Source organism: Paenibacillus sp. DMB20 (assembly GCF_000987955.1).
Taxonomy (GTDB): domain Bacteria; phylum Bacillota; class Bacilli; order Paenibacillales; family Paenibacillaceae; genus Paenibacillus_AQ.
Map to the genome: position 1 here is coordinate 115344 of NZ_LAZU01000053.1, position 57671 is coordinate 173014.

A 57671-nucleotide genomic window follows, 5' to 3' on the forward strand; every position below is an offset into this window, starting at 1 on the left:
GAGTGGTCATCGAGCATGCGGGCAGTTCGACTTGGGCATTGGCGGCCTGGCTGCTTGGAGGGCTCATCACGATAGCGGGCGGACTGACGATTGCGGAAATCGGCGTGCAGATTCCGAAAACCGGCGGGCTGTACGTATATATTGAAGAGGTGTACGGGAAAGTTTGGGGCTATCTGAGCGGATGGATGCAGACGATGATATACGGGCCTGCGATTATCGGTGCGCTCGGCCTGTATTTCGGACTTCTGTTTGCCAATCTTTTCTCTTTGTCGAAGGTTTGGTACGTTCCCGTTGGGATAGGCTCCGTTATCTTTTTGGGCGTTGTGAACAGCCTGGGGACAAAACATGGGGGTTCGATCCAGACCATTACGACCCTTGCCAAAATGGTGCCGATCGTTCTGATTGCGGTTCTCGGCGTCTGGATGGGCGACGAGCAGGTGCTCAGCGGCGGCGGTCCCGCGATGGACCAACTGGGCATGGGGGCGGCAATCCTGGCGACTTTGTTTGCTTATGACGGATGGATGCTGGTCGCTTTTGTAGCTGGTGAGATGAAAAATCCCGCCAAACATCTGCCGCTGGCCATTGTAGGCGGTTTGACGGTGGTTACCGCAGCGTATGTTCTCATCAATTTGGCTATGATGAAGGTGCTGCCGGCAGCGGACATCGTATCGCTGGGCACTGCATCGGCTCACCGGGTGGCCGAGATACTCATGGGCGGAATAGGCGCCAAAATCGTCAGCGTCGGCATTCTGATCTCCATTTTCGGTTGCCTAAACGGAAAACTGTTGACGTTTCCGCGTGTCCCTCTGGCGATGGCGGAGCGGGGGCAGCTTCCCTTTTCCCGCCGGATCGGGAAGATCCACGCCAAACGGGGAACGCCGGTGGCTGCCATAACGATGCAGATGATATTGGCCATTATCATGATGCTGCTTACCAACCCCGACTATTTGACGGAAATGGCGGTATTTGCGATCTATTTGTTTTATATCATGGCCTTTGCTGCCGTGTTTTTGCTGCGCAAACGAAACAAAGGTTTACAACGGCAGTACAGCGTTCCGCTGTATCCGCTGGTTCCGATCATGGCCATTGCCGGTTCCTTGTTTGTCGTCATCAGCACGCTGATCAATCAGCCGGCGGACACCCTGGTTGCGATCGGGATTACGGTAATCGGGCTGCCGGTGTATTATATCCTTCAAAGAAGAACTGGGCAGCTGCATTAAAAAGAGGCTGAGCACACATGGATCCGTCGTTCATCTAAATAAAGCACCGTCAAAAAAATGGACCGACGCTTATGCGTTCGGTCTTTGTCATGAAATAACAACGTATAAATTTTCACTATACTCCGCTTCTATTTCTCGCAGAAACGCTATCGGACCATAAAAAGGGCGTCAAAGCCGTTTCAACTTGCATCTGCTCTTTTACGGAACTTACGTTCGATTAAATATCAAAAAAATATAGCATTTCTTGAGGAATGCCTGCCCGCAAATAGAATTCGCCCATGGTTTCATCCGGCATCATCGACAAGTCGGACGTCAGCAAGGCAACGGCAAAACGGTTCGCCTGCCGCTCCAGCTTCCCGGGCGCGAAATAGGAATGCTCCTCCAGAAACAACCGGCTGATCCCTTTATGGAGCCTGTCGTGTCCCAGTTCGTGTGCGCATACAAACCGCTGCCATTCCGCCGGGAGACGGGAATGGATCACGATAAAACGCCGTCTGAGCTTGCGGAAATAAAGCCCTTTGGTCGATTTTCCAAGGTCCGCATAACGGATATGAATGCCTAAGGCGGCCGATAACTGAAAAGGACAGTTGGTATGGTGCTTTTTCACCAGCTGGCGGATTAAAGGTTGTACAAGATCGTCCATTGCGTTCACCTGCAACATATAATTTGGTCTGCGCTTCCATGCTCGATCATCGCCGCTTCTTGTTGCGTTTGTTCATCTGCTTGGCTTCCCAAAACAGTCCGGTTAACACATCCTTGATCCGCTGTTTATCTTCCTGATCAAGCGGGATGCCGTCAAACATCAGCTCGCCGTCGTCCTCCAGCATTTTTTTGAAATCGCGCTTATCCCTATAGGTTGCCCAATCCGGAATCTGTTCCTCTTCCAGGTTGTTTTCGCTGTCAAGGTATCCCGCCCTGCTCATCAGCTCCTCGTAAGAACTTCCCAGCGCATCCGCGATTTTGCGGATCGTGGGCGGTTTGGGGACTCCCCGCAGGCCGTTCTCGATCCGGGATATTTGCGACCCGCTGATCTCGGCTGCCTGGGCCAACTGATTAATGCTTATGCCGCGATGCTCGCGCAGCTCTTTTAAATACGAACCAAATGATTGCTCCACGTCCGGCCACTCCTTACCGTTACTCCATAGATAACTTCTTAATTCATAGTATAAACACACTTCACGTTGTTGCCAACAGGTAAGATAAAAGGGAGTATTGTTGCCAAAAGGCAAGAAAATGAGAGGAATTGTCCCAATTCATGGCATAAGCTACTCCATATCATAGTTTACGCCGATCACCAAATAGTGGTATATTAATGAAAAATACGAACAAAAATACGAACAACGATAAGAAGCGCTATGCTGCCAAATGGCAAAGTTAACAGCGAAAAAACCTGCAAAGGGGAGTGTATCGGATGAATTATGTTTTACCCGAATTGGATCGCAGAAAAACCCAATGTGCTGTTGAAGCGATATTCGAAAAGTATCGCATCTATAAAACGATAACCTTCGAGGCAAGAGAAACCAGCATGACGGCATCATATACCGAACGATTCCATGGCCCGACCAATGTGACTTCGGACCAAACGGCGAAGGTTGCCGTATATAATGTAGACGTTCCTGCGGCAAGAAAGCGGTACTGCGAAACCGTCGAATCGATCGTGGAGCGGCTTAGCGAGCGGGAGCAGCTGTTGGTGCGGGAAAGATACATGAAGCAAGACGACGTATATGATTACAAGGTGTATAACCATATTCTCGAACCGCCGGTCAGCAAGGACACGTATACCAAGATCCGCGCCCGGGCCTTTTATAAAATGGCGCTGGCCTTTGCGGACAGGGAGCTGCTGAAGCTGGACGAGCTGGAGAAAGCTTCGAAATGCAAATCGGTATGAAAAATGATAGAACGTGATTCTATATAAACCGGAGGACCTGAAGGTCTTCCGGTTTTTTCGTGGGAAGAGGAGATCGTTATTCTCAGGCCTGAGGATAACGTGCCCATACGGTAAATGAAAATGGTAAAAATACGAACATATGATCGTACTTTTTTCATCCCTTCATTCGCTGAAAGCTCTTCTTTATCCGTCCATTCATCCGTCAGCGCATCCGTTTCAGGGATGTAAGATTATATCATCGGGAATGAAGCAAAAGAGGACATACCGAAAACACGCGCAGTGTACTGCGAACCGGCCGGCGAAGGCCGGCTTTTTGTTTCGGAGAAGCTTTTGGCTCCATTCCCGTCTTACTACTCAATACGGAAAGGAGGGGCCGTGTTGCGGGAAGCAAGCGATTTGTATGCTTGGATCTCAGGTTTGGGGCAGCACGAAAGGAGCAATTAACCATGATGATTCAAAAAATGAAGGATGCTCTGACAGGCAGACTGACAAGCATTTTTCCTAACATTCCTCTGGTTTTCAGAGAGGATGCGGGGACAGTGCCGGAGGCTCCGTTTTTTCGTTCCGAACTGGCGCTGGCCGAGCTTGATCCAATCTCTGCCGATCGTTATGCGGCACGATTCCGCTTTCACATCTCTTATGTACCGGCGTCCGGCAGGCCTGTTCCGCTCATCATGGATGAAATGTTGGAAGGTTTGACCGTGATTCGGGTGGAAGAACGGCCGTGTCGGGCCACCACGGTAGCTTGGGAGCGACCGAAAGAGGGAACTGCAACGGGCGATGGATATTTTCGTGCAGAGTATGCGATCCAGATGACATCTGATCAGGAAGAGCCCGACGTGAAGATGCAAACATTGAAACAAGGAGGCGGATTGAAATGAGCAAAAAGGAAGCAACTCCAGTATTTCACAAGCACCAGTTGGCACAATCCAATCAATTCAATAATCGCGAGAAAGATGTGCTGAGCGCCATTCTTGAAGAGGGCAAAACGTATTCCGTACAGCAAGCCAAGGAGCAGCTAAAAACATTTTTGAAAAAGGAGGTCATTTAAAATGGCCGGAGGCGTATGGACAACACCGAATAAAGTAAGACCAGGGGTATATACCCAAATTTCTTCACAGGAGCAGCCTGTAGGACGCGTGGGCGATCGGGGAACTACCGCGTTGGCTCTTTCCTTGCCATGGGGGGAGCCCCATAAGATTTTGACTATTACACCGGGAACGAATCTGTTGGAGGTTCTGGGTTACCCAGTAACGGCTCCGCAACTTCTTGCCGTAAAAGAAGTTCTCAAGCGTGCAGGCAAACTGTTGCTTTACCGCTTGAATAGCGGCGTTCAGGCTGCAGGTACAACGTCGGGGCTCAAAGTAACCGCAAAGTACGGAGGCGAACGGGGCAATGACATTCAGATCGTGATCGAGAATGCCGTGGATGATCCCGGCAAGTTCGTGGTCAGTACCCTGCTAAGCGGCAAATCCATGGACAAGCAGGTAGTTTCATCCGCAAAGGAACTGAAGCCAAACTTGTATGTAACATTCACGCCTGAAACAGGAGAGCTGGCCGCTACGGCTGGTTTTGTCTTGACCGGAGGGGCGAACGGCTCCGTGACCAATCAAGAGCACGTTGACTTCCTTGCCGCACTGGAGGTTCAGGAATTCCAGACTGTTGGACTTTTGTCCTCGGATTCAACCTTGAAGCCGTTGTATACGGCCTACATCAAGCGTCTTCGTGACCAAGAAGGCAAAAAAGTCCAAGCTGTGCTCTCCGACTATCCTATGGCCGGGTATGAAGGCATTATTAGCGTGAAGAACGGCGTCATTCTGAGCGACGGGACGATTATCGACAAAGTTCAGGCGATTGCTTGGGTAGCTGGCGCAACGGCTGCAGCGGCTGTGAACGAGTCGTTGACTTATGATGCTTATGACGATGCGGTCGATACGGATATCCGCTTGAGCCATACTGAGCTTGAAGCAGCCCTTGTGGGCGGCGAGTTTGTATTCAGTTACAGCGGTGGCAAGGCAATCATTGAGCAGGATATCAACACCTTTACGGAGTTTACGCCGAGCAAGGCGCGCCATTTTGCCAAAAACCGCGTTGTTCGAGTGTTGGACGGGATAGCTAATGATCTGAAGCGTATTTTTGAACAATCTTTCATCGGAAAAGTGGATAACAATGTGGATGGGCGTACGTTGTTTTGGGCGGAATGCGCATCCTATTTTGCTTCGTTGCAGAATATCGGCGCGATCCAGAATTTCCAAGCTAATGAGGACATTATCGTAACGCCGGGTACCGAGGGTGACATCCTGTTTGTGGATATCAAAGTACAGCCGGTGGATGCAATCGAAAAAGTATACATGAAAGTGAAGGTGGTCTAAAATGGCATTTTTGCGAGCAAACGATACGATTTCTGGACAAGAGGGCAAGGCCTCGTCAAAATTGGCGATCGCATGGAGGAAATGTTCTATATTAAGACATTGGAGGCCACGGTAGAAAAGGAAAAAGCCGAGCTGAAAACGATGGGACAGCGCGCCGTTCAACATAAAGCCATTGGCTGGAAAGGGACGGGCACGATGACGATTTATTATGTGACCACCCTGTTCCGTCAGCTCATGATGGAATATATCCAGTCCGGCCAGGATGCTTATTTCATGATCGAGGTTCGAAATGAAGATCCGGGTTCGTCAACAGGGCGCCAGGTGGTTATTCTCGAAGGCGTCAATCTGGACAGCGTCATTATGGCATCCCTGGATACGGAAGCGGAGGCTCTGGAAGAAGAAGTTGCCTTTACGTTTGAGAATGTTCGGATTGAAACACCGTTTACCCCGTTGGCATAATCATAAACTTTTACTGAGGAGGAAGAAAAATGAGCGATTTTAGTATGTTTTTTGCAGGTCAGTCCTCGGCAGAGATCACGGAGCAATTCGTGGTCTCTGTTCGTTTTAAAGATGCGGAAGGTAATCCTGTGCCATGGAAGCTGCGCAGTATTACGGAAGAAGAGAATCAAGAGTGCCGTAAAGCAGCAACCCGTAAAGTAAAAGGCAAGAACGGCATTTTTACGCCCGAAGTCGATCCCAATGAATATATGTCGAAACTGATCGTGGCAAGCGTGACTTTTCCCGATTTGAAAAATAGCGAGCTGCAAAAATCCTATGGCGTATTGGGAGCGGAATCACTCCTTCGTAAAATGCTGCTGCCCGGAGAATTTGCGGCGCTTGGCGAGCGCGTACAGGCATTAAACGGTTTCGACCGTGATATGAACGAACTGGTTGAAGAAGTAAAAAACTGATTAAAGAGGGCGACGGTGAGGCGAACTATGCTTACTACGCCCTCCACGAGCTGCATATTCTTCCTTCTCAGCTTATGGCGATGTCGGTCCGGGAACGGGCCGCCATCTATGCCATGATCTCCATGAGGGTGGAGAAGGAGAAGCGCGAGCGGATTCGGAAGCGGTAATAGATTTAAATGAGGGGGTGAATGTATGGGGACGGTTAAGGATGCATTGTTTCTAGCAGGTGTTTCTATGAAACAATTAGGAGCGTCTATAGATAATGCGATGATTACGCAGTTCTTTCAAATGGAAAAAGGTTTTAGTAAGGCTACATTAAAGATACAACAGGCTGCTGAAGCTCAAAATAACTTGAACGTTGAAGTTCAACAAGGGGAGAAGCGGGTCAGTAAGCTCAGTAGTGCATTTAATTTAGTAAAAGGAGCCTTTAACAACCTGAAATTCGCAGCTGAAGTAGCCATACTGCCTGCCGCTAAGGAACAAGCGGTTGAGGACCTGTTTAAGATCAAGGTAGGGAACCCGGAAGTAGGAACGGCCATGTTTGAGAAGATCAAACAGGATGCCCTAAAGGCCGGTATGGATGTCAATGCTTCATTAAATAACGCGCTTTCGTTTATGTCGATGACACAAAACTCGGATCAAATTGCGATGCTGAACGGATTTGCCGATCGTCTTAGCAAGCTGTCTCCAGGAGGCAAAAGTTCCGGAGATGCCACGGCTGCGATTATGAGTGCTATGAATGGGGATACAAGTTTACTGACTAAAAATTTCAATATCCCTAAACCTGATCTTGGACAGTTTTCAGCCGAAATCGCTGCTTCAAAAGGGAATTTTGATGCTTTTTTGGTATCAATGGATCAACTCTTGCAGAAATCCGGGATAACCCAGGAATCCTTAGGAACGATGATGGACTCCCCGATCAATAAGTGGCAGATGCTCTTGGGTAACGTAAATAATTCATTTACACAGATTGGCGGCGGTGCTCTTGATTCATTAGTTCCTATACTTGATATGCTCAATGCTGCTTTTCAGTCGGGAACTTTCGATCCATTTATTAATGCTCTATCTATAGGATTATCGTTGATCGCACAAGGATTCTTGTGGGTTGCGGAAGCCATTCCTCCAGCGTGGGAGTTTATTAAGGCGGCCATTGTAGGAGTTGGGAACACGATCTGGAATCTAATAACGATTTTCTTTGGTTTGATGCCGGTAATTGCTTTTGTAGGTGCGCTGTTAGCGGTTTTAAATGCCGGATTTATTTTCGGTCAAATAAAAGCTTATGCTTTTGCTGCTGCCCAATCAGCGTTAGCGACATGGACAAAACTGTTGGCTGGAGCCCAGAGAATTTTAAACATGGTTCTGAATGCTAGTCCAATGATGCGAATTATTTCTCTAATCATTGCCATAATCGGAGCAATTGGAGCCTGGCAAGTAGTTACAATGGGCATTAAAAAAGTCTTCAGCAACGCTTTCGGCTTTATCATGGACATTGCGGAAACCGCCGTGAATTTTGTCATTGGTGTCATTAACGGACTGATTAAAGGCGTGAATGCCGTATCCGGATTTTTTGCCAACCTTCTGGGTATCGAAGCCAATCAAATTGCCGAAATCGAGTTCAGGGCGGATTATTCCAAAATTAAAGAACAAGGTCAGGACTTTATCGAGAATTTCTCAATGGACGATTTGAAGAAGAAATTCATGCCGGATAAGAACGCGGCACAGGAAGATCTGCTTAAAGGTTGGAATGAGGGCAAGACAGGAAAGGATGTCGCTTATACAGAAATGGGATCTCCATCCCCGGCGGCGGTCAGTGCTATGACTCCAATGGCTCCAAAGACGCCAGCAATGCCAAGCGCCCCGATGCCGGTTGCTCCTATGGGGGGCAGCATTGACTCGATCGGAAAAGTCGACAACTCGGTTGATGTGGCGAGCGAAGATCTGAAAGTCATGCGTGATCTAGCTGAGGTGAATGCGATCAGCAACATGATCACATTAACGCCAACCGTGCAGATGACGACAGGAGACATCAATTCCGGCGCGGATCTGGATACGATCATGTCCAAGATTAACCGTACGCTGGAAGAGCAGTTTGTGTCCAGTGCGGAAGGGGTGTACTTATAGCATGAGCGAATATGGAATGTTTCTAAGCTTTAACAATCAGGAGGAAGTATTCCGGTTTCCCGTAAATCCCGAAAAGGTTGAGGTCAAGGACAATGGGGAAAGCAAGTCCTATACCGTTCCAGGTCTGGGTGAAATCAATGCGATCCTGCACCCTAAGCTGACGGAAATTTCATTCAACAGCTTTTTCCCGGGACGGGTTTATCCATTCGTGCATCGGGATGCCAAGGGCGACTTGAAACTCCCAATCGATTACGTGAACAAAATCAAAGAGTGGATGGAGAGCGGAAAGCCTGTCCGCTTCGTCCTGACTGGACTTGTTCCCGATCCGCTGAGCGGCACGGATAAAGGAAATGTCGTGCGGGGAATGAGAACATTCGGTATCAACATGGCCGCTTCCATCGAAAGCTTTGACTGGAATACGGCTTCGGGCTCGCCGGAGGATATCGAGTTTTCGATTACGTTAAAACGATACGTTTTTTTCGGGGCTCGCAAGGTCGTACCGGTGAAGGGGAAAAAAGCTGCTTCCGTTCAGAAGAAGATAAGACCGGATGATCGGAAAAAGCCTGCAACCTATACTGTGGCGAAAGGCGACTCCATGTGGAGTATTGCTCAAAAGCTTCTTGGCAGCGGCTCCCGACACGGAGAAATTCAGAAGCTGAACGGAATCAAGGATCACGAGGTTCGGAAACTGGCCGTTGGCCGGGTTCTGAAAATTCCGTAAGGGGGTGGTCATGTGATTGAGATCATGCTGGACCGGAAAAACGGAAGCGCGTGGGATCTCGGACAAGTTGTTACCGATATCACATGGAAAACAAGCCGTCAGGCGAAGCCGGCAAGCTGGATATCACTTACGTGGATCACGGGCTGGCGCAAAGCACAAAGTTTGATGTGGAGAACGGGGATATCATTCGTTTTCGTAAAGACGACAAGAATCTTTTTTACGGATATGTCTTTTCCAAAGAATGGGGCGCTGACGGAGAGGTCAAGCTGCTTGCCTATGACCAGATGCGGTATCTTTCAAGCAATGATACGTACCGTTTCAAAAACGTAAAAGTAGAAGACATTATCCGCAAAATCGCCAAGGATTATAATCTGAAAACGGGCAAGCTGGCGGATACCGGCTATGTAATTCCTTCCATGCTGGAGGATAATAAAAAATTGATCGATACCATTTCTAAAGGACTCGATGCGACCTTAATGGCTACTGGTCAATACTACATGTTTTATGACCTGTTCGGGGAATTAACGCTGACCAATATTAATGACATGCTGCTGATGCTTGCGGTTGGGGAAGAAAGTCTCATGACCGATTTTTCGTACAAAAAAAGCATCGACAACGAAACATACAACCGGATTAAGGTTGTGAGGGACAACAAAGAAACGGGTAAGCGGGACGTTTATATTTACCAGCACGGACAGAATATTGCCAAGTGGGGTCTCCTTTCCCTGTATGAAGTCGCAGATGAGAACATGAACCCCGCTCAGTTGAAGGAGCTTGCCAAGAACCTGCTGAAATTGAATAACAGGGAGGAGCAAACCCTGTCTGTTGAAGCGATTGGGGATAGCCGGGTTCGTGCGGGCCATACGATTTACGTCAATCTTCCGGGAGAAGGGCTAAAACCGTATTTGATCGACGAGTGCACGCATAAGTTTTCAGGCGGAGCGCATACGATGTCACTGAATATGAAGGTGGTGTAACGACTGATGCTGGATATTATCAAAAAAGCGAGCCTGAGCGCCGTCAGCAACACGAATCCCATGGCCGTGCTATACGGTACCGTAATTTCCGAAAATCCTCTTGAGGTGAACGTGGACCAGCGTTTTAACCTCACGGAGGATTTTTTGGTTGTGGGGGAGTCTATGACCGAGTACAAGCTCTATATTGCCGGCGAAGAGTATGTCATCCGTCAGGGATTAAAAACGGGAGATACCGTTCTGCTTGTACGTTACCAGGGCGGTCAGACATATCTGGTATTGGATAGGCTGGTGAAGCCGTCATGATTCCGCAGGGAGGAACGTTATTGCCGGAAATGGAGATCGTGGAGGCTGTGGAACAGCCAAGTCTGACCTACCGTTTGAATTTTGAAGACGGGACGATTGACGGACAGATCGACGGTTTAAAGGCGATAGAACAGGCTGTCGTGAAAATATTGCAAACCCGTCGATTCGAACACCTGATTTACAGCAGCGATTATGGTCATGAACTGGATTCGGTCATTGGCCGCGATCCGCTGTGGGCATATTCCGAGCTGGAGCGCCTCATTGAAGAAGCCATCCTGCAGGATGATCGCGTTGTGGCGGTGGAAAATATCCGAATTTCTTTTCATGGGGAACGGGCTATGGCTGAATTTACAGTGAAGAGTGCGTATGGATTGCTCCATATGACCAAGGAGGTGAGTAAGGATGTTTGAAGAAAAGACGTATGAATTCATTCTTGAACGAATGTTGGAGAGAGTGCCGGACAGCATCGACAAGCGAGAGGGCAGCATTATTTATGATGCACTAGCCCCTTCGGCGGCAGAATTGGCGCAAATGTATCTGGATCTGGATTATTTTGTGAATCTAAGGTTTGCAGAAACGGCGACAGGAGAGTATTTGGATCGGAGCATTGCATGGTCAGGCATAACAAGAAAACAAGCAACGAAGGCCCAGTTGTTGGGCGTATTTTCGGGTAAAGACGCCGTTCCTGTGGAAGTGCCCCTCGGAAGCCGTTTTTCGCTGGATCCGCTGAACTATAAGGTGCTCAAACGGATAGAGGCGGGGCGATATGTGCTGGAATGTGAGAGTTCCGGGAAGGAGGGTAACCGGCGTTTCGGAGCGCTTTTACCGCTCGAGTATTTGGAGGGTCTGGTTAAGGCGGAACTGATTGAATTGTTCGTCCCCGGCGAGGATACCGAATCGGACGAATCTTTATTCACCCGGTACCGGGAAAAAATCTCCCGGCCTCTTACCAGCGCGAACCGCCATCAATATGAGTTTTGGGCCAGAGAAAATACGGGGGTTGGCAAGGCAAAGGCTTTTCCTCTTTGGAATGGCCCGGGCACGGTGAAGGTGGTGCTGCTGGATAATGAAATGCGTGCCCCGGCAGCTCCTGTGGTAGAGGAGGTACAAAAGTATATCGATCCTACCCGGGACGGTATGGGGGAAGGAGCCGCTCCGGTCGGAGCGGTAGTCACGGTAATGGGAGCGCTCGAGGTTCCGATAGATGTGGATGTCAAGGTGACTCTGTTAAATGGGGCAGGTATAGACGGGGTAAAAGAAGCAATTGAGCAAGGGGTTTCCCGATATTTAAAAGAGCTGGCGATGGCAGATCCGCTCGTCCGGTACAATCGGATTGCCAACGTTATTTTGGATGTTCCCGCAGTCATAGACTACGAGATATTGACGCTTAATGGAGGGACGGAAAGCATTCCTGTTGATTCCGAATCCGTAGCCGTATTGGGGACGGTGACGGTGTCATGAGCAAAGCCGAAGTTTGGATGAGCTACCTGCCGTCATATTATCAACATGTAAGGGAAATCAAGACCATTGCCGAGGTAGAAGGGACGGAACTGGATCGACTGGCTTATGACATAGAGGATGTTATGAACCAAAGCTATCCCGAGACGGCAACCTGGGCTCTTTCCCGCTATGAGCAGGAATTAAACGTTCCGGTCAATCTGGCCAAACCGGTGGAACAAAGACGATCTGTTGTAATCTCGAAAATGCGAGGGAGCGGGAAAGTATCCGGCAGCATGCTGAAAAGCGTGGCCCAGGCTTATGAACGCGGCTCCATCGATGTTAGCGTCCAGCCGGAAGAGTATAAGATCAAGATCCGTTTTGTAGATACGTACGGCTTGCCCCCAAATCTTAATGACTTGAAAGCAGCCATTGAAGAGATAAAGCCTGCTCATCTGGCTGTGGAGTATTCGCTACGATATCTAACCATTGCAGAGGCGGAGAGTATGACCGTAGAAAAAATTGAATTAACGACACAAGATAGATTTCTAGGAGGTGGAGCGTAATGGCAAATCCCAAAACACCGAATATCGGATTGAATAAAATCGACCGGTCCTCACCGGCAACTACGTATTTCGATCTAGAAAAGTATATTGATCAAAACGCAGATACTATCGATCAGTTTGCCGGGAAAGTGAACGCAGCAATTGAAGATACCAGCCAGCGCCTTGATACTGAGAAGCACCAGGAAGTCGTGCTTCAACCAGGCATGCAAATCCTTAACGCTGAACGAAGCGCGCCTTTTTCGTTAAGCGGGATTAAGGGGCGGACGTTGGTGAATTTGGCAGGACGTTTAGGAAAAGCAGATGATCCCTCTAAATTAGTTCAATATCAGATAACTGCCGTAGCTGACTCTGGAGCGTCAAAGGTAACCCTAAAAGCTACAACCGGTGCACTAGCTGTAAGACCCATGAAATATCTTGCTGGAAAGAAATATATCTTGTTGGGTGAAGTAAAGAACGGAAACACGACTGAGGAAATTTTTGTTCAAGCTGCAGGTGTTACAAGCATAGACATGGTTTCACTGATAAAGTCATCCGATTCCTCAAATTTTGTAACAGTGGCTACAAAATTTTCTTCTACAACTGACGTTGTCGGCTCGATAGAAGTTGTATTTAGAGGAGCAGTTGACCAGTACGCTTGGGTTAAAAATTTGAGAGCTTACGAAATCTCCGCAGAAGAATACACCGCACTCGACTCAATGTCCCCTGAACAGATCGTCTCTAAGTATCCGTACGTTGACAGCGTTCAGCCAGTCCGTAACCCATATGCGATTCGTTACGGGGAAAATCTGCTGCCGCCGTTTTACGAGTGGGTTGCACAAGGTACAACAAGAGTCCTGTCAAAATATGAAGTGGAGATATCTTCGACGACAAACAATGTCTCAGCATTAGAATATGATGTTCCCGTAATACCAAACAGCAACTATACCTTAAGCATTGATCAGAATGGGTCTTCGATGTCAGTTACTGGTGGGGCTGATGGTATAGCAATTGTGAACAATACAGCCGTGGCTTCAATAACGTTTAATAGCGGCAACAGAAATACAGTTCGAGTTTATGTATCGAACTATGCGGAAGGGCAGAGCACTCCAAGAGTTGGGAACTTTATATTTAAAAATCCGATGCTCACAATTGGTTCCACTCCTAAACCATTCAAGCCGCGGGAAGATTCTATGCTTGCTCTTCAAACGGACTTATATGCTGATCCTATTACATCCGAGAATGCTGACGAAGTTATTGAACGCAACGGGCAGTATTTCAAGCTGGCTAAGTGGAAAAGAAAAGTTTTGGATGGTTCGCTAGATTGGGCGTTTAACAACAGCGTAACAGGGGTAAAACGCATTGGTGCTCCGATAACTTTAAACTGGTTCCCATTCACATCGGGAACAGGTTTTGCAACTAAATATGACGGGAAAATGTTAACTATCAGTACAACCGTGGATGTCTCTGCTCCGTCAGATTCGTTTACGTTATGGGATAACAACTATGTTTATCTCGATATATCAAGTGCCGACAGCGGTTGGGGGGACAGCTACCATCCGACGCCATACGAGATTAAGGCCTATTTTTGGGGTTGGAAGATGTTTGATTCGAAATCTAATCCAGATGGTACAGGAGTCTATAATAGGACTGATGGTCTGTACAAAGGGTGGGCTCGAAGGATATCGGAAGGTACCTTTGTCGAGGGTACGAGCCAACTTCCTACGATAATCGCTCCTCAGTTTACGCCGTATCAACTCGTATACCAACTCGCAACGCCAACGGTCGAGTCTATCGATTCCGAAGGTATGCTGACGTTTAATGAAGGCGATAATCAGATCGAGGTTGGAACGGGGATTGTGATTCGGGAGAGAGCGAAGCCTACGCACTATTCACCCAACGGAAATTACTATATCAACAATAAAGAATTAAGTGGAAGCTTACTAAAGAATAAGGTGTCCCTCATGCTGAGAGTTTACCGAAATGGACAGGTTGATAATACCGCAAAGATCGAAAATGATGCTAATGCATATGGCAAACAGCACGTTAGATTTTTACCGTCAGACTTTGATCAAACCGCCGCCTATTCCGTAACATACCTAATGCCGGACAAATTGCTAGTCGTTCCGTTTATCGGTTCTTACGCCACTAATGAAAAGGCCATGCTACAGGAACTCACTGACGCTGTACAACAAAATGCGACTGCAACTTCATCGATAGTCTCTGCTTTAGAATTAATTGCTGGGGCTGGAGCTGCTAAAGAGGCGGAGACAAATGTAAAGAAATATGTTGATTCAAAGCCGTGGCAGAAAGCAGCATTGACGAGGGACGATTGGAAAAACATCGATTTGCCGCCTGGGTTCGACCTTAACACGCTTGTAAAAAACGGATTTTATAATGGATTTAAATTAAAAAATGCTCCTACTTTAGAAGGAGAAGATAGATGGATTTATATTGAAGTGCAGTGTCACACGAACGGGGACGGTTATGTACTCCAAAGGGTCTCAAAGCTAAACTCTGGAGTTAATGCATTTTACCAACGAACTAAGGAAAACGGTGTTTGGTATCCATGGAGCCCAGACCTTTTTACCTCTGTCGCTAACGGGAAACAGGCGATCGCTTCCGCCATTAGCGACAAGGGAGTTCCGGCATCAGGAAGCGACGAATTTGCGGTTTTAGCGAGTAAGGTTGGACAGATTAGTACCGGGTCCACATCCCTTGTGTCAACGTCATTTTCAGATGTACCTCTCTCGTCTGTCTATACCCGTGAATTGCTGACGATTCCAGGGGGGCGTAATACTGCTAGTATTTTTAGCATTGAAGCAGATAACAAAACAAGTTTAAATAAACACACGATATATATAAGCTGCAATTCAATTGGTTACCAATATTTGGAGAATAATAATTATCAGGAAGTAAGTCTGTATCTCGTGGATAGCTCGGGGCAGCGGGCTGTACTAGGTGCAGATAGAATTGTGGGGAAAGGAACATTTAATAATCCCTCTACAACCCTAACTATATCAGCACTTCAACTTGACCGTACATCCCGACAAATTGTATTCACGGGATTCAATAATGGCGGTAATGTAAAAACGGTAACATTGCCATCAAACTTCAGAACTCAAGACCCATTAAAACTTATTGCCGAATTTTCTATTAACTACCCACCTACTGTTGATCACCGTTGTTCTGGGGCAGTCAATAAAGCTTATGTCGTCGTATTTTAAGGAGGGTTAATATGTATATTATTTATCAAAAAGTTGCAGAGACAACTGGACGAGTGCAAGAGGTTATTTTCTTCCCAACTGAAGCCGACAAAACAAGGCCAGGCCGCGACATTGGAGATAAGCCGATGGTTTACCCGGACAATATTCCTGGCTTGGCATCGAGGCTGATGATCAACTTGGAAACTGATGAGCTTTATTATGATTACTACGCGCCTAAAACGGTGGAATCGAAAATCACTGAACTCGGACAAGAAAATGGAGCTTTACGCCAAGCGGTGGCAGAGCTCACAATGATGATGATTGCCCCTCAGGCCCCAGAAGGAGGTGAGGGACTATGACGTTTACTAAGGACAGCGGTTTGGTTAAGGTTTGGGTAAGTCTGGTGATGGTCGGGACATATAAATTAGAGCAGGTTCCGCAGCTGTATAATCTTAAAACGGTTGTAGCCGAAGTCGTAAACAAAACAGCTTAACTCGTGACGCCGCAAGGCGTTTTTTTTTAGCCCCCGGCCTACCGGGGGCTTTTTTAAACTCAAAGGAGGGAAAAGGATGGACATCACTGCCGTTACCGCTTTATTGGCTGCTGTCAGTGAGATTGTGCTGGGCTGGATGGGCGGGGCGAGGGCCTTTTAACAGGAAGTTGCCCAAGAGGCCGGAGCGGATGCTTCGCTGCATACGGATGTGTCATACATCAAGCGGGGCATTGATAACATCCAGGTGGATCTCCGGCTGCAAGGCCAGCGGATGGATGGATTGTCTGAAAGAATTACGAGGCTGGAAGAGTCGTTTAAGCAGGCGCACAAGCGGCTCGACAGACTGGAAGAATAAAATAGGTATAGATCTCAGTGAGTAGGAATAACCTATTGAATGGAAACGCATACAGGAAGAGCTGCGAAACGAAGAAGGGATACATGCTGTTGGTTCGACAAATGATTGAGCCAGATTGGGCAACTGAAAAATAACAGAGGATTTAGACGCTTCCTTGCTTCGAGGCTTGTCGAAAGTAAGCCTTCAGGTTGGGTGGCTTTCCCTTGCCCACAATTTGCTGAAGTGGCAACAAAGAAGCAAAAAGGTCGAGTTTGGGGTAGAAATATAACCCTTAACTCGACCTTTTTTGAATCAAGCGAACCTCACAATAATAAAAAACTACTTTTGGGACAGCCCCTTCCGGTTTTTTCGTGGGAAGACGAAATCGCTATTCTAAGACCTGAGGATAACGTGCCCATGGAATTTAAAATGATAAGAAATACGAACATATATTCGTACATTTTTCATCCCTTCATTCGCTTAAAGCTCTTCTTTATCCGTCCATTCATCCGTCAGCGCATCCGTTTCAGGGATGTAAGATTATATCATCGGGAATGAAGCAAAAGAGGACATACCGAAAACACGCGCAGTGTACTGCGAACCGGCCGACGAAGGCCGGCTTTTTGTTTCGGAGAAGCTTTTGGCTCCATTCCCGTCTTACTACTCAATACGGAAAGGAGGGGCCGTGTTGCGCAAGCAAGCGATCATTGCTGAAAGCCGTGGAGCTGACGACAGGAAGGAAGCCTTCCGGCCATTCCCGGAGTGAGGGGGGCGGTGAGGCAGGCCGTCACGGCCAGCATCCCCGAACTCGCAGGCCGGGTATATGATGTAAGCCCGCCGGGTGGTGCAGCCGATGATCCGTTTGCCGTCATTTCGCTGGGCGAGGATGTATGGAAATCCTCATGGGCGGGGTACAGGCAGGTGGTTCGGCTGAAGCTGCATGCAGGAAGCTTGGGTTTGGGGCAGCTGGATGCATGGGCCAATCGACTAATCAAGGAATTGCACCGAAAAAGAGTGACCGGTACCGACAATGAAGCGTTTATCCTTCATTACTTGGGCGTGCCGGATGCGGACATTCTTGATTCGGCAACCGGAAAAAGCGGCAGAATGCTGCGTTTCGGCATCTACATGCCGGAAGCTTCAGGAACCGGACCGCCGATGCAGCCGGACGAATGGCTTCATGTTCTGACGGCTTGGACAAGTGAGCTGCTGGGAAATCCCTGGCGGATCTATCATTCGGCCTGGCCGGCGGACCGGGAAGAATACGCCGTTCTTTGGCGGATGGCTGGCTGCGAGACAAAGACGTCGGGGGCTTCCATGGTTGAAGTCCGCAAGAGCTTTATCGGACATATTGCTTCCCCGGCCTTGGAGAGCGGGCAGCTGACGGCTGTAGCGCTTGTGGAGGAGCTCGGAGCCAAGGTTCAGTTGCTGCTGGATCCTGAGGATCGCCGGTATCTATCGGTGGCGGAGGCATCCGCCAATCTGCAGGCCGATCCCATTCTTGACGGACAGGTTAAGCTGACCCTGATGCAGAGGCGGCTGCGGCCGGCGGAAGAGGCAGCGTTGATTCGCCGGGTTAACGTTCATCCTATTTTAAAGTGAGGTGGTCCTGATGGCTAAAAAAGCTGTCGACACGAAAGTCCGTGAAAGCCGTGCTCCCCGTTATGAGCTGGCCGAATTGAAGGCCCATGCCAAGGAACTGTTCGAGGTCCGGGCAGAAGTGCTTGAAGGCGCGATGTATGGGGCAGACGGAGAGCTGTTTACGGTACCCGAGGTTCAAGAAAAAATCAAACAATTTATGAAAGCGAATGTGGTCTAATCATGGCGGGTGGAACTTGGGAAAACATGAATAAACCGGTATTGCCGGGATTGTATATGAATTTTAAGGCGGCGGCCGATACCGCTATTCAGGGAGGCTCCCGCGGTACGGTCGTGGTTCCGGTCAAAGCCAACTGGGGACCGGTGCGCGAATTTGTGGAAATCGGAAGCGAACGCGCGATTGGCGAAGTGTATTCCACGGACAGTTTAGATGGAGCAACAGCTTACCAGACATTGTATATGGCTTTGCTGGGCGGACCTAAAAAACTGCTTGCTTACCGTTTGGCGGATAACACTGCGGCAACCGCATCCGTGACGCTTAAAAATTCGGCGGATACTCCGTCCGATGTTCTGCAGCTGCAGGCCAAATACCCGGGCAGCCGGGGCAACGGATTCTCTGTCACGATCCAGCCTTCTCTTGGCGATCCTTCGGCACGCGAGCTTCGCCTGTATGAGGGAGCCAAGCTGCTTGGCACCTATAAAGGAGCGGACGGCTCCGCAGCCGCGATTGCGGCGCAGATGAACCAGGACAGCGATAATGTTTGGGTAACCGCCAAGGTGCTCGGCGACGGCGGCATTCCGGCCGATGTGAGCGGCGCGGCGCTGTCGGGAGGAAAGAGCGGCAATGGCGGAATTACGAATGCCGATTACATCGCGATGCAGGATGCGGTGGAAGGTCAGCAGTTTGACGTACTGGCCTTGGATTATGCAGCCGATATGGCGTTGCTGCAAAGTTTTGCCGCTTGGGTGAAGCGTCTCCGGGGCGAAGGCCGCGGCGTGATGGCTGTTTTTGGAGGAAGCTCAGCGGATGATGTATCCAAGGATGCGGTAAAACTGGCAACGGCCCGTTCGCTGGCACTAAATCATGAAGGAATCATCAACGTCGGCACGGGCGTGCGTCTTACGGGCGTGGATTACAGCTCCGCACAGACGGCAGCTTATGTGGCAGGTCTCGTCGCAGGTCAGCGGCTGAATCAATCCGCTACATACGCAGTCACTCCATTTGAAGACGTAACCCGCCGCTGGACGCGCTCCGAGCAGGAGCAGGCGGTGCGAAGCGGCGTGTTCCTGTTCTTTTTCGACGGACGTCAGGTTAAGGCGCTTCGCGGCATCAATACGTTGGTTAACCCGGCCGAGGGCCAAAACAACGCCTGGAAAAAAATTCGTTCCATCCGCGTTATGGATGCCATCAATGCCGATCTGCAGCAGGCTGCGGAACAAACGTATATCGGCAAGGTGAACAACACCGAGGAAGGACGGCTCGCGCTGATCGGTGCCGTGAAAGAATACCTTGCCCAGTTGTCCCTTAGTAATGTGATTGAGCAGAACGGTTACGACGTTATTCTGGATCCTGCCTATTACGGCGATTCCGCGGTGAATAAGCCGGAGCCGGATCAAGTGTTCCTGCAATGGAACGTGAAGTTGACCGATGTGATGGAGCAACTGTTCGGCACCTTTTACGTGCAGTAAGTAAACGTCTTTCGACTTAAGTCAAAGGCGGCAATTTGATTAAAGGGTTGTTTTTGCATTTAAAACCAAATTATAGGAGGAACAAAACATGATGGATGCTTCAAGAGTCATTCTGGGAACGTACGGCCAGGCGTATATCGACGGGGTGTGGCAGACGCATATTAACAAGCTGGAAGCCAGCGTGGAAATGGAAAAGCGCGAGCTCAAGCTCGTTGGACATGACTGGACGGTGCACAAAAGCGGAAGCAAAAAAGGAACGGGTACCATGAGCGGCTATAAGGTGACTTCCGATATGATTTCCCGCGGCTTCACGAAATTCGATATCATCTCCAAGCTGGATGATCCTGAATCTTACGGCCATGAGCGTGTTCGCCTTATCCGCTGCATGCCCGACAAAATCCAGCTGGCCAACTGGACGGCCGGAGAAGAAGTACAGGAAGAAACGGCTTTTACCTTTGAGGGCTATGAGCTTCTGGATCCGATTACTGCGGATTAAGCACGGCTTTATCCATCATAAAGGAGCTAGCATGATAAATCCCCACGGCTGTGGGGATTTTGCGCTGCTCCGATGTACGCTTACATTTTAGCGATTCATTTTGTAAATAAAGGAGAGATCGATATATGAGCTTACAGGAAAATTTAAGCGAAGAGCAAATTTTGGACAGTCTGTTTGAGGCGGCCGAGAAACTGCCGGAGGAAACCGTGCGAATTAAGCGTTTGGACATGCAGATCGTTCTTCACGGCCTGACCTCAAGCAAAGTCGACAGCATCCGCGAGCGCTGCACGGTTCGCCGGACGGTAAAAGGCTCCGTGGATGAAAAGGTGGACACCGAAACGTTTAACGCGCTCCTCATTTCGGAAGCGACGGGCAGCCTTTCCGTTAAGGGACTGACCTTGAACGGTTGGGGCGATCCGCGGATCACGAGCCGTTTGAAACTGTCGGGCGGGGAGCAGGCCGTGCGCCGCATGCTGCTGGCGGGAGAGCTGGATGCCGTCGGCGATAAAGTGCTGGAGCTGTCCGGCTTCGGAGTTGAAATTGCCGACCTAAAAAACTGATCGGCTCCGGGGGAATGACGACGATGCTGTATCATCTGTGGGTCCGGCATCACCTTCGTCCCGGAGAGTTTTGGCGTCTGCCGCGTGGAGAACGCCTGCTGCTGCTGGCTTTTTCCGAAATGGAAATGGACAGCATGGCGGGCCAGATCGAAATGAACGGGGGGTGAATCTATAGTGGCAGAAATGATAAATTACCGCATGAATCTCGTCATTGACCCGAAAAACGCGATCAAGGCGAACCGGGAGCTGCGGGCGATGGAGCGTTATTTTGAACGAATTCAGGGACGCGTCTACAAGATCGGGAGAACCCGCATGGCGCCTGAAATCGTGCTGAAGGACAGCGCTTCGAAGGGACTCGATGCCCTGCTTGATAAAATCAACCGGGTAAAATCCCAGGTGATTCAAGCGTCTGCAAACGTGAATTTGAATGTTAAGCAGACAGCGACTACGGGCGGAAATTCCGGCGCTCCATCATTTCCTGACTTTTCCTCGTTGACTGGGGAGCTTCAGGCGAATACGGCAGCTTTGACGAGTATGACAGATAAGCTCGGATCATTGAAGCTTGGGGGACAGCCCAAGGAAGATAAGCCGAAATCTATCTGGGATAAAATCAAAGACGGATTCGGGGCCGCAAAATCAATCGGCGGCGGCGTAAAAAATGTAATGGAAATCCCCGATAAATTTCAAGAAATGAAAGATACTTTCCTAGGAAAGTCTGAGGAAAAATGCTGCTGCTGTAAAAATTTCTCCTCAGGCTTGGGTTTAGATGTGCCGGGTAATGAATCATCGAAAGATAAGGGGAAACCAGGCAAAAAGAAAGGGAGATTCAGGAAAACCCTTGGTAAGCTTGGTGGTTTAGTGGAGACCGTTGGCTCGGCAGGCAGCGATCTTATAGGGGGATTTCAAGATTTCGGAAAATTGTTTGGTGGTAAGAACAAAGATGATGCGCTCTCAAACCACTCTAAAGATACTGGCAAAAGCAATTCGGCTACAACTGACAGCGCAGCTAAAAAGCTTGACAAAAGCAGCAGCGGGATAGCCGCCAGTACGCCAAAAGCACCCGAAACAAACACAGCAATAACCAGCACGCCAAAAGTGCCAGAAAAAAACGCAGCCATAGCCAGTGCGCCAAAAGAGCTTGAAAAAAGCGTAGCTGAAAGCGCGCCTAAAGGAATTGGCAAAATAGGAAAGCCTCCGGCTTTATGAAAGGGCTTGGCAAGAAGCTCTTAGGCCCATTAAGCTTTCTATCCGATGCGGCCTCGATTGCTACGGCAGCGCCCGGAAAAGAGCGCGCCAAAGCCATTGGCTCGACCGTCGGAGGGGGTATAGGTACGGCGATTGGCGGCTTTTTTGGATCGGTCATTCCAGGGGCGGGAACCTATGTAGGTTCAGCACTCGGAGGTGCCGCCGGTAGTTGGCTTGGGGAGAAGGCAGGGGCGATCGCCTCGGATGCCGGGAAATTCTTAGGAGAAGTGTCTTCCAAAGTGGGCGACTTCATTGGAGATAAGTGGTCGAAAGTCACGGATTTCTTCTCCTTCGGCAAAAAGAAGGAACCGGAAAAGGATATCGCGGACAAACCGGCCATCATGGCGGAACCTTCGGCACCGCCCAAGGCGCCTGCTGTTGCAAGTCCGACTTCTCCTGCATTGTCGGCTCCTCTCATGCCGGGTGCTTTTCCATACGGCTTTGCCCCGATGCCTTTTGCAGGACCGCTAACCCCGACCATGCCATATGGCCAGATTCCGGCGTTAAATGCAGGGCCTCGGATCCAAGATGCGGCGAGTGGAGCAGCGTCAGGAGGGAAAACGACGCCGCAGATGGTTCAGATCAGTCCGGAGCAGATGACATCTTTGTCGGCCGGATTAAAGGACTTCAAGACGGAGACGACGATGAACTACAATCTTCCGCCGGGCGCGGTACAGGTTACCGTTCGCGAGGAACATCCGGTGAATGTGGAAGGGCTGATTCTGCAAATCGGACAGCGGCTGAGGACCGAATTCAACAAAGCGACGCAGAACCGGAAGCCGCCAGCGAAGGCTCCTATGTAATTTTTTTGCAAAAGGTCTGGCAGAATCAAGGCCATCCGAAAAGAAAGGAGGGGCGGAAGTGAAATTTATGTTGATCAACGGCAAGGGCAAACGATTTACCTTTCCGGTTAATCCGGAAGAGATCACCATCTCGCGGCAAAAGGGGTATGACACCTCCACGATCCTGTCGTACGGAGAATTCGATTTTCCGCAGGGAGACAAGATTAAGGAGATATCTTTTTCGTCTTTTTTTCCCAAAGAGTATGATGAATCCTACTGCAAAGTAAGGAAAGACAGGCTGCCCAACCCGCAAACCGCCATGAACGCGCTCAATGATTTTTTGGTGTCCAAAACCCCATTGCGGTTTATTATTACGCAGTCGGCGGTTAATGTACCCGTATTCGTATCCTCGCATCAAACGACCTTCCGCGGCGGTGAACTTGGGGATGTGTATTTTGACATCACTCTCCGTTCCTGGAGGGAAATGAAGGTTGCGAAAACGGCAGGGGGCAAAAAAGGATCCGCCGGAGCATTCACCAATAAAAAAATTCGCATGGATATGAAGGAAAAGAACAAGACTTATGTCGTCAAACCAGGGGATTCGCTCTCCAAAATCGCTAAGCTGGAACTGGGGGACAGCTCCAAATGGAACCAGATTTACAAGCTGAACCAGAAGGCGATCGGCAAAAATCCTAACGCGATCAAGCCCGGACAGAAGCTGGTGCTGTCATGAGTTATAAAGTGATTTTGCAGGATCGGTATGATTTGTCCCCTTTGGTGGAAGCCATCAACCTGCGGGATTCGCTGGAGCAGATCGCCTATCAGGGAACGGTCAACCTGGTGGTGACACCGGATATGCCGCCGATCCAGCCGGGGATGGCGATCCGGATCAGCGGTATTCCTTACGGTAAAAAAGATTACGTTCCTCTCCTTCACCCGGCGGTCGTATGGGAAGCGGAAACCTCGAATAACGGGATCAAACGGATGACGCTCACGCTGTACGATCGCACGGTGTATCTGGATAAGTCGGAGGATGAGTATTTATTTCCGGCCAAACAGACCGCTTCGCAGCGGATTCGAAAATATGCGGCGGACTGGAATTTGAAAATAGCCGTTTTGCCGGATACGAAGAAAGAACTTGGGCGAGCCGTATACCGGACGCAGTCGATTTATGCCAGCATGTTTGCCGATCTGAGGGAGACGGCCAAGGCCGGCGGAAAGCTGTACCATCCGCGGATGATCGCCTCAGGACTTGAGCTGTACGAGCTTGGTTCCAATAAAGAGGTGTACGTGCTCGAATCGTTTACGGATACGACGCAATCGCGCACGCTCGAGGGAGCGGCCACCAAGGTTAAGGTGTTAACGACAACGGCAAGCGAGACGGGAAAAGAGGTCCCTTCCAAAGTGCTGGCCATTGAGGAAAAGGACATCGAGAAATATGGTCAGCTGCAGAAAATCATCCAAGACGATGAAGCAAAATCCAAGGCGGCAGCGAAGGAGCTTGCCAAAAGCGCTCTGAGGGGCATCCAAGAGACGATTTCCCTGAATGCTCCGGATATCAACACGATCCGTGCCGGGGACGCCGTCATGCTGGGCACGATGAAGCTGCTTGTCATCTCGGTCAGCCGGGAGCTCGGCCATCCGGGAAGCATGTCGCTGGAGCTGGGGACATATGACGATGTTAAAAGGAGGTTTTACCTTGAATAAGGACCCCTATGGACAATTGGCGTCTTCTCTGTATGCCTCGTTCAACAAGCAAACGCGTCAAGCTTTGGGCGGGGTAGGAGCGGTACTGGGTACCGTAACGTCGACCGGTCTGAAGCTGGATGATTTCAAACATGAGTTTCAGGATTATATGGTCGCGGAGCTCCCCGGTTTGCTCACTCTTCCCCTTCACGATGTTAAGGGAAGCATGGAATGGGAGGGCAGACAGGTGAACACATCGTTTCATTTTGATGAATCCGAGGTTGAAGATGCCCGACTGGAGCCGGGAAAAGGCTTGAAACCGGGAGACCGCGTACTGGCGGTCCGCGTCAACGGCGGTAATGACGTGGTGGTGGTATGCAAGGTGGTGAACGGTCATGGCTAATCTGTTCCCTGAAAATGATGACATGAACTGGACCGAGGTCACGGAGCCGGAGGCCATCGAGGAGAGCGGAGCCATCTTTGGCAGGAGCTGGCGATATGATTTTGAAGCCGGCGAGTTTGTGATGTCCCCGACCCACAAAATCATGTCAGCGGATGAAAGGGAGGCTTGGGTGATCTGGTGCGAAAAAGCCATCCGTACGCCGCGTTACCGCCATCTTATTTATTCACGGGATTACGGCAGCGAGTTGGAGGATCTGATCGGCATGGACTACGATCATGATTTGCAGGAAAGCGAGATTCGGCGGATGGTTACCGAAACGCTTTTGACGGATACGCGCACGGAGAGCGTGGATCAATTCGTTTTCTCCTGGGAGGGAGAAACTTGCCGCTTCAGCTGCCGCATTGCGAACACACGGGATGAAACGGAAATCATAGAAAGTGAGGTGGTGGTGTGATGGCAGATTTGCCGTTCTATTTGCAGGATCAAACGGAAGAAAATATCATGAGCCGCATGCTGGATAAAGTGCCTTCGGACATCGACAAATCCGAGGGTTCTTTTATTTGGGATGCCCAGGCGCCGGTGGCGTTTATGCTGTCCGAAGCGGCCCTTTGGGCGCAGGAACTGCTGCGGCGCGGGTTCGCCGGCACGGCTGCCAGCGACAATGAAGCGTATCGTTCTCCTGAGCTGGATTTGAGAGCAGCGGAACACGGCATTGCCAGACGTGAGGCGGTTGCCTCGTCCGGCAGTGTCTTGTTTACGGGGAAACCGGGTACGGTCGTCCCAGCGGGAACGTATGTGGCTACGCCGGCAGATGAAATTTCCGGGGAATCTTCCGTGGAATATGTAACAACTGCCGAAATTACGATGTCTGATACGGGTACCGGTGCTGCGCCAATCCGGGCGGTGACTCCAGGTAAAAGAGGAAACGTGCCTGCAGGCGTCATTCAGGTGATGATGACCTCCATTAGCGGCATAACTTCGGTTACGAATCCGGAACCGACAAAGAGCGGTGCGGATATCGAAACGGACCCGTCGCTGCTGGAACGATTTTATGCCAAAGTCCGCAGTCAAGGCACCAGCGGCAACAAAGCACAGTATATGCAGTGGGCGAATGAAATCGCCGGCGTCGGCGGAGTCGAGGTGGTCCCTTTATGGAAGGGGCCGGGCACGGTAGGGCTGTATGTGATCGATACGGACAAGCGTGCCGCCAGCAAGGATATCGTCGATGCCGTTCAAAAGTATATCGACCCTACCCAAGATGGTCAAGGAGAGGGAATGGCTCCGGCCGGACCGGTCATTACCGTGATGCCCGCCGAGGAAGTGAAAATCAATATCTCGGTGAAGGTCCAGCGTACGCAGGAGAAACCTTCAACGCTGGATGAGATCCGCCAGCTAATCGAGGATGGCGTTCGTACCTATCTGAAGCAGATCGCTTTTAACCGGAAGGATCCTCTGGTGCGATACACGAGGATCGCCGCTGTTCTGCTGGATATCCCGATTATTGTGGATTACACCGATTTGGCGATTAACGGCAATACGGAGCAGGCAAACATCGAAATCGGCTCTGGCCAGGTAGCGGTGCTGGGGACGGTGAGCGTCAGTGAATAACGTGAGAATAAACAGCTTGCGGGGCCGCGAGCTGTTTTCTTATCTTCCCGCCTATTATGAAACTTCGCGCGTGATGCAAGCGGATATGGACGCCAAGGGCAGCGAGCTGGATGCCCTTTATCAGGCGCTGAATGCGGCCGCAGACCAGTCTTTGTCCGTACGGCCACCTGGGGGTTGGACCAATGGGAAGCCGAGCTCGACATTCCCACGGACCGGACCAAGCCGATTGAGCAGCGGCGGGCCGTGCTGGAGTCGAAGCTGCGTGGTGCGGGGACCTTTACGGGACGTCTCGTCAAGAATGTCGCCGAGGCCTACGACGGCGGAACCGTTGACGTCTCTTTTCAACCGGAGGAATGGAGCTTTACCGTCAAGTTTATCGATACTTTGGGGATTCCGCCCAATCTGGAGGATTTAAAGGCGGCGATTGAGGAGATTAAACCGGCGCATCTGGCGGTAAAGTATGCGTTTAACTATTTGCTCATTCGAGATATTCATGATGTGATGACCATCCATGAGATGGGACAGACTCCACTAGACAAATTTGCAGGAGGTGCTTAAATTGTCCAGTAATACACCAAATTTGGGATTGCTGAAAAAAGATCCGATGGTCGACGGTAATGAGACCTTTAATATTGAAACGATGCTGAACGACAACTGGGACAAGATTGACGAGGCTGTAGGGCAAGTTAGAGAGGACTTGGGGAATGTAAACATCCCGGATGCATCCCTTACCACCAAGGGGAAAGTACAATTGTCTAATGCAACGGACAGCACTGCAGAAAATGTGGCTGCAACGCCGAAAGCGGTAAAAGAGGCATATGACCGAGGCAGCGCGGGCGTAACGGCAGCGGCAGCGGCACAGTCGAAGGCAGATGCGGCAGAGACTCCAGCGGGTGCGCAGGCGAAGGCGAATGCTGCGGAGACGAATGCGAAAACTTATGCAGAGAATTATACCAAGCAAAATTCGGCTCTGGTTGGGTGGAATAGCGTTAATGGCGGTGTCCGCACTGCCTTCAACATCTCTAGTCAGAACTTGAATTCTATCGTCAACACGGGGTTTTACGATGGATTACAGATGTCCAATGCCCCAAAAGGCGAGACTGGGTGGTTCTTCGTTCAGGTGATCTCCCATAGCAATAATCCGGGGCAGTGGACGACCCAAATCGCCTATGACTTTAATGCCGCGCATAGGACGTTTAGACGGACACAAACCAATGGCGCTTGGAGTGCATGGACGCAAATCGGCAATGCCTCGGTGAGTGATGACCCCAATCATATAACTTACCACGTACCCAGCCAATACCCAACAGTCGCGGCGGCAGTGGAGGCTATACCGAAATTTAATGCGGGTCCCCGGACCATATCCATCGCCCCGGACCATTACGACACTAGTGAACCAGAGCTTACTGGTTTTGCTGGTGGGGTGATCAGCATTAAGGGTCAGACCAATGCGCAGTACCCGGACGGACCAACCTTCTCCCGCCCCATCAGGATCGTAAATAATAACTGTAGATTTACCCTTGCCGTCTTTAGGCTCGAAGGGAGTGCTAGGTTGGAAGTTCAGGATAACGGTAATTACACCTACATGTTCGACATCGTGAAGGTCGGGGGTGGTCAGGGGATAATAGTGGCTGGTGGTTTTGCCTCCATTGTATTCGGCGTCTTTGTGGGTTGCAGTACGGCAGTCACAGCGACCAACGGTGCATCAGTTGTTTGTAGGGGGAACGCCGGGAACAACAATACCGTTGGTTATAGTACGAGCGAGGCTACTATGTACGTCTCCTACAACTCAATGTCGGCCACCACGTTGAAATATACAGATAGTGGTGGTAGGATCTTCGAGGGTGCGCAACCAGCAGGAACATAAAAGGAGGTTGATGATGTGGCTACAACATACGTGGTAGATAGGAAATCCCAGGTCGCAGGGGTGGTCCGGGATGTAATAGAAATAGGAGAGGATTACGCCTACGGTAGGGATTCATCGGTAATGGGCGTAGATATAAACGAAGCAAAAATAGTCGTTGTGAACACTGATTTGGAACTGGAGCAGGGTGACACCTTCCCGGACGAATATGGAGATGATATAAGTGATCAATTTAGAAAGGTAAATAAAGATATTCAGATTGATGAAATGAACACAACGATCGGAACCCTTTTACTGGAGAGTGCGAACGATAAGGCGACAATAGCATCCCTGGAGGAAACCGTGGGGACACTGTTACTCGAACTGGCTGCCCTGAAAGGAGGTGCAGAGTAATGTGGTATACGATCATCAAGCGCTACTACGACAACCAACATCCTCTATATAACAATGACAGCTTGAAGACCTTTGTCACCGCAAAAATGATTACATTAGAAGAATACAAGAAAATCACAAACGTTGAATATTCAGCATAGTTCGCCGGAAGGCGTTTTTTTTTATGCCCTGGGGATCCCTGGGGCTTTATTTTTCAATTTTAGACAGGAGGGAAAAAGGATGGACATCACTGCCGTCATCGCTTTATTGGCTGCTGTCAGTGGGATTGTGCTGGGCTGGATGGGCGGGGCGAGGGCGTTTAAACAGGAAGTTGCCCAAGAGGCCGGAGCGGATGCTTCGCTGCATACGGATGTGTCATACATCAAGCGGGGCATTGATAACATCCAGGTGGATCTCCGGCTGCAAGGCCAGCGGATGGATGGGTTGTCTGAAAGAATTACGAGGCTGGAAGAGTCGTCTAAGCAAGCGCACAAGCGGCTCGATAGACTGGAAGAATAAGATAAGGTATAGGATCGCAAGAGGAGGAATGACCTATGGAATGGAAGATGATTTTTGAACTGATCGATCCGCGGCTGCTGGCGGTTGTCGCTGCATGTTGGGTCGTCGGTTACATTTTGAAAAATACCCCTAAAATACCGGATTGGAGCATCGTGTACGTCGTCGTTGTTTTGGCGGTAGTCTTGACGTCGGGATTGCTGGGTTGGAGCATAGAATCCTTAATACAAGGCATATTGGCCGGCGCATTTGCCGTATTCGGTCATCAGGCGGTCAAACAAGCGATAAAGGGAGCTGATGAAAAATGAAAAAGGTATGGATTGACGCAGGGCATGGCGGCAAGGACTCCGGTGCGGCAGCCAACGGGCTGCTGGAGAAGAACATCGCGCTGGCCTTGTCGCTGGGCGTCAAAACGCGTCTGGAAGCCGGCTATGAAGATGTGCAGGTGCAACTGTCCCGATCCACGGATGTGTTCGTGGAACTGGCGGACCGGACGAATGCGGCCAACCGTGCCGGGGCCGACGTTTTGGTGTCCATCCACTGCAACGCGGGAGGAGGTTCCGGAGGCTTCGAATCCTATCGCTATAGTACTGCACAACCCGCGTCCTCGGCTTTGCAGAACGTCCTCCATGCCGAAATCATGGCGGCCCTAAAACCGTTCGGGGTCACGGACAGAGGAAAAAAAGCCAAAAATCTGCACATGGTCCGAGAGAGCCGAATGCCTGCCGTCCTGACCGAAAATCTGTTTATCGATGTCGCAGCCGATGCGAACTTGTTAAAGCAATCCAAAGTGATCGACGCCTTGGCGGACGGCCATGCTTCCGGCATTGCCAAGCATTTGGGCCTCAAGCGAAAAGACTCCGGAGAGCCAGGAAACGACCCGGTTCGCGATATTGACAAGGTGAGTCCCTGGGCGGCCGCAGCTTGGGAAAATGCGGTGAAAAACGGTTTTTTTGACGGAAAACGCCCTGGCGCGTCGATCACCCGAGAGGAGGCGGCTGTATTGGTCAGCCGGCTGCAGGACCATTTTTCCAAGCTCATGGCAACGAAATTGGAAAAGACAACGGGAGCAACGGATAAAGCAGAATGATCCGCTCCGGAACATGGCTGATGCCGCTCTTGCCTGCGAAACCCATCCGATTCGAAAGATCCCCGAAACAAAGGTGGCTCCCGCCGTTCATTAGCAACGGAAGGAGCCAACTTTGTTTTGTTAAGGGACGGTCACCGTGCTAACCGTTTCGGATAGATTGCCGGCGTGGTCCGTGATGACATAGGTAACGGTGTAGATCCGTCCTTTTCCTCGCTTCGATTTTTCCGCGCGCAAGCGGAAATGGTCGTCGGGGGTTCCAAACTCCGCGTCCTGGATATCCGGTCCGGCCTTGCCTTTGCCTTGATCCATTTCGTTATCATCCCCTTGGTGTTCTTCAGGGGAGTTACTGCGATGACCAGGCTTGTTTTTTTCCTGTATGGCAATGGAGATGAGCCGAATGGAAGCCACCCCGGACCCTTCATCCGCGGCGTCAAAAACAGCGCGGATATCGACCAGCTTGCGATTCGGCGCCTTAAGAACGGACGGTGTCAGTTTCACCTTCAGGACCGGAGCCGTTTTGTCGATCGTATTCACGACAGCGGTCATGGAGCCTTTATGGCCCGCCTCATCCACATATTCGAAGGTGAAGTTGCCGTTCTCCGTAAACCTGCGGGTCGGGGACCCGCCGTTGTTGGTCACGGTAAACTTGCTGTCCGAGACAAGGGTGGCGTATACATCCTGGTTGGTGGGTCCGGTTAAGCTGTACTGGATGCTTGTGATGATCCCCGAATAGGTAACGTCAGGGGAAGCCTTGAAATTAACCCCTTGGTTATCCAACACATTCCCATCCAGCTTGATCTCTTTGCCGGACTCAAGGTGAATTCCGTTGCTGTTTCCCGTGATGATATTGTTCAAAATATGGACGTCGCGGGGTTCGCCCGCTCCGATGCCGCCGGCCTTTTCATCGCCTTGATCATACTCCAGAAGAATTCCCCAGTACCGCTCGGCAAGGTTGTTTTGGATGGTATTGTTCCGGATCACCGTACCCGGGCCGTTTAAAATGTTGATCCCTGCGGCATCCGGGATGTCCGACGTATTCTCGATAAGATTATGTTCGATGATCGTATCCGGCGTTCCCATCGACACGGTAATACCTTCCCGTGTATTGCGGATCGTGTTGTCGTGAATGTAATTTTTCGGTCCGGATTTGCTGTGGTTGCTTGGCGCGGTCCCGCCGGTATTGCCGAGCCCGATGCCAGCACCGTAAGGCATGTCTTCGATCCGGTTGCCGTGGATTTCGTTAAGGTATTCCAGTTCCCCGTGAAGATCGATGGCGTCCAGCCTCACGTTCCGGAATTGATTGTTCCGGATCACGTTATTATGGGCAACGAATTGAATAAGCGTGCCATGCCGCAGATAAGGCCCCTCAAAGCTGGAATTCTCGACCAGGTTCCACCGGGTATCGTTGGCAAAGCCGTTGCGGTCCACTTTGGGGATGCCTTGAATGGACACGCCGTAGCCGGCGCCTCCGGGTCCCACGTCGGTCGCATTGCGAAAGGTCGTATTCCGCACGACGATATCATGGCTGTTCTCGATCCGGATGCCCATCCGGCTGAATTTTTCGATGATAACCCCGTCAATGGTGATATTGTACGACGGAGCCTCGCCATAGTTGGCTGTCGTAATCATCATGTCGGGACCGCCGCCGTCCGGATTGTTGACCTTGTGATCGGTGGAATATTTGCCTTCCCAGGCCGAGGTCAGCGTCAGGTTCGAAATGACAAGGTCATGCTGTTTGGCGGATTTGATCATGGAACTGTTTCTAACCTTGTTCAGCGAGGTCTTCAATATGGAGCCGCCTCGACTCTCTCCCCGGAGATTGACCTCCGATTTTAACGTCAGGTTCGTCAATCCGTCCGGCGCGCTGTTCAAGTTATAAACGCCGTTTGGAAAATACACTTCGTCCCCGGGCTCCGCCTCGTCGATCGCCCTTTGGATGGCTTTACGGTCGTCGGTATCGTTATCCGCCGGATCCGCTCCATAGTCCACCACATTCAAGGTTCTTCCGTTGACGCCATGGGGCTGATGAACGAGATGGTCGCTGCCGTCGGCATTTTTCAAGCCGGGCTCGGTAAAAGGCTCCGTGCCATCCGGCGGTTTGGGCACAAAATCCGGGATCACGGCCACCGGAGTCTCTCCGCCTTCGAAAGGAGGATAGACGTGAACCTCGGTCAGGCTTGTATATAGGCTGCCGTCCGAATTGCCGCGGCCGATGATTCTCAAATAGCGGGCCTTCACGTCGGGTATATCAAAGGCCTGCATGGCCGTGGTTTTGCCGCTGCTGGTTCCGTTGAACCGGGGAGTCCAGGCGAGCCCGTCGTCCGACGTCTCGATATCGATGGTAGCGGACCTTGCATTGCCTTTGTAAAAAGCGATGCCCGCGTAGCCGATGTCCACCGGTTCCCCCAAATCGTATTGAATCCAGGGTCCCTCGCCGGCGGAAGACCAGCGTGTGTACAGATTGTTATCCAGGGTGTAATCTTCGATGTTGCCGTCGCTTCCGCTTGCGCTTACCGATTTCACAGGCAGCGGCGTAAGCGGACCGGACAGGGTGGATACCGTCAAAGCCAGCGGAGCTGCGCTGATGTTGCCGGCTGCGTCAACCGCCTCCACTTTGTAGCGATACTGCGTCTTCGGAGCAAGACTTTTCGCTTCATAACCGGTGGACCCGTCGCTGATGTCGGCGACAAGAGCATCGTTTTGGTACAGCCGGTACTTGGCAACCTTTTGATTATCTTCCGCTTTCGGCCAAGCCAAGCGGACGTGATCCTCGTCGATGCCTGTCAGCGACAGCCGGCTTCCTTCAGGCCAGGAGGGAGGGGTCCGATCCTCGTTTGAATCGACGATTTGTTTGACGATAAGCTTCGGTCTCGGATTGCTTGTTCCGTTTGCTTCTTTGGAATACACATTGACGCTGATCCCCGCGCTGCCTGCATCCCCCAGAATAAAAGTGGATTTTTCCCGGGACAAGTTTCTTCTCACGTAATCCGTTACATCGACGCTGTAGAGGTCAGGCCGGCCTCCGTTGTTGGCTTCAACCGTAAAGGAGCCGAGGAACTCGGCCTCCGCCAAACTTTTAACGGGCGCGTTGTTCCAGGTTAATGAAGACTCTGTCCAGGCGTAATCCTGAATACCGTACACGGAGAGGGTGACGGGTGTATTGCTGGAGCCTTTTTTGGCTGAGACTTGAAATTCATACTGATAGGAAGGGTCGCTCAGCGAAGACGCGTCAAACTTGAAATAAACGTACTTTTTGCTTGAGGTTCCCGACGAAACGTTAAACAGCCCGGTGCTGGAGCCGCTGGCGGAATTCATGTTCGTGTCAGGCTTTGTGCTGTCGATCAACGCGTCGTCGCTCGACTCCAGGCTGCCGATCTCGACCGGGATTCCAGTTGGGTCCGTCGGCTTGTATTTGTCTTTGTACAGGATCGGCGTCTTGACCTCCAGGTTCTTCACATGCTGTTCCATAAAAGCCCAAGCCTGCGTTTCGGCGATGGATTTGGCCTCTCCCGTAAAACCGTGTCCTTGACCGGGCACGATCTGAAAGTCCACGACCGGCACTCCTGCGGCCGTCAGCTGGTCGGCAAAAGTAACGCTGTCGGTATAGGGGATGACGGCGTCCGCGTCTCCGTGGCGAATCCAGAACGGCGGATCATCCGTCGAAGCATACGTTCCCGGCATCGCGAGCCTGGCCTGAACGGGAACGGACTTGGCGTTATGTCCGCCCAGCAGCTTGGTCACGGAACTGTAGCGGTCGGCAAAATCCGTCGTAAAATCGGCGGGGCCGTACCAATCGACGACCGCTTGCACTTTGGTGGAATATTCCGGCCAACCTCCGATTCCCTCGATATCCGGTAAATTCACGGTATCCCCGGTATCCAGGGTGACGGTGTCCTCCATCGTCAGATCCCCTGTCGTTCCGAGCAGGGAAGCGAGATGCCCGCCCGCCGAGGTTCCCCACACGCCGATGCGGCTCGGATCGATATGATACCGGGCGGCATGGGCGCGAAGGTAGCGGATCGCCAGCTTCACGTCCTGGATCTGGGCCGGATAAGGCGCTTCGGGCGTCAAGCGGTAGCTTAAGGAGACGCCGATATAACCCCGCTTCAGCACGTAATTGCATATGCTGCCCAAGGCGTTCTTGCGGCCCCCTTTATTCCATCCTCCGCCATGGATGTAAATCATGACGGGCATGGGCTTTGACGGCGGGGTGCTCGGGACGGCGATGGACGTATACAGATCACGGTCGCCCGCTTTGCCGATCAGCACATCTTCGTAAAGGGTAACGCCTTCAGGGACAGCAAAAGGCTCAGGTTCCGTTGGCGTCGGTACCGGCACGGGGTTTTCGGCAGGCGGGATGCCCGGTATGGCCTGGCCGGCTAACGAAAAGCTGTCGATATACATGTTGCCGTTCATGGGATCGCCGACCCGAAAGCGGATCCTCACGTTCGGATTGCTGTTCGCATCGGAGGGCAGCGTCCAGGTTTTAAGGGTGTTCGGTTCGCTTCGCGGTGCTTCGGCCGTTCCCGGAGGGAGCTTGAATTCCTCAAGCACGTTCCAGGTGGCGCCGCCGTCGGGAGACCAATCGACCACGATGCTGCCGCTCACATAGGATGAGGCTCTGATATAGTAGCTTACTTTGATGTTTCCGTAACCGGTCGTATTCACCGGCAAATAAACCGAGTCCGTCACATCGATTTTCATGAGATTGGGCGCGGAGGGCGCGCTGCTTGAAACGGAGGTCTTGGCTTTGCTGCCTCCTTCGCCGGTCTGGATCCAGGGCAGCGGCACGACGATTCCCCCGGTGGCACCGTAAGCCTCGGAATCAAAGTTATCGGAGAAGAACCCGATCTCTGGACCTTCCGGTTCCGGGAGGGGGGGTGCCAGGGACTTTTCATTTTCTCGAGAGGCGATGGCTGGGATTTCGTCCTTCGAAGAAGCGGCGGCTGGAATTTCGGACATCCCCGGTAAGCTGCTCATAAGTCCGCCCTCGTGAAGCGGCGCGGCAGATTCAGCCTGCTGAAATTGCACGTCTGGTTCTGCCTGTATAGGCCCTAATGGACCGACAGCGCCGAATGGCATCAGCAGGCAAAGTGTTAAGCTGATCGTCTTTATCCACAGCTTTTTCAATATTCATCCCCGCTTTCGTCAGATTTGTGGAAAGCTCCGGGAAGGTTGCAGTTCCCGGCATACGGTATGGTTTTCATGAGGATGGTAGGGGCGCTCGTTTTTTGCCCGCGTTCCTTGCAAAATGCCTAATGCGCGCTTCTTCCGGTGAGCGCCTGCTGCACTGAATGGCGGGAGGTCAGGCTCAAACAGATATGCAAACTTAGGGGTGAAGATGCGTCAAGGAGAAGAAGGTCGCTTGGACATGATTCTATTGAATTTTTTACATCATACACTCCTTTTCAAAACTTATATCCCTCCTGAAAATGAGATAATTGCGATCGAAGCATGCCCCCTTTTCTTGAAATTGCGCATGAAATGATAGCGCTTACTCAAAACGTAGCAGAGTTAAGCATCATCGGTCTTGTGTATATCGCAGAGAAATTTGGTTGTTTTTTGGGGTTGTGCCTATATCTTTTTTTCATTCCGGCGGAGTATGTCATATAATCTAAACAAGATTGAAACTTACCGCACATGTATATCGTAATTTATCTTCCTCGCGCAGGAAGGTTAATTCACATATATAGACTGAGATAAACAGGAGTTGGAGCATATGGAAATGAAACTAAAGGAGCTTAGAGAACACCGCCAATATCCGGAAAAAACGAAACAGGACGCTACGAGGGCGGTCTACGAGCGGGATTATTCCCGCCTGATCCATTCCCCGACGTTTCGGCGCCTGCAGGGAAAATCGCAGGTATTCGGAGCAGGCACCGGGGACTATTACCGCACGCGGCTCACGCATTCGCTCGAGGTTGCCCAAATTGCCCGAGAAGCGGCGCGGAGTCTGGGCCGAGCCTATCCGGAGGTGCTGCCGGAGTCGGCGGACAATGCCGGGCTTATTATCGATTCGGAGGTCGTGGAATGCGCAGCGATCGCGCATGATTTCGGCCATCCTCCCTTCGGCCACAAAGGGGAAGAGGTGCTTCAGGGGATTCTGGAACGGTTGATCGACCAAAAGACAAAGGAGGAACTGCTGAAGCGTCCCCATGTGCCGACGCCGGAGCAGGCGCTCCAGGTCAAGCAGGCGATGCGGCGCAAATATGAGCATTTTGAAGGGAACGCCCACAACTTCCGGTTGATGATGTTTCTGGAGAAGAGGGAGGATGTCAACGGGCTGAACCTGTCGGATGCGGTCCTGCTGGGCATCAACAAATACCCGTACTCCGGATTGGATAACCCGAAAGGCATGTACCGGCATGAATGGTCGTATATTTCGCATATTCGCAGCGAATGGGGAATTCCCGACGGCAAGAGAACGCTGGAGGCCCAACTGATGGACTTGTGCGACGATATCGCCTACTCCGCCCACGACCTGGAGGATGGCATCAAGGCCGGCAAAATCGAGGTCCACGAGCACTTTCTCCGCGATGGCCATCTGAACCGGCTGATCGTGGACAAAATCATGACGCTCGAAGATGAGTTCTGGAAAGGGTGGACACGGGATAGGATCGGGCCTAAAGTGGAGCAGGTACTGGATTCCTTTCTGCGCATCTGGAACGAAAAAATGCCGGTATGCGAAAACGATTATTCCCGCACCCGGCGGGAGGTCAAGGCTTACTGGGTCAGTCTGTTCGTGGGCAGCCTCGGCGTCATCAAGGAGGGAGGCTGGAAAAAGGTTACCTTCGTCAAAGAGGGCCAAGAGGACGAGGACATGCTGCGGACGGTAAGCGTGCTGAAAAGCTTCGCCTGGGTAACCATGATCCGCGACCTGCGCGTCCAGCGCTTGCAAAAACGGAGCGAGTGGATCATCAAACGGCTGTGGGACGCGTTTTTGGATCCGGTTGCCTCGAAAGCGATCATCCCGTCCGACTGGCTGAACCGTTACGAGGCCGATCAGAAGCGGCCGGACCCGATTTGGACCTGGGAGCACATGGTCATCGATTATATCGCCGGGATGACCGATGCCTTCGCCGAGAAGATTTATAACGAATTGTACGGGTTGAAGGTTGGCTCGATTTATGATTTGGATTAGGCGGTTATGGCCTGAATGAAGTTACCATGACTTAGCAGCTATGATTTCGTTCTAGCCGTGAAAAGGGGATGTTCTATGTGGAAAGGAAAGAAATGATGACATGCCAGAAGATGTAATCAACGCAGCGCACCCGCTGGATGCAGTTGCCTGCAAGTTTATCTACACGTTTGCCAGCCACGAATCCGAGCGGGAGCTGTGCCGGCTGGAATTGACGGAACTCCTGAAGCAGGTTCCGCAGGCAGGCAGCGATTGGGTCTGCAGCGACCGCTTAGTGGATCCCGATCGCAGCCCGTTTGTCTCTGCCAGGATGGACGTGTTATGGACAGGAAGGACGGCAGAGGAAATCGCCTGTTACGCGGCCGGAATTTCGCTTGGAGAATCCACGTTCAAAGTCGTCTGCTTAAAGGCCGGGGAACCGTTAAGCTATGAGGAGCAGCGGAGCCTGGAACGGCTTGTGGGCGGCAGCATCCGCGGAAAAGCCGAAATGAAATCCCCCGATGTCAAGTTCGGGCTGATGCTGGCGGATGGCGCGTGGACGTTTGGCAGGCTTGAAGAGCCGGAGCGCGCGTGGCTTGCCCATAAGCGGAAGCCGCAAAACTATTCGACGGGACTTAGCTCAAGGGTAGCGCGGGCGCTGGTCAATATATCGGCCCCGGAAACGGCCGGGACGCAGATAGATCCGTGCTGCGGCATGGGAAATGTTCTGATCGAGGCGCTGTCCATGGGGATGGACATACGAGGATGCGATATCAATCCGCTGGCCGTCAGGGGCGCAAGAGCGAACCTGAGGCATTACGGGCATTCCGACAAGATTGTCAGTCTGGGGGACATGAATGACCTGTCCGGGCATTTCGACGCGGCGGTGCTGGACCTCCCTTATAACGTTTGCTCCGTGTTTCCGCCGGAAGAGAAGCGGCGGATGTTGTCCAGCCTGAGAAGGATGGCTGACCGGGCGGTGATCGTCAGCACGGAGCCGCTTTGGGAGTTTCTGCCGGCAGCGGGTTGGAACGTGATTGACATGGTGACCACCCGCAAGGGCAGCTTCGTCCGCGACATATGGCTGTGTCAATAGCATATGGCATGAAAAAAAGCCTGCGGTGCTTAAAGCTCCGCAGGCTTTTAACGTGCTGCCGCTCAGAGTATTGCGATCCCATCAATAGGAACGCTCATAATCAATCACGTTGCGGGGGAGGGATTTCCCTTCGCGGTAAGCCTTCAGGTTATCCAAGAAAATGTCCAGCACGCGTTCGGTATAATGAACCGTGTCGCCGGCCGTATGCGGCGTTAGGATGACGTTATCCAAGCCCCACAGCGGATGGTCTTCCGGCAGCGGCTCTTTCTCAAACACATCCAGTCCGGCTCCGGCAAGCTTGCCGGATTTCAATGCGGCAACCAATGCGTTCGTATCCACGGTGGGTCCGCGCCCCACATTGACGAAAAAGGCATTGTCCTTCATGGCCGCAAAGCGTCCGGCATTAAACAATCCTTTCGTCTCCGCGGTGAGCGGCAGGATGTTGATCACGAAATCGCCCTCGGCCAAAGCTTGATCAAGCTCGTCCGTGGCGTACATTCGATCGATATGAGGGTCGGGCCTTCCCGATCTTCGGACCCCTACGGTGGTCATCCCGAAGACCTTCGCCACCTTGGCCGCCGCGCTGCCGATTTGGCCCACGCCCGCAATGACCGCCGTTTTGCCGGACAATTCGGAAAAGGTGCCGGATTTATCCCAACTGCCTTTCGATTGGTTACGGACCGCATGGTGGAGATTTCGCGTATATGCCAGCATCATGGCAAAAATATGCTCCGATATCGGGATGCTGTGCACCCCGCTCGCGTTGGTCAGCCGTATGCCGCGTTCGCGGAGCTTCCCGAGCGGCATACGGTCGACTCCGGCGGACCATACCTGAATCCAGCGGACCCGGCTGTCCTCTTGAAGGGCTTCGTCGGCCGCTGCACCGGTCCATCCGAGGAGAATGTCGGCTTGGGCGACCGTGCCTGGAGGGAGCTCCTTGTATTTTCCCATGATGAAATCATAATCCGGGGCGGCATCCTTGATTCTATGGATCTGTTCCTCGGAAAGTTCGTGCAGGGCAACGATATTTGGCATGGCAGGAATCCTCCTCCGATAGTTTTGAAAAAAGTACCAAACATTATGGCTATCATATCAAATCTTGGTCGAATCCGCATTCGGCAGAGCTTCTCAAAAGCAAGCGAAAGCCGCGGCAGATCAGGTTTATTCGATTTTTCAGGCGGCAGGAAACAACCGTTTGACCCGAACGAAAAATAGAGGCCTCCACTGATCGATTTCAGACAGCAAAAAGAGAATTGGAAATTTATTGCATTCACTTTTTCTGATTTTATGGTATCATGTTAAACTTAGTGCGAGTTTTGTGCAAACTGAAGGTATGAAATCCAATCGAAAAAGGAAGAAGGTTATGCTGGTGAATGCAACCGAAACGGAACCGGTTATGCGTTTATTTACTGCCGTACCTCTGTCCGAAGAGGCAAGGGGCGCGATCTCCAGCTGGACAGACGGGCTGAAGAAGCAGATGTCCTTCCGAAAATGGGTACACCCTCAGGATTATCATATTACGCTTCAGTTTCTCGGGGATACGGAGGCCGGGCGAGTGGAATCCGTCATTGCTGCGCTTCGTCGTGCCGCAGCCGGCCAATCGGCCTTGGAGTTAACGCTGCACGGAGCCGGCGTGTTCGGACAGCCGTCCGCACCGCGAATCTTATGGACGGGCATTGACGGCGAGCTGGAAAAACTTCACGGTTTGTATAAGCGCATAACGGCTGCTATGTCGCCTTTGGGCTTCCCCCCGGAGGACAGGCCCTACAGGCCGCACATAACAGCCGCAAGAAAATTTACCGAAGGTCACATTTCAGACGGCTTGCTCCGCAAAGGACCGGAATCCGTCAGCTGGAAAGCGGACTCGATCGTGCTTTACCGGACGAATATGCATGCAAGCCCTATGTACGAAATTCAGGAACAAATCAAGCTTGGAAATTGAGAATTATCGCTCTTAAAGATGGACCATGTTTTCATCTCCTGAATTTCTGGTTACATAAAATAGGAATGTGCCGACGTATAGGAGGAAGAATATGGGTATCGCAATTTTACGGCAAAATCGCTGGGTGGCTCTGCTTGTCGGGGCCCTCTTTGTGAGCTTGTCTTTAATAAACCTGCTCGGAATGCAGACAAATGCCAATGAAGGGAAAAAACCTCTTCCTGCGGCAGAGACGGCGGCGGAGTCCGCTCCCGGAGCGGGTACGAATGTAACGGGAAAAGTAACGTTTGATAACAAGGATAGGGGATTTCCGGTTTTATTTTCTTCAAATCAATTCCATAAATGGAAACCCATAGAGCAAGAGGCGAGTTTGTCCTTTCCGGTGCCCGGCATAAAAGGGAGCGACTTTACGGCCGGCGCAAAATCGGAACTTCCGAGGGCAAGCCCAAATCTGCGGCGAAATCCGGTGCTGCAGACAAGGCAAGGCCCAAGAAGCCTAAAAAACCTAAGGGGACAACTGTATTAAAGCCACGGGCCAAGAGCCTACAACCCCCCACAACATTATTCTTCACGAGAACAAAGCTGCTGACTCAGGATCAAAAAGCGCAGGCGACCTGGGAATACGCTTTGTCGGCTGAAGAGCTGCTTCTGCTCCAGAAAATCGTCATGGCAGAAGCGGAAGGCGAACCGTACGAAGGCAAGGTGGCAGTTGCCAATGTTGTCTTAAACCGGCTGCGGTCAGCCAATTTTCCCGATACGATCAAAGATGTCATTTATCAAAAACACCAGTTTAGTCCGGTAGCCAACGGGCGTATTCGTCGCGTTCAACCAAGCAAAGAAACGATCAGGGCTGTAAATGCGGCGCTTCATGGACATAAAGCCGTCAAAGACGACACGTACTTTTTTCTGTCGTTAACGCTGGCTCAGGATCTTACCGTGCACCATTCCAGGACGTTTGCCAAAAAGATCGGCAACCATTCTTTTTACAAGTAACCCCTGTTTTGGGTAAACTATAAACAGGAGGTGTGTATCGATCTATGAAAATAACGTATTACGGCCATTCATGTTTGCTGGTGGAGGATAACGGGGCATCCGTCATCATTGATCCTTTTTTGTCCGGAAATGCGAGCTCCGGAATTGCTCCCGAGGATATCCAAGTCGATGCGGTCATCCTGACCCATGCCCATGACGATCATTTTGGGGACACCATTTCGATTGCGAAGCGGAACGACTGTCCGGTCATCGCCGTTTTTGAGCTGGCCAACTACTGCGCAAGCCAGGGCGTGAAGTCCGAAGCCGTAAACATTGGCGGCAGCCGCGAATTTAACGGATTTAAGGTGAAGTATACGCAGGCTTTTCATTCATCTTCCATCTCTGCGGGGGATACCTGGATCTATGCCGGACAGCCGGCCGGGGTACTGCTTACGATGGGCGGGAAAACCCTCTATCATGCAGGCGATACCAGTCTCTTCGGGGACATGCGGCTGATTGGGGAAATGAATTCGATTGATTGCGCGGCGCTGCCGATCGGCGATTCTTTCACGATGGGGCCTGACGACGCTTTGCTTGCCGCCCAGTGGATCCGGACAAAGAAGATCATTCCGGTCCACTACGATACCTTTCCGGTGATTAAACAAGATCCAAGAGCCTTTTGCGAACGTCTGAGCCAGACCGGGGTAGAGGGATATCCGCTCAAGCCGGGGGAAAGCGTCGAATTGTGAAACGAAAACGGTAAACTATATTAATAGAAGCAATTGTTTCCAAAAGAGAAAAGGGGCAGCCTGCAGATCCTTAGGCTGGCCCCTTTTTTGCAACATTACATACGGCGTTTAACTTAAGTTTATTCCGAATGACCGTCCGGAAGATTGAACCCGTCCTGTTCGATATAATACTCCGTGGCCTGCAGCCAGGCTTCCTCTTCAGGACTGTAAGCGAGAGGGGCTTCTCCTGCAAGGCCTTCAGCTCTTCCTCGGGCAAATCGGCCGGATCCTTGAAACTGGAGATGTCGCTTGTTGCGGTGATCATAAAGCCTGACGCAACTGTAGGTTCAAGAGCCTTTTTCAAAGAAAGAAAAAGCATTAACAAAGCGAGCCGCTTCAGAATGTTTTCTGAAACGGCTCGTGTTTCCCCTGTTATCTGTGAGATGCTCCACGATGTTTTTATGAAATGGATAAGTTCTAGTCGGCCAACAGCTGAACGGCCTCCGGATACGCGCCATCCTCGTGGTGGGACAGCATGCCCAGCACCTGAATCGCGCAGTTGTCCGGCTCCAGGTACGGAGACCTTTTAAGCAAGATCTCCCGCTTATATGAGGCAACGGTTTCGTAATTATCCGACAAAAGGTCAAGCCATTTATCAAGTATCGCCGGAGAGTCCAAGATTTCGCCAAAACCTTCGCTTACGAAAAAGTGGCAATTCTCCTCTTCCTGCCCGGGGATCGGCTCGTAGAACAGCATCGGAATGCCTTTGGCGGCCCCTTCCGTGCATGTCATGCCGCCCGGCTTGGTGATGAGCAGGTCGGAGGCGCCCATCAACTTATGAATGTCCTGGCGATAACCCAAAACATGAATGTTGGAATGGCGGAACATGGGATTTTCCTTCATGCTCGATACGAGTTTGTCATTTTGCCCCATGCAGAATACCAACTGAATGTTATTGGCTCTCGCGGCAAGCTTGCCGAGCAGGTCCTTGTCGAATACCAGTCCCCATCCCCCGCCCATAATAAGCACGGTCGGCATATCGCTTAGGTTTAATTCGGCGCGGAGCTGTTCCTTGCTCTCCTGATCCCAAAACTTCGGATGCACCGGAATACCGGTTACGTGTATATATTCCGGAGAGATGTCCCGACGGATCAAGAGTTTTTTGACCTGAGGGGTAGAAACGAGATATTCGTCAACCTCGGGGTTGACCCACGTGCCATGCGCGTCATAATCGGTAATCAGCGTATACAGGGGCACATTCAGACCCTGCCGTTTCAGACGGGACACGACCGCGTTGGGAAAAGGGTGGGTGCATATGATCACGTCGGGCTTCAACTGGTTGATAACCTGCGAGGCCTGCGCGTAGAAGATCCGATGCAGCGCCAGACGCGTAAGCTTATTTAATGATTTTTTATATTGTGAACGGTACAACATGCCTACAAGACGTGGGCGGACGCTGACCGTTTTGCGGTACGCCGACAGGATTAGCGGACCCACGGTGGGATTCAAAAAATTACCGAGCTCAATGACGCGGCACTGGATATGGGGGTTCTTCTTTTTGAGCCCCTCGGCCAAAGCGTACGCCGCTTGGGTATGACCGGTGCCGAATCCCTCCGAAAACAGGAGCACTCTAGTTTTTCGCATGATTTCACCTACTTCTTTCTCCCTCTATCTTACAGAACAGGAACGATTATTTGAAGAGCGGCGCGAAAAAAAGCATGTACAGATATAATATACGCGCGAACACGGGAAGCATTTCAAATATATTTGGCGTTGTTTTCATCAAAGAGCACGAAGGCCGATCCCTTATCTCTATTTTATTAGACGTTCCGGCAGAAAAGTAACCCTGCAAAAAAAATAGTTATATTTTTAATGAAAACATATTGCAAATTACATGAAACTCTGATAAAGTAGGTTTTGACCAAATGACCGAAAATGTTTTTTAGTCAGTATAACGGAATGACATGAGCTTGAAATGACGAAGGAGGGGGTAGGCATGCCAGCGATTGACCGTCGGAAGCAGGTGCTGGAAGCTGCCGCAAAATCGTTTGCGTTGTTCGGCTATAAAGCAACGACGATGGATCAGGTGGCGAAGATTGCAAATGTGGGGAAGGGTACCATTTACACGTTCTTCACCAATAAAGAAGAGTTGTTTGACGAAATTTTGCATGCGGTCATTTTGGAAATGAAAAGGATCGTCGAGAATACGCTTCGGGACGATAGAAGTTTTTTCGATAATCTGTACAGCGTACTGGATGCACTTCTGGAATTCCGCGATGAACATTCATTGTTTATCAAGCTTTCCCAGGAGTATCGGGAATTTGGAACGCCGAAGGCAAATTATGGCCTGACCAAGGTGGAGAACGTGATCGTCGGATACATACAGGGCGTGGTGGAAAACGCAATCCGCAACGGAGAGATCAAGCCTTGTGATCCGCAGGTGGTTTCATTTGTCATGTTAAAGCTTTACACCGTACTGACGGCGGACTTCAACAACCTGCGCGAGCCGCTTCAAAAAGAACAGATCAAAGAATACATGCTGCTGTTCTTGGAGGAAGGCCTCAAGTCGCCGGCTGCACGGATGCAATCGGAGTAAGGCGCAATTCGGGCATGGAAACAAGGGAATGAAGGAGACGAAGCTGAGTTCGGGAACGGATCCCCAAACGCAGAATTAGGCTGGCTTGTCTTCTTGGGTAATAACAGCCGGCCAAGCGATGGTTTTTTCAGGTCTGCGGATGGCCGGCTGAGGCAATGTCGTTTTTTTTTGAAGTTGAGTGACCAAATGAGCAAAACGGTCAATGGGTTTTTGGACAGTGGAAAACGTAAAAGCAGTAAAAGAGCATACACAAAGAGCCCTGTCGGGTCGCTATGGAATGTTGGCATTAATGCTGCTGTATTCTAGATAAAAAGGAGAGAGAGTGGATGAAGTCATTATCTGTATTTTTTAAAGACTTTGCGTCGGCCGTACGGAATCCGAAGCTTCTGATCCCGCTGATTGCGGTGCTGTTCATCCCGGTTATGTACAGCGGCATGTTCCTGGGGGCCTTTTGGGACCCGTACGGAAAGATGAATGAGCTTCCCGTTGCCGTGGTCAACAACGACCAGGGGGCGAAGTTTGAAGGAAAAACGCTGGAAGCGGGTAAGGATCTTGTTACGGAACTGAAAAAGGGCAGCGATTTTAATTGGCAGTTCGTAGACCGCGAGGAAGCGGAAGAGGGAATGCGCAACAACAAGTATTATATGACGATCACGATTCCCGATAACTTCTCCAAGCAGGCAACCACGGTGTTGGATGACCAGCCGAAGCCTGCACAGCTCGTATTCGAACCGAATGAGGGCTACAACTTCCTGGCCGCCCAAATCGGCGGAACGGCGGTAAAGGAAATACAATCCAAGGTATCGGCCAAAGTGACCGAGGCTTACACCGAAACGTTGTTTGACCAGGTTGAGAAAATTTCCGGCGGTCTTCAAGATGCCGGATCCGGAGCAACCCAAATTTCCGAAGGCGCTCAAAAGCTGGATGAAGGCGCCTTGAAACTGAAGCAGAACCTTTCCAAGCTGGTTAGCGGTACGGAAGAGCTCCGTTCGGGCATTGCGCCTTTGACAAAAGGCGTGAATGACTTGAACAACGGCGCCGGTGCGCTGAACCAAGGCGCAGGCAAGCTGTCGTCGGGACTTGCGCAGCTGCAGGCAGGACATAAGCAGCTCCAGAACGGGGCGGAACAGGCCCGTCAAGGGGGAGCGAAGCTGCAGGCGGGGCTCGAATCCGCAGCTTCCGGAAGCCAGGAATTGTCGAAGGGGCTTGAGGCGAACCGTAACGGCGTTGCGGCACTTCATGCCGGAGCAGAGCAAGCGGCGGAAGGAGCCGGCCGATTGGAAGCCGGACTGAAGCAGTCGCTTGAAGGAACGGCGTCGCTTGAACAGGGATCCAAAGCGGTGGCTGAAGGTCTTAAACATCTGACCGAGGCCAACCCTCAGCTGGCAGCCGTGCCGGAAGTTCAAAAGCTGCTGGCGGCAAGCCAAGCGGTGGCTGCAGGTACCAGCGAGCTGAATGCGGGTCAGAAGCAGCTCGCGGCGGGTGCTTCCCAACTGAAGCAGGGCACTGCCGAGCTCAGCGCGGGCGCAGGCAAACTTAGCGCGGGTTCCGAGCAGCTCGCCCAAGGCGGCAAACAGCTGACCTCAGGCAGCCAGCAGTTGCTTGCCGGAGCGAAGCAGCTGAACGCAGGCCAAGGCAAGCTTGCTGATGGCATGAAGCTGTTCGGCACGAAGCTCGGCGAAGCCGCTTCAGGCAGCCAAGAGCTTGCGAGCGGGGCCAAGGCCTTAAACAAAGGTACGCAGCAGCTTGCAAGCGGTGCGGGCAAACTCGGCAGCGGCGTAAGCACGCTGGCTGACGGGTCGAAGAAACTGGACGAAGGTGCCGGAGAACTGGTCAACGGCATGGATACGTTGAAGGAAGGCTCCGGCGAGCTGGCAGGCAAGCTGAATGAAGCTGCCGACAAGACCAGCGGCGTCAAAGCTACCGATGATAATTACAGCATGTTTGCGGAACCGATCAAAGTAGATGAGCATAAAGTGAATGAAGTGCCGAACTACGGTACGGGATTTTCTCCTTACTTCCTGTCCCTCGGATTGTTTGTCGGCGCGCTGATCACCTCGATCGTCATGCCGGTCTACGACACATCCGTACCGGATGCAAGCCGATTCAGCCGCTTTTTCAGCCGCACGCTGTCGTTTGCCGGAGTGGGCATCCTGCAGGCTCTGCTGGCTGTAGTGCTTATGCTTTACGGATTGAAGCTTGACGTTCAAAACGTTCCGATGTTCTATCTGTTTGCGATCATCACAAGTTTGTCTTACATGTTCCTGATCCAAGCCTTGGTAACCTGGCTGGATCTGCCTGGACGCTTTATCGCGATCGTCATCCTGATTCTTCAGCTGACGACAAGCGCCGGCACCTTCCCGCTGGAACTTATTCCGGACTGGATGAAGGTATTGAATCCGCTGCTGCCGATGACGTACAGCGTGTCCGGATTCAAAGCGGTCGTATCGACGGGGGACATGACCCAGATGTGGAGCAATGCTTGGGTGCTGATATCCTTCGGTGTCGCATTCATGGTCATCACCTGCATCTATTTCATGGCCAACCTGTACAAGAAAAAAATCAAAACCGAAGAGGCGGCTCCTGCCGTATAAGAAACCAAAGACATTCCGATTCGTTCGGAATGTCTTTTTTGTTCTTTTTTTTGCATTAAAATACATAAGAAACACAATGGATCAAGTGATTGATCTCACAAAAACAATTCTTATCGTATTTATAAAAACTTTGAATTGCACCGATATTATCGGGATGCTAAAATGATTACACCAATCTAACTCGACGTGTAACGGCTTGAAGCCGCTCTTATTATTCTTGCACAAAATTGCATTAATTTGGATTCCGGACAGACAGGATAAGGCAGACGGCCTGCTCTTAATCGGTTCTTATTTCGCCGAATTTACTCTGTGACAAAGAAAGGTTGCATATTATGAAACATACCGATTTCCCCCGGAAACAGGGACTCTACGATCCGCAGTTTGAGAAAGACGCCTGCGGTATGGGGTTTGTCGCTCATATTAAAGGAAAACCTTCGCATGATATCGTCAGCCAGTCCCTGACCATGCTGGGCAATATGGAACACCGCGGAGGGCAGGGCAGCGAGCCCAACTCCGGGGACGGAGCCGGGATCATGATCCAGATTCCCCATGCTTTCTTTGCGGCTGAGGCCGAGCGTCTCGGTTTTATGCTGCCTGAGCCGGGACGTTACGGAGCCGGCATGCTGTTCCTTTCCCATGATCCCGAGATCCGTGCCGTCCACGAGCGGACGCTCGCTTCCATCATTGCCGAGGAAGGACAGATTCTGCTCGGCTTCCGCGACGTGCCGACGAATGACGAAATGTTGGGCAAAACTGCCAAAGCCGCCAAGCCTTTTGTCCGTCAAGTGTTTATTGGACGCGGTGATGATATTCAGGACGACCTTGGTTTTGAACGGAAATTATATGTGATCCGCAGACGGGCCGAGCTCGCGATCCGCTACAGCGGGGAGCCGGAAGGCGAAACTTTCTATGTATCGAGCCTCTCCTTCCGCAAAATCGTGTACAAGGGCATGCTGACCACCGTGCAGGTCGGACAGTTTTACCCGGATCTGCAGAATCCGTGCCTGATGTCCGCCATCGCGCTTGTGCATTCCCGTTTCAGCACGAACACCTTCCCAAGCTGGGAACGCGCGCATCCCTACCGTTTCATGATCCATAACGGAGAGATCAACACGCTGCGCGGCAACGTCAACTGGATGCATGCGCGCCAGTCGCTTTTTGAGAACGAACTGTTCGGGGCGGACCTGGAGAAGGTGAAGCCCGTCATCAATCCGGACGGTTCGGATACGGGAATGTTCGATAACACGTTTGAATTTTTGTATTTGAGCGGACGTTCCCTGCCGCATGTGGCCATGATGATGGTGCCTGAGCCGTGGAACAACCATGAAAGCATGGACGAAACGAAAAAGGCGTTTTACGAATACCACAGCACGCTGATGGAGCCTTGGGACGGACCTGCGGCGATGGCGTTTACGGATGGCGTGCAAATTGCCGCTACGCTTGACCGGAACGGTCTTCGTCCGTCTCGGTACTATGTGACGAAGGACGACCTGATTATCCTGTCCTCCGAAGCGGGCGTACTTGATATTCCTGCGGAAAACGTACTCTATAAAGACCGCCTCCGTCCAGGACGCATGCTGCTTGTGGACACGAAGGAAGGCCGGATCATCTCCGACGAGGAGGTGAAGGCGGGGATTGCCGCCGAGCTGCCGTACCGCGACTGGCTGGATGAACATCTCGTGAATCTGGAGGATCTTCCGGAAGCCCCTGAATTGCCGAATCCGAAGCATGAAAATGTGCGCCAGCTGCAGCAGTCTTTCGGGTACACGTTCGAGGAGCTGCGCAAGGTGATCGAGCCGATGGCCCTGACGGGTGCCGAAGCCATCGCTTCCATGGGCTACGATGCTCCCCTCGCGGTTTTGTCCGACCGTCCGCAGCGTCTGTTCAACTACTTTAAGCAGATGTTCGCCCAGGTAACGAATCCGCCGATCGATGCCATCCGGGAAGAGCTTATCACCTCGACGGCAACGACGATCGGACCGGAGCGGAATCTGTTGAAGCCCGAGCCGGAGAGCTGCCGCCATATTCGGTTGGATACGCCAGTGCTGTCCAATGAAGACTTTGCCAAAATACGCCATGTGCACCGCCCGGGCTTTAAATCGATGACGATTCCGATTTTCTTTACGGCGGCGGACGGCGCGGAGGGCTGCGCCAGGCGCTGACGGGGCTATGCGAAGCCGCCGACCGCGTCATCGCCAAAGGACACAATATCCTGATTTTGTCCGACCGGGGCGTGGACCGGGAGAATGCGGCGATTCCGTCGCTGCTCGCGGTATCGACCCTTCATCACCATTTGATCCGTCAGGGCACCCGGACGAAGGTCAGCATTTTGCTGGAGTCGGGCGAGCCTCGCGAAGTGCATCATTTCGCGCTTCTTCTCGGTTACGGAGCCAGCGCGGTCAACCCTTACCTAGCGTTCGAAACGCTGGACGACATGATCCGGGAAGGCATGCTGCGCGGCATATCCCATGAGAAGGCCGTTAAAAACTTCATCAAAGCGGCAAGCAAGGGCGTCGTGAAGGTACTGTCCAAAATGGGCATATCCACGATCCAATCGTACCGCGGCGCGCAGATCTTTGAAGCCGTCGGACTGAAAACGGAATTCGTGGATCAGTACTTTACGTGGACGCCATCCCGCATCGGCGGGATCGGGCTGGAGGAGGTTGCAGCCGAGGCGCTGGCTCACCACGAGCGCGCGTTTACGGAGAAGGACGGGAATGATAAAGTGCTGGATTCCCCGGGCGAATACCAGTGGAGAAACGGTGGGGAAGAGCACCTGTTCAACCCGAGAACGATCCATTTGCTGCAGCAGGCCGTCCGCACGAACGATTACAAGCTGTATAAACAGTATGCGGAGCTGGTTCAGGGCGAGAGCGAAAAGCATTTGACCCTGCGTGCGCTGCTGAAGATCAAACCTGCAGGTGAGCCCGTGCCGCTGGATGAGGTGGAGCCGATCGAGTCCATCCTGCGCCGTTTCAAGACGGGGGCCATGTCGTTCGGCTCGATCAGCAAGGAAGCGCACGAGAGTCTGGCGATCGGCATGAACCGGATCGGCGGCAAGAGCAATACGGGCGAAGGCGGGGAGGATCCGGCGCGGTATATTCCGGATGCGAACGGCGATTCCCGCCGTAGCGCCATCAAGCAGGTGGCATCCGGCCGGTTCGGCGTCACGTCGAACTACCTGGTGAACGCCGATGAGATTCAAATCAAGATGGCGCAAGGGGCGAAGCCGGGCGAAGGCGGACAGCTTCCGGGACGCAAGGTGTATCCTTGGGTTGCCGAAGTCCGGGGTTCCACGCCGGGCGTCGGACTGATCTCGCCGCCTCCTCATCACGATATCTATTCGATTGAGGATTTGGCGGAGCTGATTTATGACCTGAAAAACGCCAATCCTCGCGCCGACATTAACGTCAAGCTCGTCTCCGAGGTCGGCGTAGGCACGATTGCGGCAGGCGTGGCCAAGGGCCGTGCCGACATCATTCTCGTGAGCGGCTACGACGGCGGAACCGGCGCCTCGCCGCAGGGCTCGATCCGCCATGCGGGCATGCCGTGGGAGCTGGGCCTTGCCGAGACGCACCAGACGCTCATGCTGAACCGTCTGCGCGACCGCGTGGTGCTTGAAACCGACGGGAAGATGCTGAACGGCCGCGACCTGATCGTTGCCGCTCTGCTCGGCGCCGAGGAATACGGCTTCTCGACGGCTCCGCTCGTCGCGATCGGCTGCATCATGATGCGGGTATGCCAGATGGATACCTGCCCGGTCGGGGTCGCTACCCAAAATCCGGAGCTTCGCAAAAACTTTACGGGAGACCCTGCCCATGTGGTGAATTTCATGCGGTTCATCGCCGAGGACATGCGCGAGCAAATGGCAAAGCTCGGTTTCCGGACCGTTGAGGAAATGGTAGGCCGCACCGATTGCCTGGATACGGTAACGGCGGATGGCCACTGGAAGAAAAAAGGGATTGATATCTCGGCTCTGCTGTATTCCCCCGAACTGCCCGAGGGCAGCACAAGATACCGTTCCAAGCGCCAGAACCACGGCTTGGAGGAAACGCTGGACAAACGCCATCTGCTTGAAGCGGTGGCGCCGGCACTGGAATCCGGCATTTCCGTTCAAGGCCGCTTCCCGATCACGAATGTGGACCGTGCGGTCGGAACGATCGTGGGCAGCGAGTTGACCCGCAAATACGGCGCATCCGGCCTGCCTGAGGACAGCATTCAGTTCACCTTCGAAGGCTCAGCCGGGCAAAGCTTCGGCGCGTTTGTGCCGAAGGGGATGACGCTGGCCGTGGAAGGCGACTGCAACGACTATGTCGGCAAAGGATTGTCCGGCGGCAAGATTATCGTGAAGCCTTCGCCAAAAGCGACCTTTGTCGCCGAGGAGAACATTATCGCCGGCAACACGGCCTTTTACGGGGCTACCAGCGGGGAAGCGTACGTAAGGGGCATCGCGGGCGAACGATTTGCCGTGCGGAACTCCGGTGCGAATATCGTCGTTGAAGGCGTAGGCGACCATGGCTGCGAGTATATGACCGGAGGGCGCGTTGTCGTTCTCGGGGGGACCGGACGGAACTTTGCGGCCGGAATGTCGGGCGGCATCGCCTATGTATACGATCCGGAGGGTACGCTCATCAACCGCTGCAACCTGGAAATGGTGCTGCTGGAACGGGTGGAGGATCCGGGTGAAGCCGCCGAGGTATTCGGCATGATTCAGCGCCACTCGATTTATACGGACAGCAGCTTGGCCCAAAATATACTGGCGAATTGGGAACAATCGCTTCAGCGGTTCGTCCGCGTCATTCCGAAGGATTACAAACGGATGATGCAGCAGATTGCCAAGGTCCAAGAGCAGGGACTGACCGGGGAAGCCGCGCTGCTGGCCGCGTTTGAAGCCAACATGCGCGAACTGGCCCGGACCGGAGGCAACTAGTAAAAAAATGAATTAGATTTGTTTATGCCTCATAGGCATAAATTCAAACCGTGTCGCGTTCTATATAGAATGAGGCACGGTTTTTCTTTAGATATCGCAAGAAAAACAACAGTTAAAAGCGGTCCGTCATCTTTGAGAATACGTCGATAAACGTTTTTCTTTAGATTTCAGAAAGTAAAACTTCAGAGAAAGACGCTTCCTGATATCGCAAGAAAAACAACAGATAAAAGCGGTCTGTCATCTTTGAGAATACGTCGATAAACGTTTTTCTTATTCAAAATAAAAGAAGGCTACAATTGTATGTTTATGTCAGGCTTATAGTTTCCGCTAGAAGCGCATCCATTCCCGAAGAGAAGGAGGAGGACTTTTTCAGCCTGCGATCTGTGTATCTAGGCAAAACCAGCCCTGCATTCGACAAAAATAGAAGCAGATCCATAGGACAATGGTTCCATGAGACGACAGCATCAAAAGCCCCGGTCAGCTATAATATTGAAAAGTAAGTAAGGCTTTTTATGATTAAAGAATAAGTTTTCAGCAGAGCTGGACCATTCTTTAATCGCAGGAAAATCATCTTAAAAGCGGTCTGTCTTCGTTGATGCACATCGATAGAATTTTTCGTACAACAAGGGAACTACCAGGGATGGAGAGCTAAAGTAGAAGATAAGCGAGGTTTTCAAAGAATGAAGATGGAGAAAGAGACCGGATCACGGCTGGATGAGCCGCAGCTTGCCCTCGAAAAGAAAGACCTGGACATCTGCAGGCTCATGATCCAAATGGGAATCCATCCCGATAAATGGCTGGAGTTTATCAAAGAGAAGGAATGTTAGTTAGGGGTTCGTTCAACCATGAAACAGAAAAAATCTCCGTTGCTGTTTTATGCAGTGCAGCCGGGGATTTTTTTGAAGATTAAAGAATGAATAAGATATCCGTCATTTCATCATTCTCTCCATGCGCACGAACGCAATGAAACGTTTTGCCTCATCTTCCGTGAGTTTTCGCCCGTCTATCATTAGATTAAAGCGTTCCAGCAGATCTTCGTCCGACAGCTCCAAGCTGTCTGCAAATTCACGGGCATCGGAATCCATATTCATTTTTTCATGCTTCGTTCGGCCGATGAGATAGTCGATGGATACGTTGAAACGGTCGGCAAGACGGGTTAAGGTTTCAAAATCCGGTTTGCGCCGGTTCTTTTCATAATGCGATAAGGCTGCGCGAGTAATACCGACGGAAGTAGCCAGTTCTTCTTGGGTCCAGCCCCGCTGTTCACGCAATTCTGCTATCCGGTTTCCGTAGTTCATTCATGGTCCTCCTCCGATTGCTTAACAGGCTCTATAGAGGTATTTATATGGCAGATGCCAATCCGAATGGATTACATATTGACATCGATACATTTCGTATCGTAAAATCAAAGGTGTTGAGGATACACATTGTATCTATTAGTTCGTTTTTAGTATCATTCTATCCGTCACTAGGAAATCCATACCAGGAAAATTTAACGATAAGAAGGAGTTCAATGATATTCAGATGTTAAGAAAAAAGTCTTTCGGCAAAGATCGGCACATGCTAAGCGTCCGGATCCGCCTCACGGCCATCGGGCCCGTGTTGATTCAGGGCAGAAGGCATCATGTGGATCCGATTGAACTCAGTCCCCATAGGCTTGTTTTTCTATGCTCATGGGACATTCCTGAAAGCTCCCGGGTGAAGCTGAGCTACGAACTGGACGATTCCTGCGACCGCATAACGGTGGCAGGCCGTTTACTATCGAAACAGGCGTGGGGAAGCCGGATACTCTACACGGTTCTGCTACGGGGAACGGACCGGGATCAGCTGCGGATTACGGGGATGCTGAACCGCATGCTCCATGTCCCTGACCGGGCGTTTGCTATGTACCAAACCCGGACTGGAACCGAATATGCTGAAGCAAGAGCACCAAGGCCGCCAATCGTTCAATAAGCTTAGGTTAAAAACATTTTACTATATTTACGTTGCCCGGTCATTAGTTCTTTTACCTTAAATGCTGGCGCCTCCGCAGTTGGGATGGCGCCGGACTATTTTAAGAGATAAGAAAGAATAAACTACAGAGGTCTGCCATCCTTATCTCGCAAGAAAACTTTCGCTAAACGCGGTCTGTCTTATGAAAAAGTACGTCGATAGGCGTTTTTCTATTAGGCACATTGCTGCGCTAGGGAATATGTCTGCATATTGTGATACAAAATGTATCATTTATCGTTGGTTTTATGGCAGATCTCAGACTTTGGTCGTCACGAATTGTATCATGTATTCCATAATGAATGCTGTGACAAGCCATGAAGCGGGATGAATAAGGAGGAGAAGAATGTTATGTCAAAGATCAGGAAGGCTATTATTCCCGCGGCAGGGTTAGGAACCCGTTTCCTCCCGGCAACGAAAGCGATGCCTAAAGAAATGCTGCCCATCGTAGATAAGCCAACGATTCAATATATCGTGGAAGAGGCGGTCGCCTCCGGGATCGAGGATATTATTATCGTTACCGGGAAGGAAAAAAGAGCGATTGAGGATCATTTCGATCATGCCTTTAAACTAGAACTCAACCTCCAACAGCGCAACAAAATGGATCTTCTTTATGAAGTACAGCGGCCCTCTCAGATGGCGGACATTCATTATATCCGGCAGAAAGAGCCCAAGGGCCTCGGTCATGCCGTTTGGTGCGCCCGCAAGTTCATCGGGGAGGAGCCGTTCGCCGTTTTGCTCGGAGACGACATTATCCGGTCGGATAAACCCTGTATACGCCAGCTTATGGACCAATATGGCTTGACCCGGAGTTCCGTCATCGGGGTTAAAGACATTCCGGCTGAAGAAGTCAGCCGTTACGGCATTGTGGATCCTTATTCGAACGTCCCTGACAACGGCTTGATAAGGGTGCGCGGCCTAGTCGAGAAACCTCCCGTGGAGAAGGCGCCTTCTATGCTCGCTATTATGGGCAGATACATACTTACGCCCGCCATATTCGACTATCTTGAAACTGCGATGGCCGGAATCGGCGGAGAAATCCAACTGACGGATGCAATCCAGCGATTGACGGAGACGGAAAAGGTCTATGCCTGCCTATTTGATGGAACGCGATATGATGTCGGGGAAAAGCTTGGTTACATCATGACTTCCGTTGAGTTTGCATTAACGAAAGAGGAAATGCGCATACCGCTCTTATACAGTCTGGAACAGCTGATACAAGAGAACAAGCGGTTAATGCAGTAAGGAGAGCGGTTATGGCAGTGAAGTTGATGGAAACCGTCCCAATGGCCGACAGAGAGCCGGGAGAAGTCTCGGCTTCCCCGTTTGTTTTTCCGACCCTGGATAGAAAACATCCCCGGGGAAAAAGACTACTGGACCTGAGCGTGTCCATATGCCTATTGATTCTGTTTATTCCGCTGTTTACTGTGATCTACGTGCTGATTAAATGGGAGAATCCGCACGGCGCGGTGTTTTTTTCCCAGCTGCGGGTTGGGGAGCGGGGTAGGGTATTCAAAATGTATAAGTTTCGGTCGATGGTGCCCCATGCCGAGTCGTTAAAGGAAGACATCCTGCATCTTAACGAGGTTTCGGGTGCCATGTTTAAAATGAAAAACGACCCCAGAGTAACGAAAATCGGCCGTTTTTTAAGAAAATGCAGCTTGGATGAGCTGCCCCAGCTCTGGAATGTGATGAAAGGGGACATGAGCCTGGTCGGTCCCCGGCCTCCGCTGCCCGAAGAGGTTGCGCAATATTCGCTTTATGATCTGCAGCGTCTGTCCGTTACCCCGGGGTGCACGGGATTGTGGCAGGTCAGCGGCCGCAATAATGTCGGTTTTCGGGATATGGTGGAGCTGGATCTCCAGTATATCCGGAAGCAGTCCCTGCTTCTCGATATATGTATTTTGTTTAAGACGGTAAAGGTGATGATGGGAAGCAAGGATGCCTTTTGAGGACGCTGCAGAAGGAGAAATCGGATGAAAATCAAAAAGAAAATCGCACTGTGGTTGCTTGCATTCTGCTTAACCGCGGCCGGTTTATATGTCTTTTATATGTATCAGTCCGTCAAGACGGTGGCCGAACAGATCTATGAAGCAAGGAAGCCGCTGCCCTCAGGGCCGGTACGTGTCAGCGCGGAGCCGGAGGCCAAGAGGACGAAAATCATCAGCGAAGAGCGCCAGGATCCCTTTACCGTGCTGGTTCTGGGCGTGGATGAGCGCCAGAATGACCGGGGACGTTCGGATGTGATGATCTTTTTGGCGGTGAATCCGGCTAAAAAATCGATTTTGATGTTCAATATTCCCCGGGATACCAGAACGAATATTGTGGGCCACGGCACGGTGGATAAAATCAACCATGCATACGCTTCGGCGGAGTGGATATGTCCATACGTTCGGTCGAGGAATTTTTGCAAATCCCGGTGGACCATTACATCAAAGTGAACATGGAGGGATTCTCCCGAATTATCAATTCTTTGGGCGGGGTTAAGGTTCAGAACGGGCTGGCTTTTGATTACGAGGGCCATCATTTTCCGAAAGGAGAGCTGCATTTAACCGGCGAGGAGGCGCTTGCCTATTCCCGCATGCGGTATGAAGACCCCAGGGGGGATTTGGGCCGGAATGAACGGCAGCGGGCCATTTTGAAGGAGCTTATCGACAACGCCCTGAATATATCGACGGTCTTTAAGCTTCAGTCCATTTTGGATGAGGTGGGCAGCAGCGTTAAAACGGATATTACGTTTGACGAAATGAAGATATTCATGTCGGAATACCGGACCAAGCTCGAAGGAATCGAGCAGGAAGAAATCAGAGGTTATGGAAGGAAAATAAACGGCGTATGGTATTACATGGTGGGGGAAGACGAGAAGGAGCAAATCCGTAACCGTTTGAGCACCTATATGAATTAACGCATTTAACCCCCTTGCCGGATGGAAGGGGGTTAATGCCGTTGATTGCGCTTTCTTAATTCACCGTGAGCCTTATCCTTGGATATCGGGTTCATGGCGATTACGTGTGGTTTCTCCCGATGATGTAATCGACGGATACTTGAAACAGATCCGCGAGGCGTGTCAGGGTTATTAAATTGGGTTTTCTGCGGTCCGATTCGTAATGTGACAATGAAGCCCGGCTGATCCCGATTGCTGCCGCCAATTCTTCCTGGGTTAGACCCTTTTCCTCCCTTAGTTTGGCAATGCGATGACCATACAACGCTTTTTCCACCTCTCCAAGAATTTAGAAACAGCCACACATTTTATCGCTTGACATGATACAAAATGT

General features: G+C 51.4%; 52 protein-coding genes and 8 pseudogenes (1 of these 60 only partly in view). 53 read left to right on the forward strand and 7 right to left on the reverse strand.

Going from position 1 to position 57671, the window contains the following annotated elements; translation table 11 throughout:
* Positions 1 to 1220: the 3' portion of an APC family permease gene (locus XI25_RS28475; protein WP_046681220.1), read on the forward strand. The gene continues 100 nt to the left of window position 1, outside the view; only the last 1220 of its 1320 coding nucleotides appear in the window; its start codon lies off the left edge, out of view; the stop codon is at positions 1218 to 1220.
* Between the two features lie 217 nt (positions 1221 to 1437).
* Here XI25_RS28475 and XI25_RS28480 read toward each other — a convergent pair whose 3' ends face one another.
* Positions 1438 to 1863, reverse strand: a complete 426-nt coding sequence (locus XI25_RS28480; RefSeq protein WP_046681454.1) for an ImmA/IrrE family metallo-endopeptidase — start codon at positions 1861 to 1863, stop codon at positions 1438 to 1440.
* Positions 1864 to 1909: 46 nt separating this feature from the next.
* Positions 1910 to 2335, reverse strand: a complete 426-nt coding sequence (locus XI25_RS28485) for a helix-turn-helix domain-containing protein (protein WP_046681221.1) — start codon at positions 2333 to 2335, stop codon at positions 1910 to 1912.
* A 296-nt stretch (positions 2336 to 2631) separates the two neighbouring features.
* Between XI25_RS28485 and XI25_RS28490 the strand changes: the two genes are divergently transcribed.
* The 38 genes and pseudogenes from XI25_RS28490 (at position 2632) to XI25_RS28655 (ending at position 30435) form a co-directional block, all read left to right on the forward strand.
* Positions 2632 to 3108: an ArpU family phage packaging/lysis transcriptional regulator gene (locus tag XI25_RS28490; RefSeq protein ID WP_046681222.1), complete on the forward strand. Its 477-nt coding sequence runs from the start codon at positions 2632 to 2634 to the stop codon at positions 3106 to 3108.
* Between the two features lie 446 nt (positions 3109 to 3554).
* Complete coding sequence (locus tag XI25_RS28495; protein WP_046681223.1) at positions 3555 to 3989, forward strand: phage tail terminator family protein; 435 nt, start codon at positions 3555 to 3557, stop codon at positions 3987 to 3989.
* On the forward strand, positions 3986 to 4159 hold the full coding sequence (locus tag XI25_RS33830) for a hypothetical protein (protein WP_200901492.1): 174 nt from the start codon (positions 3986 to 3988) through the stop codon (positions 4157 to 4159). The genes XI25_RS28495 and XI25_RS33830 overlap by 4 nt, the downstream gene beginning before the upstream one ends.
* 1 nt (position 4160) lies before the next feature.
* Complete coding sequence (locus XI25_RS28500) at positions 4161 to 5480, forward strand: phage tail sheath family protein (protein ID WP_046681224.1); 1320 nt, start codon at positions 4161 to 4163, stop codon at positions 5478 to 5480.
* A gap of 1 nt (position 5481) precedes the next feature.
* A pseudogene (locus XI25_RS28505) lies at positions 5482 to 5939 on the forward strand (phage tail tube protein).
* A 29-nt stretch (positions 5940 to 5968) separates the two neighbouring features.
* A complete protein-coding gene (locus tag XI25_RS28510) occupies positions 5969 to 6391 on the forward strand; it encodes a phage tail assembly chaperone (RefSeq protein WP_046681225.1) in 423 nt (140 codons plus the stop codon).
* Between the two features lie 192 nt (positions 6392 to 6583).
* Positions 6584 to 8512 carry a hypothetical protein gene (locus XI25_RS28515; RefSeq protein WP_235440484.1) on the forward strand — a complete coding sequence of 643 codons (1929 nt, stop codon included), beginning with the start codon at positions 6584 to 6586 and terminating at the stop codon, positions 8510 to 8512.
* A 1-nt stretch (position 8513) separates the two neighbouring features.
* A complete protein-coding gene (locus tag XI25_RS28520) occupies positions 8514 to 9233 on the forward strand; it encodes a LysM peptidoglycan-binding domain-containing protein (RefSeq protein ID WP_046681226.1) in 720 nt (239 codons plus the stop codon).
* A 12-nt stretch (positions 9234 to 9245) separates the two neighbouring features.
* Positions 9246 to 10210: pseudogene (locus tag XI25_RS28525) on the forward strand (XkdQ/YqbQ family protein).
* 6 nt (positions 10211 to 10216) lie between these two features.
* Positions 10217 to 10513, forward strand: a complete 297-nt coding sequence (locus tag XI25_RS28530; protein ID WP_046681227.1) for a DUF2577 domain-containing protein — start codon at positions 10217 to 10219, stop codon at positions 10511 to 10513.
* A gap of 29 nt (positions 10514 to 10542) precedes the next feature.
* On the forward strand, positions 10543 to 10923 hold the full coding sequence (locus XI25_RS28535) for a DUF2634 domain-containing protein (RefSeq protein WP_235440501.1): 381 nt from the start codon (positions 10543 to 10545) through the stop codon (positions 10921 to 10923).
* Positions 10916 to 11974 (forward strand): baseplate J/gp47 family protein, encoded by a 1059-nt coding sequence (locus XI25_RS28540; protein WP_046681229.1) that lies wholly within the window; start codon positions 10916 to 10918, stop codon positions 11972 to 11974. The genes XI25_RS28535 and XI25_RS28540 overlap by 8 nt, the downstream gene beginning before the upstream one ends.
* Positions 11971 to 12516, forward strand: a complete 546-nt coding sequence (locus XI25_RS28545) for a putative phage tail protein (protein WP_046681230.1) — start codon at positions 11971 to 11973, stop codon at positions 12514 to 12516. Before XI25_RS28540 ends, XI25_RS28545 begins: the two co-directional genes overlap by 4 nt.
* Positions 12516 to 15719 carry a pyocin knob domain-containing protein gene (locus XI25_RS28550; protein WP_052759786.1) on the forward strand — a complete coding sequence of 1068 codons (3204 nt, stop codon included), beginning with the start codon at positions 12516 to 12518 and terminating at the stop codon, positions 15717 to 15719. Before XI25_RS28545 ends, XI25_RS28550 begins: the two co-directional genes overlap by 1 nt.
* Positions 15720 to 15730: 11 nt before the next feature.
* Positions 15731 to 16057, forward strand: a complete 327-nt coding sequence (locus tag XI25_RS28555; protein WP_046681231.1) for a hypothetical protein — start codon at positions 15731 to 15733, stop codon at positions 16055 to 16057.
* The gene (locus XI25_RS33835; protein WP_200901493.1) at positions 16054 to 16191 is read left to right on the forward strand and encodes a hypothetical protein; all 138 of its coding nucleotides are present in this window, start codon (positions 16054 to 16056) and stop codon (positions 16189 to 16191) included. The genes XI25_RS28555 and XI25_RS33835 overlap by 4 nt, the downstream gene beginning before the upstream one ends.
* A 208-nt stretch (positions 16192 to 16399) precedes the next feature.
* A complete protein-coding gene (locus XI25_RS35555) occupies positions 16400 to 16546 on the forward strand; it encodes a hypothetical protein (protein WP_235440485.1) in 147 nt (48 codons plus the stop codon).
* 77 nt (positions 16547 to 16623) lie between these two features.
* Positions 16624 to 16814, forward strand: a pseudogene (locus XI25_RS37125) (transposase); the annotation flags it as partial.
* Between the two features lie 485 nt (positions 16815 to 17299).
* Positions 17300 to 18127 (forward strand): hypothetical protein, encoded by an 828-nt coding sequence (locus XI25_RS28570; protein WP_327204871.1) that lies wholly within the window; start codon positions 17300 to 17302, stop codon positions 18125 to 18127.
* A 10-nt stretch (positions 18128 to 18137) separates the two neighbouring features.
* Positions 18138 to 18344, forward strand: coding sequence for a hypothetical protein (locus tag XI25_RS28575; RefSeq protein WP_046681234.1), 207 nt, complete (start codon positions 18138 to 18140; stop codon positions 18342 to 18344).
* Positions 18345 to 18346: 2 nt separating this feature from the next.
* Entirely contained in the window at positions 18347 to 19813 is a 1467-nt protein-coding gene (locus XI25_RS28580; protein WP_046681235.1) for a phage tail sheath family protein, read from the forward strand.
* A gap of 88 nt (positions 19814 to 19901) precedes the next feature.
* Positions 19902 to 20309, forward strand: a complete 408-nt coding sequence (locus tag XI25_RS28585) for a phage tail tube protein (protein WP_046681236.1) — start codon at positions 19902 to 19904, stop codon at positions 20307 to 20309.
* Between the two features lie 125 nt (positions 20310 to 20434).
* Complete coding sequence (locus XI25_RS28590; RefSeq protein ID WP_046681237.1) at positions 20435 to 20869, forward strand: phage tail assembly chaperone; 435 nt, start codon at positions 20435 to 20437, stop codon at positions 20867 to 20869.
* Positions 20870 to 20892: 23 nt separating this feature from the next.
* On the forward strand, positions 20893 to 21036 hold the full coding sequence (locus tag XI25_RS33840; protein ID WP_200901494.1) for a hypothetical protein: 144 nt from the start codon (positions 20893 to 20895) through the stop codon (positions 21034 to 21036).
* 7 nt (positions 21037 to 21043) lie between these two features.
* Complete coding sequence (locus XI25_RS35560) at positions 21044 to 22075, forward strand: hypothetical protein (RefSeq protein WP_052759787.1); 1032 nt, start codon at positions 21044 to 21046, stop codon at positions 22073 to 22075.
* A complete protein-coding gene (locus tag XI25_RS28600; protein WP_046681238.1) occupies positions 22072 to 22917 on the forward strand; it encodes a hypothetical protein in 846 nt (281 codons plus the stop codon). The genes XI25_RS35560 and XI25_RS28600 overlap by 4 nt, the downstream gene beginning before the upstream one ends.
* Positions 22918 to 22984: 67 nt before the next feature.
* Positions 22985 to 23629: a LysM peptidoglycan-binding domain-containing protein gene (locus XI25_RS28605; protein WP_442950445.1), complete on the forward strand. Its 645-nt coding sequence runs from the start codon at positions 22985 to 22987 to the stop codon at positions 23627 to 23629.
* Entirely contained in the window at positions 23626 to 24603 is a 978-nt protein-coding gene (locus tag XI25_RS28610; protein ID WP_046681240.1) for an XkdQ/YqbQ family protein, read from the forward strand. Before XI25_RS28605 ends, XI25_RS28610 begins: the two co-directional genes overlap by 4 nt.
* A complete protein-coding gene (locus XI25_RS28615) occupies positions 24596 to 24985 on the forward strand; it encodes a hypothetical protein (protein ID WP_046681241.1) in 390 nt (129 codons plus the stop codon). Before XI25_RS28610 ends, XI25_RS28615 begins: the two co-directional genes overlap by 8 nt.
* The gene (locus XI25_RS28620) at positions 24978 to 25439 is read left to right on the forward strand and encodes a DUF2634 domain-containing protein (RefSeq protein WP_046681242.1); all 462 of its coding nucleotides are present in this window, start codon (positions 24978 to 24980) and stop codon (positions 25437 to 25439) included. Before XI25_RS28615 ends, XI25_RS28620 begins: the two co-directional genes overlap by 8 nt.
* Positions 25439 to 26593 carry a baseplate J/gp47 family protein gene (locus tag XI25_RS28625; protein WP_046681243.1) on the forward strand — a complete coding sequence of 385 codons (1155 nt, stop codon included), beginning with the start codon at positions 25439 to 25441 and terminating at the stop codon, positions 26591 to 26593. Before XI25_RS28620 ends, XI25_RS28625 begins: the two co-directional genes overlap by 1 nt.
* Positions 26586 to 27151 (forward strand): annotated as a pseudogene (locus XI25_RS28630) (YmfQ family protein). Before XI25_RS28625 ends, XI25_RS28630 begins: the two are co-directional and overlap by 8 nt.
* A 1-nt stretch (position 27152) precedes the next feature.
* Positions 27153 to 28460, forward strand: coding sequence for a pyocin knob domain-containing protein (locus XI25_RS33845; protein WP_046681244.1), 1308 nt, complete (start codon positions 27153 to 27155; stop codon positions 28458 to 28460).
* A 15-nt stretch (positions 28461 to 28475) separates the two neighbouring features.
* Entirely contained in the window at positions 28476 to 28850 is a 375-nt protein-coding gene (locus tag XI25_RS28640; RefSeq protein ID WP_046681245.1) for a hypothetical protein, read from the forward strand.
* Positions 28850 to 28990 carry an XkdX family protein gene (locus XI25_RS32625; RefSeq protein WP_082112526.1) on the forward strand — a complete coding sequence of 47 codons (141 nt, stop codon included), beginning with the start codon at positions 28850 to 28852 and terminating at the stop codon, positions 28988 to 28990. The genes XI25_RS28640 and XI25_RS32625 overlap by 1 nt, the downstream gene beginning before the upstream one ends.
* A 79-nt stretch (positions 28991 to 29069) precedes the next feature.
* Complete coding sequence (locus XI25_RS28645; RefSeq protein ID WP_046681246.1) at positions 29070 to 29348, forward strand: hypothetical protein; 279 nt, start codon at positions 29070 to 29072, stop codon at positions 29346 to 29348.
* Positions 29349 to 29383: 35 nt separating this feature from the next.
* Complete coding sequence (locus XI25_RS28650) at positions 29384 to 29653, forward strand: phage holin family protein (protein ID WP_046681247.1); 270 nt, start codon at positions 29384 to 29386, stop codon at positions 29651 to 29653.
* Positions 29650 to 30435 carry an N-acetylmuramoyl-L-alanine amidase gene (locus XI25_RS28655; protein ID WP_082112527.1) on the forward strand — a complete coding sequence of 262 codons (786 nt, stop codon included), beginning with the start codon at positions 29650 to 29652 and terminating at the stop codon, positions 30433 to 30435. Before XI25_RS28650 ends, XI25_RS28655 begins: the two co-directional genes overlap by 4 nt.
* A gap of 120 nt (positions 30436 to 30555) precedes the next feature.
* On the opposite strand, the gene XI25_RS28660 is transcribed toward XI25_RS28655, so the two are convergent.
* Entirely contained in the window at positions 30556 to 35565 is a 5010-nt protein-coding gene (locus XI25_RS28660; RefSeq protein WP_235440486.1) for an alpha/beta hydrolase fold domain-containing protein, read from the reverse strand.
* Positions 35566 to 36160: 595 nt separating this feature from the next.
* Between XI25_RS28660 and XI25_RS28665 the strand changes: the two genes are divergently transcribed.
* Together XI25_RS28665 and XI25_RS28670 are read left to right on the forward strand one after the other, a co-directional pair.
* Entirely contained in the window at positions 36161 to 37576 is a 1416-nt protein-coding gene (locus XI25_RS28665) for a deoxyguanosinetriphosphate triphosphohydrolase family protein (RefSeq protein ID WP_046681460.1), read from the forward strand.
* Between the two features lie 100 nt (positions 37577 to 37676).
* Positions 37677 to 38648 carry a TRM11 family SAM-dependent methyltransferase gene (locus XI25_RS28670; RefSeq protein ID WP_046681248.1) on the forward strand — a complete coding sequence of 324 codons (972 nt, stop codon included), beginning with the start codon at positions 37677 to 37679 and terminating at the stop codon, positions 38646 to 38648.
* 81 nt (positions 38649 to 38729) lie between these two features.
* Here the strand turns inward: XI25_RS28670 and XI25_RS28675 are convergent, their stop codons facing one another.
* Positions 38730 to 39683 carry a D-2-hydroxyacid dehydrogenase gene (locus tag XI25_RS28675; RefSeq protein ID WP_046681249.1) on the reverse strand — a complete coding sequence of 318 codons (954 nt, stop codon included), beginning with the start codon at positions 39681 to 39683 and terminating at the stop codon, positions 38730 to 38732.
* Between the two features lie 328 nt (positions 39684 to 40011).
* On the opposite strand from XI25_RS28675, the gene thpR reads away from it, so the two are divergent.
* The 4 genes and pseudogenes from thpR to XI25_RS28690 all read left to right on the forward strand — a co-directional run bounded on the left by thpR (position 40012) and on the right by XI25_RS28690 (position 42308).
* Positions 40012 to 40590, forward strand: a complete 579-nt coding sequence (gene thpR / locus XI25_RS28680; RefSeq protein WP_046681250.1) for an RNA 2',3'-cyclic phosphodiesterase — start codon at positions 40012 to 40014, stop codon at positions 40588 to 40590.
* Between the two features lie 91 nt (positions 40591 to 40681).
* Complete coding sequence (locus XI25_RS35565) at positions 40682 to 41113, forward strand: hypothetical protein (RefSeq protein ID WP_235440487.1); 432 nt, start codon at positions 40682 to 40684, stop codon at positions 41111 to 41113.
* A gap of 17 nt (positions 41114 to 41130) precedes the next feature.
* Positions 41131 to 41580: pseudogene (locus tag XI25_RS35570) on the forward strand (cell wall hydrolase); the annotation flags it as partial.
* Between the two features lie 44 nt (positions 41581 to 41624).
* Entirely contained in the window at positions 41625 to 42308 is a 684-nt protein-coding gene (locus tag XI25_RS28690; RefSeq protein WP_046681251.1) for a metal-dependent hydrolase, read from the forward strand.
* Positions 42309 to 42764: 456 nt separating this feature from the next.
* Here XI25_RS28690 and XI25_RS28700 read toward each other — a convergent pair whose 3' ends face one another.
* Positions 42765 to 43931: a UDP-N-acetylglucosamine--LPS N-acetylglucosamine transferase gene (locus XI25_RS28700; protein WP_046681253.1), complete on the reverse strand. Its 1167-nt coding sequence runs from the start codon at positions 43929 to 43931 to the stop codon at positions 42765 to 42767.
* A gap of 352 nt (positions 43932 to 44283) precedes the next feature.
* Between XI25_RS28700 and XI25_RS28705 the strand changes: the two genes are divergently transcribed.
* The 4 genes and pseudogenes from XI25_RS28705 to XI25_RS33850 all read left to right on the forward strand — a co-directional run bounded on the left by XI25_RS28705 (position 44284) and on the right by XI25_RS33850 (position 53234).
* Entirely contained in the window at positions 44284 to 44883 is a 600-nt protein-coding gene (locus XI25_RS28705) for a TetR/AcrR family transcriptional regulator (RefSeq protein WP_046681254.1), read from the forward strand.
* 326 nt (positions 44884 to 45209) lie between these two features.
* Positions 45210 to 47477, forward strand: a complete 2268-nt coding sequence (locus tag XI25_RS28710; RefSeq protein ID WP_046681255.1) for a YhgE/Pip family protein — start codon at positions 45210 to 45212, stop codon at positions 47475 to 47477.
* Positions 47478 to 47809: 332 nt separating this feature from the next.
* Positions 47810 to 52407 (forward strand): annotated as a pseudogene (gene gltB, locus XI25_RS28715) (glutamate synthase large subunit).
* 680 nt (positions 52408 to 53087) lie between these two features.
* Positions 53088 to 53234, forward strand: coding sequence for a hypothetical protein (locus tag XI25_RS33850; protein ID WP_200901495.1), 147 nt, complete (start codon positions 53088 to 53090; stop codon positions 53232 to 53234).
* Positions 53235 to 53336: 102 nt separating this feature from the next.
* Here the strand turns inward: XI25_RS33850 and XI25_RS28720 are convergent, their stop codons facing one another.
* Positions 53337 to 53705 (reverse strand): helix-turn-helix domain-containing protein, encoded by a 369-nt coding sequence (locus XI25_RS28720; RefSeq protein ID WP_046681256.1) that lies wholly within the window; start codon positions 53703 to 53705, stop codon positions 53337 to 53339.
* 226 nt (positions 53706 to 53931) lie between these two features.
* Between XI25_RS28720 and XI25_RS28725 the strand changes: the two genes are divergently transcribed.
* From XI25_RS28725 to XI25_RS28740, 4 genes and pseudogenes are all read left to right on the forward strand, one after another.
* Positions 53932 to 54360 (forward strand): hypothetical protein, encoded by a 429-nt coding sequence (locus XI25_RS28725; RefSeq protein ID WP_046681257.1) that lies wholly within the window; start codon positions 53932 to 53934, stop codon positions 54358 to 54360.
* A gap of 387 nt (positions 54361 to 54747) precedes the next feature.
* Complete coding sequence (gene galU / locus XI25_RS28730; RefSeq protein ID WP_046681258.1) at positions 54748 to 55641, forward strand: UTP--glucose-1-phosphate uridylyltransferase GalU; 894 nt, start codon at positions 54748 to 54750, stop codon at positions 55639 to 55641.
* Positions 55642 to 55652: 11 nt separating this feature from the next.
* Positions 55653 to 56348 (forward strand): sugar transferase, encoded by a 696-nt coding sequence (locus tag XI25_RS28735; RefSeq protein ID WP_046681259.1) that lies wholly within the window; start codon positions 55653 to 55655, stop codon positions 56346 to 56348.
* Positions 56349 to 56684: 336 nt separating this feature from the next.
* Positions 56685 to 57301, forward strand: a pseudogene (locus tag XI25_RS28740) (LCP family glycopolymer transferase).
* Between the two features lie 112 nt (positions 57302 to 57413).
* Here the strand turns inward: XI25_RS28740 and XI25_RS28745 are convergent.
* Positions 57414 to 57602: pseudogene (locus XI25_RS28745) on the reverse strand (helix-turn-helix domain-containing protein); the annotation flags it as partial.
* Positions 57603 to 57671 lie beyond the last annotated feature (69 nt).

Excerpts from the sequence above, each read along its gene's own strand:
- XI25_RS28480 (WP_046681454.1), bottom strand. The coding sequence starts at position 1,863 with ATGGACGATCTTGTACAACCTTTAATCCGCCAGCTGGTGAAAAAGCAC.
- XI25_RS28490 (WP_046681222.1), top strand. The coding sequence starts at position 2,632 with ATGAATTATGTTTTACCCGAATTGGATCGCAGAAAAACCCAATGTGCT.
- XI25_RS28495 (WP_046681223.1), top strand. The coding sequence starts at position 3,555 with ATGATGATTCAAAAAATGAAGGATGCTCTGACAGGCAGACTGACAAGC.
- XI25_RS33830 (WP_200901492.1), top strand. The coding sequence starts at position 3,986 with ATGAGCAAAAAGGAAGCAACTCCAGTATTTCACAAGCACCAGTTGGCA.
- XI25_RS28500 (WP_046681224.1), top strand. The coding sequence starts at position 4,161 with ATGGCCGGAGGCGTATGGACAACACCGAATAAAGTAAGACCAGGGGTA.
- XI25_RS28510 (WP_046681225.1), top strand. The coding sequence starts at position 5,969 with ATGAGCGATTTTAGTATGTTTTTTGCAGGTCAGTCCTCGGCAGAGATC.
- XI25_RS28515 (WP_235440484.1), top strand. The coding sequence starts at position 6,584 with ATGGGGACGGTTAAGGATGCATTGTTTCTAGCAGGTGTTTCTATGAAA.
- XI25_RS28520 (WP_046681226.1), top strand. The coding sequence starts at position 8,514 with ATGAGCGAATATGGAATGTTTCTAAGCTTTAACAATCAGGAGGAAGTA.
- XI25_RS28530 (WP_046681227.1), top strand. The coding sequence starts at position 10,217 with ATGCTGGATATTATCAAAAAAGCGAGCCTGAGCGCCGTCAGCAACACG.
- XI25_RS28535 (WP_235440501.1), top strand. The coding sequence starts at position 10,543 with ATGGAGATCGTGGAGGCTGTGGAACAGCCAAGTCTGACCTACCGTTTG.
- XI25_RS28540 (WP_046681229.1), top strand. The coding sequence starts at position 10,916 with ATGTTTGAAGAAAAGACGTATGAATTCATTCTTGAACGAATGTTGGAG.
- XI25_RS28545 (WP_046681230.1), top strand. The coding sequence starts at position 11,971 with ATGAGCAAAGCCGAAGTTTGGATGAGCTACCTGCCGTCATATTATCAA.
- XI25_RS28550 (WP_052759786.1), top strand. The coding sequence starts at position 12,516 with ATGGCAAATCCCAAAACACCGAATATCGGATTGAATAAAATCGACCGG.
- XI25_RS28555 (WP_046681231.1), top strand. The coding sequence starts at position 15,731 with ATGTATATTATTTATCAAAAAGTTGCAGAGACAACTGGACGAGTGCAA.
- XI25_RS33835 (WP_200901493.1), top strand. The coding sequence starts at position 16,054 with ATGACGTTTACTAAGGACAGCGGTTTGGTTAAGGTTTGGGTAAGTCTG.
- XI25_RS28575 (WP_046681234.1), top strand. The coding sequence starts at position 18,138 with ATGGCTAAAAAAGCTGTCGACACGAAAGTCCGTGAAAGCCGTGCTCCC.
- XI25_RS28580 (WP_046681235.1), top strand. The coding sequence starts at position 18,347 with ATGGCGGGTGGAACTTGGGAAAACATGAATAAACCGGTATTGCCGGGA.
- XI25_RS28585 (WP_046681236.1), top strand. The coding sequence starts at position 19,902 with ATGATGGATGCTTCAAGAGTCATTCTGGGAACGTACGGCCAGGCGTAT.
- XI25_RS28590 (WP_046681237.1), top strand. The coding sequence starts at position 20,435 with ATGAGCTTACAGGAAAATTTAAGCGAAGAGCAAATTTTGGACAGTCTG.
- XI25_RS33840 (WP_200901494.1), top strand. The coding sequence starts at position 20,893 with ATGCTGTATCATCTGTGGGTCCGGCATCACCTTCGTCCCGGAGAGTTT.
- XI25_RS28600 (WP_046681238.1), top strand. The coding sequence starts at position 22,072 with ATGAAAGGGCTTGGCAAGAAGCTCTTAGGCCCATTAAGCTTTCTATCC.
- XI25_RS28605 (WP_442950445.1), top strand. The coding sequence starts at position 22,985 with ATGTTGATCAACGGCAAGGGCAAACGATTTACCTTTCCGGTTAATCCG.
- XI25_RS28610 (WP_046681240.1), top strand. The coding sequence starts at position 23,626 with ATGAGTTATAAAGTGATTTTGCAGGATCGGTATGATTTGTCCCCTTTG.
- XI25_RS28620 (WP_046681242.1), top strand. The coding sequence starts at position 24,978 with ATGGCTAATCTGTTCCCTGAAAATGATGACATGAACTGGACCGAGGTC.
- XI25_RS28625 (WP_046681243.1), top strand. The coding sequence starts at position 25,439 with ATGGCAGATTTGCCGTTCTATTTGCAGGATCAAACGGAAGAAAATATC.
- XI25_RS32625 (WP_082112526.1), top strand. The coding sequence starts at position 28,850 with ATGTGGTATACGATCATCAAGCGCTACTACGACAACCAACATCCTCTA.
- XI25_RS28645 (WP_046681246.1), top strand. The coding sequence starts at position 29,070 with ATGGACATCACTGCCGTCATCGCTTTATTGGCTGCTGTCAGTGGGATT.
- XI25_RS28650 (WP_046681247.1), top strand. The coding sequence starts at position 29,384 with ATGGAATGGAAGATGATTTTTGAACTGATCGATCCGCGGCTGCTGGCG.
- XI25_RS28655 (WP_082112527.1), top strand. The coding sequence starts at position 29,650 with ATGAAAAAGGTATGGATTGACGCAGGGCATGGCGGCAAGGACTCCGGT.
- XI25_RS28665 (WP_046681460.1), top strand. The coding sequence starts at position 36,161 with ATGAAACTAAAGGAGCTTAGAGAACACCGCCAATATCCGGAAAAAACG.
- XI25_RS28670 (WP_046681248.1), top strand. The coding sequence starts at position 37,677 with ATGCCAGAAGATGTAATCAACGCAGCGCACCCGCTGGATGCAGTTGCC.
- XI25_RS28675 (WP_046681249.1), bottom strand. The coding sequence starts at position 39,683 with ATGCCAAATATCGTTGCCCTGCACGAACTTTCCGAGGAACAGATCCAT.
- thpR (WP_046681250.1), top strand. The coding sequence starts at position 40,012 with ATGCTGGTGAATGCAACCGAAACGGAACCGGTTATGCGTTTATTTACT.
- XI25_RS35565 (WP_235440487.1), top strand. The coding sequence starts at position 40,682 with ATGGGTATCGCAATTTTACGGCAAAATCGCTGGGTGGCTCTGCTTGTC.
- XI25_RS28690 (WP_046681251.1), top strand. The coding sequence starts at position 41,625 with ATGAAAATAACGTATTACGGCCATTCATGTTTGCTGGTGGAGGATAAC.
- XI25_RS28700 (WP_046681253.1), bottom strand. The coding sequence starts at position 43,931 with ATGCGAAAAACTAGAGTGCTCCTGTTTTCGGAGGGATTCGGCACCGGT.
- XI25_RS28705 (WP_046681254.1), top strand. The coding sequence starts at position 44,284 with ATGCCAGCGATTGACCGTCGGAAGCAGGTGCTGGAAGCTGCCGCAAAA.
- XI25_RS28710 (WP_046681255.1), top strand. The coding sequence starts at position 45,210 with ATGAAGTCATTATCTGTATTTTTTAAAGACTTTGCGTCGGCCGTACGG.
- XI25_RS33850 (WP_200901495.1), top strand. The coding sequence starts at position 53,088 with ATGAAGATGGAGAAAGAGACCGGATCACGGCTGGATGAGCCGCAGCTT.
- XI25_RS28720 (WP_046681256.1), bottom strand. The coding sequence starts at position 53,705 with ATGAACTACGGAAACCGGATAGCAGAATTGCGTGAACAGCGGGGCTGG.
- XI25_RS28725 (WP_046681257.1), top strand. The coding sequence starts at position 53,932 with ATGTTAAGAAAAAAGTCTTTCGGCAAAGATCGGCACATGCTAAGCGTC.
- galU (WP_046681258.1), top strand. The coding sequence starts at position 54,748 with ATGTCAAAGATCAGGAAGGCTATTATTCCCGCGGCAGGGTTAGGAACC.
- XI25_RS28735 (WP_046681259.1), top strand. The coding sequence starts at position 55,653 with ATGGCAGTGAAGTTGATGGAAACCGTCCCAATGGCCGACAGAGAGCCG.